Origin of the sequence: Gluconacetobacter entanii (genome assembly GCF_003206495.1) — a bacterium.
Taxonomy (GTDB): Bacteria; Pseudomonadota; Alphaproteobacteria; order Acetobacterales; family Acetobacteraceae; genus Novacetimonas; species Novacetimonas entanii.
The window spans coordinates 1-50918 of sequence record NZ_NKUF01000022.1 but is presented as its reverse complement, the minus strand read 5'-3'; the positions used below and the strand labels follow the sequence as shown (position 1 = coordinate 50918).

Genomic DNA, 50918 nt, shown 5'->3' with positions numbered 1-50918 from the left:
TTCGTCAATTCCGAGAGTATGCCGTTCTTGCCAAACAGGTCGCCGGGTGAACGTCCTTCCATCAGGCGGTCCAGGAGGTCTTTATCAATGCTCATGCGGTGGCTCCTCTTCGAGCAATTTATCACCACACCGCACAAAATTCAGGATAGTCCCATGGATCCGGGCCGAAACCGCCCGATAGACGTCAAAACGCGGCGGCACGAAGACCAGTTCGGGACATTTGCGGCGCGCAGTGACCGATGGCATGGCCGAACGGATGCCAAAACGCCGGGCCTCGTAACTGGCGGCGGCCACGACGCCACGCTGCCTGTCGCCACCCACCGCAACGGGGCGGCCACGCAGGGCGGGATTGTCGCGCTGCTCCACCGAGGCATAGAACGCATCCATGTCCACATGGATGATCCGCCGCACATCCGGGGCCTGTGACGTCGCGACCTGCGTCACGCCGGCCCCCGTCATGCGCACGTCCGGCCGGACGGCATGGCGGTGTGACGCACCGCGGCCCGAAGGGACCACGGCCACGCCACATGACTGGCAATCAGCCGTTGCACTTCTTTTTCTTGACGAAGAAGAAGATCAGGCCCGCAATCGCCCCAAGCGCCAGGATGCCCTTCAGGCAGGGGGACTTGGACGGGCACTTTGTCGTACATTCGGACATGGATTGTTTTCCTTGGTTGTGTCGTCTTCGCTCCCATACGGAACGAAACACCCCATCCTAGCGCACACGACGCCATAAGACATACCGGATTTGACGCAACCGTCCCCCAATCCCGTCGCGCGGGCCCCGATGGCAGGGCGCAGGCGGCCGGAAGCCAGCCCCCATATCCCATGACATGCGATGAAAGAGGAGCGGGGATGCGCGCGCACCCCTTATTGTTGCGAAGGTTTGCGGGTAATCATGTCATCCAAATATTTTCAGAGGGTCATGGAAATGAAGAAAATCGGACTTCTGTCTGCCTCGCTGCTGATGCTTGGCGCCGCCACGGGCGTTGCCTCCGCCACGCCGTCGAACACGCGCGCCGTCAACCGCGACTTCACCAAGCTGTCGATCGACGGCAGCCGCGCATTCGACGACATCACGATGGCGCGCACCGCGCTGGCCAATGGCGATACGGCGGGCGCGAGCAAGCTGCTGACCGATGCCAACAACGCCTTCACCCGTGCGAAGACCGACAACCGCGTCTTCATGAAGGCTGAATCCCAGCTTTCGAAGCCCAAGAAGGCCCCGGCCGGCGCCCCCGCCCCCACCACGGCGCCGAGCACGCAGCCTGTCGCATGGCTGCCGGTTGACGGCGAATATATCGTGACCGAGGATCTGGAGCCGACCTCCGCCAAGGGCACGGCCGTCGCCGCCGCCAACGCCAGCCTGAACAAGGGCAAGCCCGCGCAGGCCAGCCAGAACCTGCAGGTTGCAGCCGTTGACGTGGACTTCGTCCTTGCCATCGCGCCGCTGCAGGCCAGCGCCGATGACGTGTACCGCGCCACCAACCTGCTGGCGGGCAAGGATACCAAGGGTGCGGACGCCGCCCTGGCCGATGCCCAGAACTCGATTCGTTTCGTGTCCGAGGACATGGTCGAATCCCCTGACGCCCCCGCCGCTGGCGGCAAGGCCGCCAAGGGCAAGTAAGACCCCGCTACCGGCTGTCCGGCGCACCTGACACGGGTGCGGCCGGGCCGCCATGCATGGTGATACGGGCCCCTTGCCGATGCGGATGGGCCTGTATCGCCGCTTGCGCTTGCGGGGCTGGATTCCGGCCTCCGCAACCGCGCGCAGGACTGGTAATGATTCGATTCGCCCTGATGGCGGGTATGGCCGGGATCATGGCCGGCCTGATGCCCCTGCGCCCGCCCTCCGCATGGGGGGGTGATATCCGCATCTGCTTCGACCGCCGCGTGGCGGAAGCCGATCCCGCACCCAATATGCCACGTTTCGATTCGATCACGGTACCGTCGGGCACCGTCTTCAATTACGCCGGCCATGCCTTCGGCCCGGCGGATGACCCGCTTGACCGTGCGCATGCCGCCCCCTTTGGCGATGGCTGGCGCGGCCTTCCCCCGGGGGAGGAAAAGCGCAGGCGCGCGCTGCAGATGGAAGATATCGGCGGCGACAGCGGCTATCACCGCCCGCAGGCCGCTGTCATGATCGGCGCCACCACCACCCTGACCCGCGCCCGTCCCTGCGCCAATGTCGCGGCACAGGCAGTCCTGTCGGAAGACTGGACCTGGACGGCGGACCATATCCCGGCCGATCCGCATGTCTATTACCAGGCTTACGGCGTGGTACATGGCAGCAGGTTCGACCCGACATTCGATACGGATCCTGATGCGTTCCAGTGGGTTGCCGCGCATGGGGGACTGAACGGTATTGTCATTTCCGACATCGAACAGTCCGTGACCCTCCATTCGGACGACTGACCCCATCCCATGCCATCGGGGCCATGGGGCGGCGTTACATGCGGCAATCAGGATGGCGACAAACCGTTATTCTTCTGGCACATTCCACGAACCGCCCTGCATCCCCGGCACGGCATTCCCGTATTCGCCAGGACGTAACGCATGGAGACCTGAATGGCGCTGTACCAGTCTTCACAATTCATAACGGTATGGACCGATGCCGAATTCGACCGGCTGCACCATCCGCGTACGCCCGCGCCACATTCGGGCATCTATCGCTGTGCGGGATGCGGCTTTGAAATCGCCGCCAGCGAGGGACAGTTGCTGCCCCCCATCCATGCCCATCCCCATCGACTGGGCACGCAGGAAGTCTGGCAGATGATCGTCTATGCCGACCATCGCCTGAAATAATCCGCGCCGGACGCAGCAAAGACGTCCCGGCATCCCGCTGGGGACATGCCGGGACCGGTCCTTACCACATCCCCATGCCCATGCCGGGACCCCAGCCGCCGCCCCAGCCCCACATGCCCCAGTTCCACGAGGCATCTTCATACATGTCCGCGGTCATCTGCTGCTGGTCCGCCAGGTTCTGTGCCTGCACATAGGACTGGTACCGGCCATAGGCGGCCTGGTTGCCGACATACAGGCAGTTGCAGACCTTGGGGTCGGAATAGATATACAGGACATGATCGCCAAACGGCTTCTGCAGGAAACGGTTGGGCGGCAGTTTCTGCAACATCTCCAGACGCTGCGGCGTATTCGCCGGACGCGCGACAAACCCTGCGGCGGCCAGGCTGTTTTCGCGATCGGCAATCTGGTCGCGCACGCTTTCACACCCCGAAAGCGACAGGCAGGCCACGGCCATGAATGCCGGGACCGCCAACAGATTCCAATTCGTCCTGATCTTGGTTTTCATCCACATACCCCTTGTTCCATCCTGTTCATATTCCCGATCCGAAACGCTGGCAAAGGCGAACAGGATGCCATGCAGGACATGGCGCATGGTTCATCGGATGAAAATATCACGTTCCCGCTGCGTCATGACATATCCCGGGGCATCGATACATTATTTTTCATCGACTTTGATCTATCTCATGTCCGGGGTGAGGCGACCCATGCGATATCAAAAGGGCGATGGGGGCATCGCATATCGAATCATCACTTTACAACTTGCGGGGCCAGCATATGGCCCCGCACTTTTTTTGTGGATCCACCCGTACCGCGCCATGATGCGCGGATACGAAAAACCCGCCATGAGGAACCTCATGACGGGTCATTCCCGGTGCCCGTCAAACGGCAGGGGGCAATGCCGACCGACAGGCGATGCGCGTTGTGTTCAGGCCACGGAACCGCCACCGACGCCATGGGACGTCGCCTGCGCCGCGACATGGGGCGCGATGTCTCCTTTGCCCGCGGCGGGCATGGGAATCGTTGCGACAGCATCGTCCTTGAGCATGTATCCCTGCCCCCAGACCGTCGTAATCAGGTTTTCACCGCCCGCCTTCTGCAGTTTCTTGCGCAGCTTGCAGACGAAAACGTCGATGATCTTCATCTCGGGTTCGTCCATGCCGCCATACAGGTGGTTGAGGAACGCATCCTTCGTCAGGACCATGCCCTTACGCAGCAGCAGCAGTTCGAGGATCATGTATTCCTTGCCCGTCAGGTGGACGGACCGCCCGTTGACCGACACATCACGACTGTCGAGGGAAAGCCGCAGCGAACCTGCCTGCAATGTCGGCTCGCTATAGCCTTTCGACCGGCGGATGACCGCCTGCATGCGCGCCGTCAGTTCCATCGGGTCATAGGGACGGGTCACATAATCGTCCGCCCCGGTGGAAAAGGCCTTCACCTTCGCCTGCGCACTGTCCTGTGCGGACAGGATCAGGACCGGGGTGGCAATCCGCGCCGCGCGGCAGCGCCGGACGACATCGTGACCTTCCATGTCCGGCAGGCCAAGTTCCACAACCGCAATGTCGTAATCATACAGTTTCAGCATCGCAATCGCATCATGACCCGAAACCGCATGATCGACCATGAACCCAACCGCCTGAAACTGGCTGGCTTCCTTCCCCATCATGGCTCTGTCCGGTTCAACCAGCAAAACACGCATATCGACCACCAATATTTTCGTTAATATGTGTTACTACCTATAGGTGTATTTTTTTCATGAAACAATCTTTAGGTTGTGAATAAGCGGTGACACACTCATTCAATACGGGAATATAATCCTATATGTTTATAGATGAGTCCACAGGTCATCGCGGATTCTCAATGAAAACAGGAATTCATTTATTTATTGCATGCAAAACCGCCATCTGGCCGTGCCTCAAAAATGACACGTTCCGCGTGTCATCCTGCGAAAATGATGGCAGGCCTGCGCGTCCGGCACAGCCATAGGTGGCGCCGTGTCCTTGCCTGCATGACCATGGGAAAATGGCATGTAACCGCGGGTTACAGACCCGTTCCCACGGGTCTTGCATCGAGTCCCCGTTCATGAAACCAGGAGGCACGCGGGATGTGCCCAAGGCAGGTCGCCCGCCCTGTCCCGCCCGGGGCATGGCGCGCGGCGCATGCCCCACATCACTATGTCGTGATGTCTACCGCATGGTTGACCGGCCCCGCCCCATGGCCATAGCCCGGCGCGGCCACAATGGCGCGATAAAGATAGGCCCGCGCCCGGTCGATGGCCGCAGGCAGGGCCATCCCCTGCCCCAGTCCCGCCGCGATCGCGCTGGCCAGCGTGCATCCCGTGCCATGGGTATGGACCGTCCGGACACGCGTGGACGTAAAGCTGTGCACCGTTCCGTCCGAATCTACGAACACATCCACCAGTTCATCCCCCGGCAGGTGCCCCCCCTTCAGCAGCACCGCATGCGCACCCATGTCGCGCAGGTCCAGCGCCGCCTGCCGCATGTCGCCATGCGCACGTACCGGCCGCCCCAGCAGGACCTCCGCTTCCGGCAGGTTGGGGGTCAGCAGCGTCGCCAGCGGCAGCAGCCGGGACTTCAGCGCCGCCACCGCCTCCTGCTGCAGCAGCGACGCCCCGCCCTTCGCCACCATGACGGGATCCAGCACATAGGGCACACCGGGACGGGTGGCGATCATGTCGGCCACCGCACCGATGACCTCGCTACGGTCGAGCATCCCGCTCTTGAAGGCATCGACGCCAATATCGTCCATCACGCAGCGCATCTGCGCGGTGACGAAATCCGGCGGGACGGTAAAGACATCATGCACGCCACGCGTGTCCTGCGCGGTCAGGGCGGTAATGGCCGTCATCGCGAAACCGCCCAGCGCGGTGATCGCCTTGATGTCGGCCTGTATGCCCGCGCCGCCGCCACTGTCGCTGCCGGCAATGACAAGGATACGCCCGCGCATCGTCAGGCCATCATCTGCACGGCGGTGATGGCGGCGCACATGTCATCGACCACCTGCCGGACAAGCTGTTCATCCTCCGCCTCCACCATCACGCGGATCAGGGGTTCGGTCCCGCTTTCACGCAGCACCAGACGCCCACGTTCACCCAGGCGCGCTTCCGCCGCGCGGCGCGCCTCGGCAATGGCGGGATCCAGCAGGGGACTGCGCCCGGCAAAGCGCACATTGCGCAGCAGTTGCGGATAGGGCGTGAACATGCGGCAGACCTCGCTTGCCGGACGGCCTTCCTCCACCAGCACCGCCAGCACCTGCAGGGCGGCGACAAGGCCGTCGCCCGTGGTGGCGAAATCCGACAGCAGCATGTGCCCCGACTGCTCCCCGCCGAGGTTCGCGCCAAGTTCGCGCATCTTCTCCACGACATAGCGGTCGCCCACGGCGGTGCGGATCAGGTCCAGCCCCTGTTCGGACAGGAACCGCTCCAGCCCCATGTTCGACATCACGGTGGCCACGATCTGCCGCCCCGCCAGACGCCCCTGCTTCACCCATGACCGCGCGATCAGGGCGAGGATCTGGTCCCCGTCGATCAGGCGTCCCTTCTCATCCGCGATCAGCACCCGGTCCGCATCCCCGTCCAGCGCGATGCCGATATCGGCACGGTGCCGCGTGACCGCGTTGCACAGCGCCTCCGGCCGGGTGGAGCCACAGCCCTCGTTGATGTTGATGCCATCGGGGTCACAGCCGATGCGGATGACCTCCGCCCCCAGCTCCCACAGTGCGGTGGGGGCGACGCGATAGGCCGCGCCATTGGCGCAGTCGATGACGATACGCAGCCCATCCAGCCGCAGGCCACGCGGGAAGGACGACTTCGCGCTTTCGATATACCGCCCCGCCGCGTCGTTGAGGCGCGAGGCCCGGCCGATCTGGTCCGGGGCGGCCAGGCGTCCGCTGAGGTCGGAGCGCATGGTCTCCTCGATCTCGGCCTCGACCTCGTCGGACAGCTTGAACCCGTCGGGACCGAACAGCTTGATGCCATTGTCACCATAGGGGTTGTGCGAGGCGGAAATCATGACCCCGAGATCCGCGCGCAGCGACCGCGTCAGCATGGCGATCGCGGGCGTGGGCATGGGACCGACCAGCGTGACATCCATCCCCGCCGACAGGAAGCCGGAGACCAGCGCACATTCGATCATGTAGCCCGACAGGCGCGTATCCTTGCCCAGCAGCACACTGTGGCGATGCGTTCCCTGAATGAAACGCAGACCGGCGGCCTGACCCAGTTTCTGTGCGATCTCAACCGTCATCGGGTCCTGGTTGGCGGTACCCCGAATCCCGTCGGTCCCGAACAGTCGTCTTGTCTTCGTCATGCCTGCGCCATCCCCGGGCTGCTTGAACTGGTGTGCATGGACCTACCTTACCTGCCGCGCGCAATCCAGTCCCTGCCATATCTTCAGGCCCTGCATCATGACCCCGACATCGTGAACCCGCAGGATCGTGTTCGCAAACACCAGTCCGGGCAGGCTGGCGGCCATGCTGCCCGGATCGCGCCGCACCGCTTCCGCAATGCCGGTCACCTGCCCCACGAAACGCTTGCGCGATACACCCAGCACCACACGGCACCCCAGATTGGCCAGTAACGGCAACCGGGCAAGAAGTTCCATGTTCTGCGCCGCCGTCTTGGCAAAGCCGATCCCCGGATCGACCATGATGCGATCGCGCGCCACCCCCGCCGCCACGGCGTGGTCCACCCGGTCGCGCAGTTCGCGCACGACATCCACCGCGACATCGGCATAGGTCGCATGGTCGTTCATCGTCTCCGGCGTGCCGCGCATGTGCATCAGCATGACCGGGCATCGCGCGCGCGCCACGACCGCCACCGCCGCAGGGTCGTGCATCAGGGCGGAGACATCGTTGATCGCATCCGCTCCCGCCGCCAGCGCGCGTTCCATGACGGACCCATGGCGCGTATCGACGGAAATCACCGCACCGCGCGTCCGCGCGTCATTGCGCAGGGCGGCGATGACCGGGGCGATCCGCTCCCATTCCTGCCCCGGGGTCACGCGGGCCGCGCCCGGGCGGGTGCTTTCGCCGCCGATATCAATCACCGTCGCCCCCTGCGCCAGCATGTCTGCCGCCGTGACAAGGGCGCGATCCGCCGCCAGGTGCCGTCCGCCATCACTGAAGCTGTCGGGGGTGGCGTTGACGATGCCCATGACCCGCGCCCCGTCCGGCAGGCCCGCGGTCCCAAGGGGCGCACAGACCCGCGCCAGCACATCCTCCCACCCCGGCGAGATCGCCCCCACGGGCACAAGTCCCGTGTCACGATACCCCCGCCACAACCGCGCCAGCGAAAAGGCAACCGGCCCCCCACACAGCCAGCGCGCCATGCCAAGGCGCACCGCATCCGCCGCCGCCTGCCCCGACAGCAGTCCGAGCGGTTCGAGAAGCCTGTCGTCGTCCGTCATCTATCGTCCCGTATGCCGCATCTGAGAGGAAATCATAAAAGTTCTTGGTGAAGCTTTTTGCAAAAAAGCTTCGAAAGACGTCGCCTTTTTGAAAAAAGGCGACACCCAAAAACTTTTGTGATTTTCAGCATGTTGCTGGGGACCGCTTTTCAAACAGTCCCCTGAAAACAGAATGGCGGAAGAACGCATGTGGTTCTTCCGCCATCTTCATCCGTCAATGAAACCGCACCGAGGCGTCAGCCCGGCTGGGGCGCGGGCCCGACATCCGGCCCCGCCGCAGGCCCCGGCAGCGACCCCGTGGTGGCCGACGGCGGAACCGACGGACGGCGGTTTTCAGGCATCGGGTCGTCCACCACGACACGGGTGATCTTCTCGCCGCGCAGGACCTGGCGGATTTCCTCGCCCGTCAGGGTTTCATATTCCAGCAGCGCCTCGCCCAGGCGATGCAACTGGTCGATATGTTCCAGCAGCAGCGTCCGCGCCTTGAGGTAGGCCGCATCAATCAGGCTGCGCACCTCGTTGTCGATCTCACGCGCGGTTTCCTCCGACACGTTCTTGTTCTGCGTGACACTGTGGCCAAGGAAGACTTCCTGCCCGTTGCCGCCATAGGCCACCATGCCAAGCTTTTCGCTCATGCCCCATTCGGTGACCATGCGGCGGGCAACATCGGTCGCCATCTTGATATCGCCCGACGCCCCGGTGGAGACGTTGTCCGGGCCAAAGATGATTTCCTCCGCCGCGCGGCCACCCATCGCCAGCGTCAGCTTGCCGATGCACCACGACCGGCTTTCGGAATAGCGGTCCTTCTCCGGCAGGCTCATGACCATGCCCAGCGCACGGCCACGCGGAATGATCGTCGCCTTGTGCACCGGGTCCGACCCGGGCGTAAGGATGCCGACCAGCGCATGCCCGCCTTCGTGATAGGCGGTCATCTTCTTCTCGTCATCGGTCATGACCAGCGAACGGCGCTCCGCCCCCATCATGACCTTGTCCTTGGCGTTCTCGAACTCCAGCATCGCCACCGTGCGCTTGCCCAGGCGCGCCGCCATCAGCGCGGCCTCGTTCACGAGGTTGGCGAGGTCCGCGCCGGAGAAGCCCGGCGTGCCGCGCGCGATCACCTTGGGATCGACATCGGACGCCAGCGGAACCTTGCGCATATTCACGCGCAGGATCTTCTCGCGCCCCGCAACGTCGGGGTTGGGCACCACGACCTGACGGTCGAAGCGGCCGGGACGCATCAGCGCGGGGTCAAGGACGTCGGGGCGGTTGGTCGCGGCAATCAGGATCACGCCCTCATTGCTGTCGAAGCCGTCCATCTCCACGAGCATCTGGTTGAGCGTCTGCTCGCGCTCGTCATTGCCGCCGCCAAGGCCCGCGCCACGATGGCGCCCCACGGCGTCGATTTCGTCGATGAAGATGATGCACGGCGCGGCCTTCTTGCCCTGCTCGAACATGTCGCGCACACGCGATGCGCCGACACCGACGAACATTTCAACAAAGTCCGAGCCGGAGATGGTGAAGAACGGGACGTTCGCCTCCCCCGCGATGGCACGGGCCAGCAGCGTCTTGCCGGTGCCGGGCGGGCCGACAAGCAGCACGCCCTTGGGGATCTTGCCGCCCAGACGGGTGAACTTCTGCGGATCACGCAGGAAGTCCACGATTTCCTGCAGTTCGCCCTTGGCCTCATCAATGCCGGCGACATCGTCAAACGTGACGCGCCCCTGCTTTTCCGTCAGCATCCGCGCCCGCGATTTGCCAAAGCCCATCGCGCGCCCACTGCCGGACTGCATCTGGCGCATGATGAAGATCCATGCCCCCACCATCAGCAGCAGCGGTGCGTAATTGATCAGGTAGCGCAGGAACGGATTGGTGTCGCTGTCGATCGGCTTTGCCACGACTTCGACGCCCTTTTCCGTCAGGCGCGAGATCAATGTCGGATCCTGCGGCGCATAGGTATCGAACGACGTCCCATCGGTCAGGGTGCCGGTAATCGTGTGGTCCTGCACCACGACAGACCGCACATGCCCGGTGTTCACGTCACCGATGAAGTCCGAATACGCCAACTGCTGCGATGCGTGCTGCGCGCTTCCCGGCTGGAAAACGTTGAACAGCAGCAGCAGCAGCACAATGATGATTACCCACAGGGCCAGGTTCCGGCCGAAATTATTCATCTTGCCCACTGTTCCATGTGCTGACGCCCTCGTGGGCCCACCGGGGCAGGCCGACTGACAGACACCAAGTTCCTGTTTACGTCTTTCTTACATAGGACGATCAAGGCATATTCACACCCCCCATGACAGACCTTTCTGTCAAACCGGGCGATGAATCTGCCCTGATGGCCCGAATCTGGCAAGCACCGTCGCAGGTGACGGGGGGGCAAAGGCAAAACGCCATCCCCGTTCCATGCCGGGGGCGAACACCCCCATATGCGGCACCGCCACCACCCGCCCGTCCCGGTGCAGCGCGGGCAGCGTGCGCAGCACCCGCGCGGGCATCCCGGGCCGCCCCCGTTCGCGCGGCCACCACGCAGCCACCGCCCCGGCAGCACCGACGCACAATCCGCGCGACAGTTGCACGTCCCCCGCCCCGCACAGCACAAAACGCCCGTCCCAGCGCACACCCGCACGGGCGGGAACATGTCCCTGCATCGCCGCTTCCTCACGCGCCAGCAGCCATCCCCCCCCATGGGCCAGCAGGCACGCCCCGCCCAGCGTCGCCGCACGCGGCGCGGCACACAGGGCGGCGACACCACCGGGGGAGGGTGGATATTCATGGCCAGAGACAGTACGGATCAGGGCGGACAGCACCCGTGCGGGCGGCAGCGCACGGGGCAGGACGACCCATCCCCCGGCATCGAACCGGGCATGGGCCGCAAGCCATTGCGCATCGCACGCATCACGCGCCATGCGCTGCGCCCCCGCCAGATCCGCCGTCTCAAGAGACATGCGCCGCAACCGGGCATCGTCCGACAGCGCACGCCGTGCCCGGGCGCGTTCGGTGCGCAGGTCGGCATTGGACGGGTCCTCCACCCAATCCAGGCCGGCATGGCGCACGGTGGCGTACAGGTCGGCCTTTCCGACACCCAGCAATGGCCGGACGAACCGCACGTCCGTGCCCGCAACCGCCTGCGCCATCGCAGCGAGTCCATCCGGGCCACTTCTAGCGCGCTGGCGCATCAGCACGGTTTCCGCCTGATCCCCCCCATGGTGGCCCAGCAGCAGGTCGAGGCTGCCCAGTTCACGACATGCCTCAACCAGCGCCCGGTAACGCATGTGCCGCGCACGTTCGGCCATGCGCGGCCCGCGCGACAGCCCCTCCAGTCGCAGCAGGCGCGCCGGGATGCCAAGCGCCGTGAGGCGATGCACCGTCTGCACCGCCTCCTGCGCCGATTCCGCGCGCAACCCGTGATCCACGACCAGTCCGACCACCGCCCGCCGCCACCGACGCGCCAGCAGCGCCAGCGCAAGGCTGTCGGCCCCGCCGGACACCGCGATCGCAACCGGCACCGCATCAGGCCCATCCGGCAGCCATGGCCCCAGCGCCTGCATGCAGCGTGCGAATTCGGCATCCCCGATGACCCGCCCGCCATCTGCCGCCTTCATGCGTATGGTGGCCTCATCCAGTCTGTCCATGGCCATTGCAAAAATCATTCAGATGTTTTTGGCGAAGATTTTTCCCCAAAACCTTCAAAAGAACGCCGCCTTTTTAAAAAAGGCGGCACCCAGAAACTTTTATTCATTATTGATTGGTTGTTTTACAGCAGGTGTTCAACTGCTGCACTTCGCCTTCTTGCGATAGACACCCTCCGCACTGCGGATACGGGCTTCGGGTTCGGGAAATTCATTCGACAGCTTATCCAGCGCCTGACAGGCCGACGCCTTGTCGCCCAGCGCCACCAGCGTCGCCGCCACCCCCAGCAGGGCGCTTGGCGCGCGCGCGCCATGGGGGGAACGGTTATAGGTATCGTAATAAGCCAGCGCCGACTGCCGGTACTGCTTCTGACCCGCCAGCGACTGCGCCAGCAGGTACTGCGCATCGACCTGCCGCGGGCTTTTGGGGCCGGACAGCACCTGCTGCGCATCCGCCTGCGCCGCCGTGTAATCCTGCCGCAGCAGCGCCGCATTCCCTTCCTTGAGGATATCGGCCGCCGTGCGCTTCGCCGGGGCTGCCTCATCGGCGGAGGCCAGAGGCGCCGATACGCCTGCTGCGGCCCAGCCGGCAGCGGCCCCTGCGACAGCACCCGCGCCGGACGCACCGCCATGGCCGTTCTGCATCGCGAAATTCATATCCGCGATCTGCTTGCTCAGCGTGGCGTTCTGCTGCTGCACCTGATTGTTCAACTGGTCGATCTGCCCGCGCATGTCACGCGTCTGCTCCTCCAGCGTATTCACGCGGTCCAGCAGTTGCAGCACAAGGTTGCCATTGTCATCGGAAGTACTCCGCGCCACCGCCGGGCCATGCAGGGCCACAAGCCCAAGCGCCATCCCAAGAAGCCCCGTTCGCAGCGGCCGCCGCCCCGCGTGGACAAAGCTGGACACAACAGACCGCATGGATGAGATCCCCCTTCTTGAGAGCTTGTATCTTGCCGGCATGCATCAGGCGCCGGGTGGAACAGGCATATACCTAAAACAAAACCGGCCGGGTGATAAGCACCCGACCGGTTCCGTTAAAACCTCCATTTCCCATGATGGGAAAGGAAACCTTACTGCACCGCGGAAATCGCGTTGCGGTTCTGCGACCAGGAAGCCTCATCATCGCCGGGGGCGGTCGGACGGTCCTTGCCGTAGGAGATGGTCGTGATGCGCGAAGCCGCGACACCCTTGGCCACCAGGTAGTCATGGGCGGCGTTCGCACGACGCTGACCCAGCGCGAGGTTGTATTCCTCGGTCCCGCGATCGTCGCAGTTACCGGCGATCTGGATGTTGACCTGCGGATACTTCGCCAGCCACGCGGCCTGACGGTCCAGCGTCGCCTTCGCATCGGCGGACAGGGTGTTCTGGTTCAGTTCGAAGAACACGCGGTCACCGGCATTGGCAACCAGATCGGCTTCGCTGCCCGGGACGGGGCCGGTCTGCTGCTGGGTTGCGGCGCCGGTGTTGGCGGCCTTGTTCGTGTGATCGGAGCAGGCGGCGAGGAAAAGAGCCATGCCAGCGGCGCCAAGAAGCTTCAGTCTCATTACTTTTGATCCTGGATTGGTTTCTCTGATGATGGAAACCACTTGTTAAATTTCCGGGTACAAATTCTGCTGGTCCCGAGTCTCGTTTTGCCCTGCCAACAAACGTAAACAGAGACCCGCGAACGCTGGAGACCTGCGGGGTTAATACTTCATCGGGCCCACGATCGTCAAGTTGAAGCCAACACATATCGGACCTTCACCAGACGAAACGCTGCACGATATTGTACCCGTCGAGTGTTGTAAAAATGTCTCCTTTTACTGGTTCAGGGGCGACCATGTCGGGTCGGACGACATGCCGACCGGCAGGATACGCTCGTGGAAGCCGGTAATGTCGATGCTGCTGATGCCGGAGCTGAACCCCGCACCCCCCGCATGGGCGGCGCTTTGGCGGCAGAAGGCAAGGACCCGGCCATTCGGGCAGAAAGTCGGGCTTTCCACTGTAAAGCCCTGCGTCAGGATACGTTCCCCCGTCCCGTCGGGCGCCATGACGCCAAGGGAGAAGGAACCGTTGGCGATACGCGAAAATGCGATCAGGTCACCGCGCGGCGACCATACGGGCGACCCGTAATGGCCATGGCCATAGGAAATGCGCTTCGCATCCCCGCCACTGGCCGGCATGATATAAAGCTGCGGCGAACCGCCACGGTCGGAGTTGAAGACGATCTGTGATCCGTCCGGACTGTAACACGGGCTGGTGTCAATTGCACCCGACGCCGTGATCTGGTGGCGCGACATGCTTGCCAGGTCCACCGTATACAGGTCGGACCCGCTGCCGCGTGTCACCGACAGGATGACCGCATCGCCACGCGGGCTGAAACGCGGCGCGAACGACATGCCCGAGAATTCGCCCAGCACCCGCTGCTGCCCCGTATTGAGGTTGAACAGGTACACGCGCGGGCGGTTGTTGATGTAGGACATGAAGGCGAGTTCGCTGTTCGCCGGGTTGAAGCGCGGGGTGATCGTGTCCCACTGCCCGCTGGTCAGGTAACGGCTGTCGGCGCCATCCTGGTCCATGATCGCAAGGCGGCGCGTCTGGTGCGAACGCGGACCCGACATCGCGACATAGGCGATGCGGGAGTTGAAATACCCCTTCTCCCCCAGCAGGCGCGTATAGATCACGTCCGCAATGACATGCGCGATCCGCCGCCAGTCCTGGCTGGACGCGGTATAGGCGGTGCCCTGGATCTGGCTGCCGGTGGTCACGTCCCACAGGCGGAATTCCACGCGGATGGAGGAGCCGCGGTCTTCCGCCTTGCCCGTCACCATCGCACGCGCGCCCATCGTCTTGTACGTCGCGAAGTCGGGGCGGCCCGCCGGCATGGAGGCCGAAATGGGACGGAACAGGCCGCAATTGCCAAGGTCGGCGGAAATGACATCGGTAATCTGCTGTCCCATGCCATTGCCCAGCGACGGGATCACGATGGGGATCGGCGCGGTACGGGCCTGGTCCACGGTAATTTCCGCATCCGGCGCCGATTGCGCATGGGCGGCGCCAGAGGGCGCGAACAGCGGCGTCGCAAGCAGCCCCCCCGCGATCCCCGCCCCCATCACGCCGCGGCGACCGAATGCGGCGGCCAGGCGATCGGCATCCGCATCGGGGATAAGTGGCTTTACACTTGGACTCATCTCAATCGTCTCCTCGGTCTCGTCCCGTTTTACGGACGAAATACGAATTTCAGCTGTCGGGTCTGGCCCAGCAGGTTCTTGGGAATCGGCAGCTTGGCGCAGGTCGGGCTCAGCACCGCGTCGCGCGCCCGCTCGGCCAGCGCGCGATAGGACGGGTCACTGTCCATGCGGGCCTGCGTCTGCGGCGCGAACTCCACGATGCGGGCCGTGCCCGTGGCGTCCACCGTGACCACAAGATGCGCCACGAACTGCGCGTAATTACGCGCGGCCGTATCTTCGGAATAACAGCGCCGCACGGCGTTGCCGATCCCCTTCTGGTCGGCTGCGCTCATGGACTGGGTAATATCTCCGTCAGGCGTCCCGCCACCATCGGGCGCGCCACCCTGCGCGGGATTGGCGCGCGCCTTGGGCGGATGGGTCTGCTTCTGGTCAGCGCGGAAGGAATCCAGCGTCGCCAGCAGCGAGTGTGTATCCGGGACGGATTTCTTCGTCTCGTTGGGCTGCGTGATGTGGGAGAATTCCTGCACCTTCGGCGGGGCGTTCTCCTCCGGCTGCGGCGACGGCGGCACCGGCGCGCTTGCGGGCGCGGGCACCGACTGCGGCTGCGGCGGGACCTTCAGCGCATCGGGGGACGGTTCCTCCGCCTTGGGGGGCGTGGGGGTGTCCGGCGTGGGGGCCGGGGCCTCCTGCGGGGGGGGCATCGGCGGCGGCGGGGGTGGCGGGGGTGCCGCCTCCTCGTTGGGTTCCTTTTCCGGCGGCGTCGGCGCGGGCGGGGCCGGATTCGGCTCCGGTGCGGGCGCGGGTGCCGGTTTCGGCGCGGGCTTGTCGCCCTTGTGCGCCGGTTCGTTGCCGGAATCGGACGTGAATTCCATCTCCACCGTGGGCGGCGGCGGGGGTTCGGGCGGGACGGGCACCGGCAGGCGCAGCACCACCGCAAGCAGCAGCGCGACATGCAGGCCGCCCGATATGAGAATCGAACGGCGCAGCAGGACACGTTCGGAACGACGCGGACGCGGCACGATCAGGGGACTCCCGACATTGTCCAGTATATTGCCCAAGCCCGTATCAGTGCCCGCCACCGGGCGGTTGCTGCGCCAGCAGGGCGACATGCGTGAACCCGCCAGCCGTGATCTGCCCCATCACCTGCATGACGCGGCCATAATCAATATGCGAATCACCACGCACGAAAATCCGGTGTTCACGGTCATTCTGCGCGGCGGCGCGCAACTGGTCCACCAGCGCGTCGGGCGAGACGGGATTATCCCCCAGATAGAGGGAACCATCGGAACGGATGGATACCGTGATGGGTTTCGTATCCGTATTGACGGGGGCCGCGTCGGTTTTCGGCAGGTCCACATTGACGCCACTGGTCATCATCGGCGCCGTGACCATGAAGATGATCAGCAGCACCAGCATGACGTCTACCAGCGGTGTGACATTGATATCCGACATCGGGCGACGGCGACGACGCCGGCGCAGGTCACGCAGGCCACCGGACATGATCAGCCCCTTTCTTCGGACTGGCGCGACAGGATGGCCGCGAATTCGGTCCCGAACGCATCCAGCCTGTCCTCGAACACGCCAAGGCTGTTGCCGATGACGTTATAGGCGATCACGGCGGGAATCGCGGTGACAAGGCCGATGGCCGTCGCGAACAGGGCTTCGGAAATGCCGGGGGCCACGACGCTGAGGTTGGTGTTGTGCATCGCCGCGATCGACCCGAACGCATGCATGATGCCCCACACCGTGCCGAACAGGCCGATGAACGGCGCCACCGGCCCGATGGTCGCGACAAAGATCAGCCACCGGTTCAGGCGGTCCATTTCCCGCGTGATGGTGATGGACATGGCGCGGTTGACGCGGTCCTGCACGCCCCCATGCACCAGGTCGATGCCCGCGATCCGTGACGACCGGCGCCATTCGCCCATGGCCGCGCCGAACACGGCGGCCATCGGGTGGATCGGCTTCGCCCCGTCGGATTCATACAGGTCCTCCAGGCTGCCGCCTGCCCAGAACCTTTCCTCGAAATCGGATGCCTGCCGGTTGACCCGGCGGATGGTCACGATCTTGTCAAAAATGATCGCCCATACGATGACGCTGCTGACAACCAGCCCCACCATCACCAGCTTGACGACAATCGCCGCCTGAAGAAACAGACTCCACAACGACAATCCGCCAGCCGCAGCCGCGCCCAGATTCGCCGCGTTAACCGCTTGGTCCAAAAACGCCTCCTGCACACCTTCGAGCGTCCGCTCAAACACGAACATTGCCTGTTTGGCAAGCCAGCGCCAAGCCGCTTTCGCCGCAGCAATGCACTACCTGCAACCCCCGATGCCAAAAGGATGCCACCAGCACGCGCCCCAGGGCGGGAAACACGCGCGGCAAAGCCCCATCAGGGCAGCAATGAGGTCAATAGATCACGCCATCGCGGCGGAAATCGGGCGGGGCGGCCATCGTCCACGCGAATGCATGCCAGACGCACATCCAGCGTGGCATACGCGACATCGGCGGCAGCGTTTCCCGTCGCCTCCTCCACAAGGGCGAAGGACTGGATCAGCCGGCAGCTTGCCGGGCCGAGTTCCGTCAGCCGAGTCGTGATGCGCATGATGTCGTCAAGCCGGAACGGGCGGCGGTAATCCAGGGCCGCCGTCCGCACCACGAAAACCAGCCCGTATTCCGACAGGAGCCCCGACACCGCGCTGCCCTGCGCGCGGATGGCCTCCGTGCGGGCGCGCTCCGCAAAGGCGAGGTAGCGCGCGTGATAGACCACGCCGCCGGCGTCCGTGTCCTCGTAATAGATGCGAAAGTCGATGTCGTGCTGCGCCATGCCGTACTGCCTATGTCCCATCCCCAAGATCGCCCAGCAGGTCACCCTGCCCCGGCGTGCGCGCAGGCGGCACCAGTCCCAGATGCCGCCAGCCACGTTCGCCCAGCATACGGCCACGGGTGGTACGCAGGACCAGTCCCTCCTGTATCAGGTAGGGTTCGATCACGTCCTCGATCGTGTCGCGCGCCTCCGCAAGGGCGGCGGCCAGCGTCTCCACGCCCACGGGACCGCCATGGTGGTATTCCGCGATGCGGCGCAGGTAGCGGCGGTCCATGCTGTCCAGCCCCATCGAATCCACCTCCAGCCGTGCCAGCGCGGCATCGGCCAGCGCCCGGTCCACCGGCCCCTGGCCCGATCGCGCGACGGCGGCGAAATCGCGCACCCGGCGCAGCAGGCGTCCCGCGATGCGTGGCGTGCCGCGTGAACGGCGCGCGATCTCCTCCGCCCCGTCATGGGTCAGTTCGAAATTGAGCTTCTGCGCCCCGCGTGAGACGATCTGGCGCAACTCCTCCGGCGTGTAGAACACCAGACGCAGCGGGATGCCGAAACGGTCACGCAGCGGCGTCGCCAGCAGGCCCGCGCGCGTCGTCGCCGCCACCAGAGTAAAGGGCGCAAGGTCGATGCGCACCGAGCGCGCGGCGGGGCCTTCGCCGATGATCAGGTCAAGCTGGAAATCCTCCATCGCCGGGTACAGCACTTCCTCGATGGAGGGCTGGAGGCGGTGGATCTCGTCAATGAACAGCACGTCGCTCGGCTGCAGGTTGGTCAGGATCGCGGCAAGGTCGCCGGCGCGCTGGATGACCGGCCCGGACGTCGCACGAAAGCCGACACCCAGTTCACGCGCCACGATCTGCGCCAGCGTCGTCTTGCCCAGTCCCGGCGGCCCATGCAGCAGGACATGGTCCATCGCCTCCCCGCGCTGGCGTGCGGCGGCGATGAAGATGGCAAGGTTCTCGCGGCTGGCCTTCTGGCCGGTGAAATCGTCAAGCGTCTGTGGCCGCAGGGTGGCCTCGGCCACATCATCCTCGCCCCGGGTGGCATCGACCTCGCGTTCGGGATGTTCGCTCATCGGGCCAGTTCCTTCAGGCTTTCGCGGATGATGACGTCAAGGTCGCCCCCACCGTCGAGCCGTTCCATGACGCGCACGACGACAGGCTGCGCCTCCGCCCGGCGGAACCCGAGGCCCGACAGCGCCAGCAGCGCGTCGGACATCACGCCGCCATTGCCCGTGACCGTGACACCGGCCATGACCGCGCCGGGCGCGCCGCCACCGGGCATGCCCTCGCACTTGTCACGCAGTTCGGTGACGATCCGCTGCGCCAGGCGCGCGCCAACGCCTGCCGCGCGCGTCAGCCCGGACTTGTCCCCCGTGCCGATCGCCGCGATCAGTTCGGAGGCCGAAAGCGTGGACAGGATCGCCAGCGCGACCTTCGCCCCCACCCCCTGCACCGTCGTCAGCAGGCGGAACCATGAACGTTCGGCCGCGTCGATGAAACCGTAGAGCAGGATCGCGTCCTCCCGCACCACGGTCTCCACCAGCACGCGCGCGACCTCGGGCGCCTGCGGCAGGGCGGACAGCGTGCGGGTCGAGGCCTGGACGAGGTAGCCGACGCCGCCGACGTCAATGACGCAGCGATCGGCCTCCACCTGTCCCACCAGCCCGGTCAGTTGCGCGATCATGCCATCCTCGTCGCGCGGGCGATGTGTGCGGCGCTGGCGCGATGGTGGGCATGGCAGATCGCCACCGCCAGCGCATCCGCCGCGTCGGAGCGTTTGGCAATCGCACTGGGCAGCAGGCGTCGGACCATCATTTCCACCTGTTCCTTGGTCGCGGCCCCGGTGCCGACGACCGATCGCTTGACCGCCTTGGCGCCATATTCGGCCACCGGGATATCCAGCAGCACCGGCACCAGCAGGCCCACCCCACGGGCATAGCCCAGCTTCAGCGTCGCCGCCCCGTTGCGGTTGACATAGGTTTCCTCGATCGCGGCCTCGTCCGGGGCGAAACCGCGACCAAGGTCAAGCAGCGCGTCATGCAGGTGGCGCAGGCGCAGCGGAACCGACATCGCCGCATCGGTCGCGATCACGCCATCGGCCACATGCGACAGCCGGTTGTCCCGCGCCTCGATCACGCCCCAGCCGGTAAAGCGCAGGCCGGGATCGATCCCCAGTATCCGGACCACCGTCTGGACCACTCCTCTGGCGCGATCAGGCCGACAGCGCTTCGGCGACGTCGTCGGGCAGGTCGAAATTGGCATAGACCGCCTGCACGTCGTCATTTTCCTCCAGCACGTCAATCAGCTTGAGCACGCTGCGCGCCTTGTCCTCGTCCAGGGTCACGACCGTTTCGGGACGCCAGTCGAGCTTGGCCGACGCCGGTTCGCCAAAGCGGGTTTCCAGCGCGTCGCGCACGGCAAAGAAGGATTCCACCGGGCAGGTGATCTCGTGCCCTTCGGCGGTGGTCTCCACATTGTCGGCCCCGGCCTCGATCCCGGCCTCGAGCATCTCGTCCTCGGTCGCGACGTCGAGCGGATAGGTCACGACGCCAAGGCGCTGGAACATGAAGGAGACGGAGTTCGTCTCCCCCAGCGATCCGCCATGCTTGGAAAACGCCGCGCGGACATCGGACGCCGTGCGGTTGCGGTTGTCGGTCAGGCCCTCGACAATCACCGCGACGCCGGCGGGGCCATAGCCCTCGTACCGGACCTCCACGTAATCCTCGCCGCCGCCCGCGCCGGACGCCTTCTTGATCGCGCGCTCGACGGTGTCCTTGGGCATGTTCACCTCACGCGCGGCCAGCACGGCGGCACGCAGGCGCGGGTTCATGGCCGGGTCGGGCATGCCCTCACGCGCGGCGACGGTGATTTCACGGATGACCTTGGCAAACTGCTTTGCACGCTTGGCGTCCTGCGCGCCCTTGCGGTGCATGATGTTCTTGAATTGGGAATGACCCGCCATCGTTCGTCCCTGATCCTGTTAAGTCTTGTTTATTATCAATGGGTCACGGCACCCGCACCCGGTGGGGCCAGCCCTCAGGCCAGCCGCCCGTGGCAGTGCTTGTATTTCTTGCCCGACCCGCACTGGCACGGTGCGTTGCGCGGCACCTCGCCCCAGCTTGACGGGTCATCGGGCATGACCGCGGCCGCCCCGATCGGTTCCGCCATCGCAAGGTCGGGAACCTTCCCGTCCGCATCGGGCAGCAGGCCCGGCCCCGGCTCATTTTCCAGCCCCGGCACGCGCGGGTCGGAATGGACCTCCGCCGCGACACCGGCAAAGGGATTGTCCATCACGGGCGGCGCGACCTCGACCCGCGCCATGGTCGATGTCACGCGCAGGCGCAGATGGTCGAGCATCGCGTTGAAGAGTTCGAACGCCTCGTGCTTGAATTCGTTGAGCGGATCCTTCTGGCCATAGGCACGCAGGCCGATGCCCTGGCGCAACTGGTCCAGCGCAAGGAGATGCTCCTTCCACACCGCGTCGAACGTGGTCAGCAGCACCTGCTTTTCGACATAGCGCATGATCGCCGGGCCGAAATTCGCGGCCTTGGACGCCTGCGCCTGGGTTGCGGCCTGCTCGATCCGTTCCGCCACGGCCGTGCCGTCCATCCCGTCTTCGGCTGCCCATTCGTCGATGGGCAGCGTCAGGCCCAGTTCACTGGTGACGGCGGCGGACAGACCTTCCTTGTCCCACTGTTCCGCAAAGGAACGTTCGGGGATGTAGCGTTCGACCATGTCGTGGATCACGTCGGCGCGCATGTCCGCGATGATGGGGGAGACATCCTCCATCGCCATGTATTCGCGGCGCTGGGCATAGACCTCCTTGCGCTGGTCATTCATGACATCGTCATATTTCAGCGTGTTCTTGCGCATGTCGAAGTTGCGGGCCTCGACCTTCTTCTGCGCACGCTCCAGCGCCTTGTTGATCCACGGGTGGACGATCGCCTCGCCTTCCTTCAGGCCAAGCTTCTGCAGCATCCCGCCCATGCGCTCGGTCCCGAAGATGCGCATCAGGTCATCCTCGAGCGAGATGAAGAAGCGCGAATTGCCCGGGTCACCCTGGCGTCCCGCACGGCCGCGCAACTGGTTGTCAATGCGGCGGCTTTCGTGGCGTTCGGTGCCGATGACGTACAGGCCGCCCGCCTTCTGCACGATATCGTGGTATTCGGCCACCTGCTGCCGCAGTTCGGCCTCCCTGCGGGCACGTTCCTCGTGGTCCGTGATCCCGCCAAGTTCCTGCGCGATGCGCATTTCCACGTTGCCGCCCAGCTTGATGTCCGTGCCGCGCCCGGCCATGTTGGTGGCGATCGTGATCGCCCCCGGCGCGCCGGCCTGTGCGACGATCGTCGCCTCCATCTCGTGGAAGCGGGCGTTGAGCACGTTGTGGCGCACCCCGCGCTTGTGCAGCAGGGCGGAGAGCAGTTCGCTCTTCTCGATGGAGGTGGTGCCGACAAGGACGGGCTGCCCGGTCTTGGACACTTCCTCCACCAGCCGGCTGACGGCCTCGTATTTCTCCCGCGCCGTCAGGTACACCTCGTCATCGTCGTCCTTGCGCGCGACGGGGCGGTTGGTCGGGATCTCGATGACCTCGAGCTTGTAGATGTCGGCGAATTCATCGGCCTCGGTCATGGCGGTGCCGGTCATGCCCGACAGGCGCGGATAGAGGCGGAAATAGTTCTGGAACGTGATGGAGGCCAGCGTCTGGTTTTCCTGCTGGATCTCCACATGCTCCTTCGCCTCGAGCGCCTGGTGCAGGCCGTCGGAATACCGGCGGCCGTCCATCATGCGGCCGGTGAATTCGTCGATGATGATGACCTTGCCACCGCGCACGATGTAATCGACATCGCGGGTGAACAGCGTATGCGCGCGCAGCGACTGCTGCACATGGTGGATGACGGCGACGTTCTGGATGTCGTAAAGCCCGCCCTCGCGCAGGACCTGCGCGTCACGCAGCATCTGCTCGACTTCCTCCGCCACCTTGTCCGTCAGGATGACGGAGCGGTATTTCTCATCCTTTTCATAGGCTTCGGGATCCTTCACCAGCACCGCGATCACCTCGTCAACAGAGCGGTAGAGGTCCGAACTGTCATCGGCCGGGCCGGAGATGATAAGCGGGGTGCGCGCCTCGTCGATCAGGATCGAATCGACCTCATCGACGATGGCATGGTGGAAGGGGCGCTGGACCATGTCCTCGGCGCGGTATTTCATGTTGTCGCGCAGGTAGTCGAAGCCGAATTCGTTGTTCGTGCCGTACGTGATGTCGGCGGCATAGGCGGCGCGGCGTTCATGTTCGGGGATGTTGGGCACGACCACGCCCGTCGTCAGGCCGAGGAAGGCGTAAAGCTGGCCCATCTCCTCCGCGTCGCGGCTGGCGAGGTAGTCGTTGACGGTGACGACATGCACGCCCTTGCCCGACAGCGCGCTGAGATAGACGGCGAGTGTGGCGACAAGGGTCTTGCCCTCGCCGGTGCGCATTTCCGCGATCTTGCCGTCCTGCAGCACCATGCCACCGATCAGCTGCACGTCGAAATGGCGCATCCCCAGCACGCGGCGCGAGGCCTCGCGGCAGACGGCGAACGCTTCGGGCAGCAGCGCGTCGAGGGTCTCCCCCTTTGCGATGCGTTCACGGAATTCCTGCGTCTTGGCCGCCAGCGCCTGGTCGTCGAGCGCCTGCATCTGGGGTTCGAGCGCATTGATGGCGGGGACGCGCCGCTGATACGCTTTCAACGCCCGGTCATTGGCGGTTCCGAACAGGGCACGGGCAATACTGGCGAACATATGGACCTTCCCGAGATGGCGATTCCCGCGTCATTGGGGCGAAGGACGCGGGTGGGGCATGCATGCGGATAACATTCTTGCGCGGAACCATCAGATAGGACCCACGTCGCCATGGGTCAACAGATGCCGCCCAACCGCATGGCGAAATGATCCCCGCGCCCGCCGCCCCTTGCGGGAGAGGACGGCCTTCGCCATGATGCCCGCCCAACGCGTCCATAATTAGGGTTTTTCGCACATGCGGACTTTCGGTCCGGCAAAGGCCATCGCCACGATGGCCCTGCTTGCTTCCACCATCATCGTCCCTCCAGCCCTGGCTGCGGGGCCTGCGCCCGCCGCCAGCCACCCTGCCGCTGCCGCGCCGGCCGACGCGAACCCGCGCCTGGCGTCGGTCAATGGCCAGGACATCCGTCTCAATGACATCCGGCAGGCCATCGCGACCATGCCCGACCAGCTGCGCAAGCTGCCGGAAAACGTCATCATCCCGATTCTGCTGAACCAGCTGGTTGACCAGAAGGCCATCCAGATCGTCGCGGAGAAGACCGGCCTGTCCAAGCAGCCCGACGTGCAGCACCAGATGGAGGTCGCGGCACAGAACGCGTTGCAGAACGCCTACCTGTCGGCGCAGGTCATGCCCGGCCTGACCGATGACGCGGTCAAGGCGTATTACGACAAGAACTACGCCAACAAGCCGGGGGCGGAGGAAATCCACGCCCGCCACATCCTCGTCCCGACCGAGGAGCAGGCCAACGACATCATCAAGCAGCTCAAGGGTGGCGCGAACTTCGCCGACCTTGCGACCAAGCTGTCGAAGGATCCCGGCTCGGCCAAGCAGAATGGCGGCGACCTCGGCTGGTTCAAGAAGGGCGACATGATCCCGGCCTTCTGGGACGCGGCATCGACCCTGCAGCCCAACAGCTTCAGCCAGACCCCGGTGCACACCCAGTACGGCTGGCATGTGATCCAGGTGCTTGGCAAGCGTACGGCGCCGACGCCGACGCTGGACTCCATGCGCGACCAGATCCGCCAGAAGCTTATCCAGGAAGGCGTGCAGAAGGCCGTCAGCAACGCCGTGGCGCAGGTCAAGATCGTGCGTTACGGGCCTGATGGCAAGCCGCTGCCCGACAACGCGCCCAACACGGCGCCCGCCGCCGCGCACTGATCGCACGGCGCATCCCGCGGTGCGGGACATGGCGGCGCGGGACATCCCCGCCAGCCCATGTCCGGCCGGCGGGACGGCCGCGGACAGGGGCGGCCTTGATGCCCGGCCGGCTTTCCACCGCGGCCGGGGCCTGCCCCGTCACGGATCGCGCATCCCTTTCGCGTGGCATCACACCCACATCACACCAAGGACCAGACGTGTCATGGCTGACGCTCTTCCCACCTCCCCGCTTGCACGGCCGTTCCCCGAACTGAAGCCGATGGCGGGCGTCCGATTTGGCGCCACGGCGGCGGGCATCCGCTATGCGGGGCGTACGGACCTCGTGATGGCGGAATTCGCCCCCGGCACGACGGTCGCGGGTGTCTTCACGCGCAGCAAGTGCCCCGGCGCGCCGGTGGACTGGTGCCGTGCCGCACTGGCCGGTGGGGTCGCGCGCGCGCTGGTGGTGAATGCGGGCAATGCGAATGTCTTTACCGGGCGCGCGGGGTACGAGGCGACGCAGGCCAACGCCGCCGATGCCGCCCGCCTTGCGCAGTGCGCGGCAAGCGAGGTCTTCCTCGCCTCCACCGGCGTGATTGGCGAGGTCCTGCCCTATCGCAGGATCAGCGACGCGCTGCCGGGGCTGTATGCCACGCTGTCGGATGACGGGTGGGAAGCCGCCGCACGCGGGATCATGACCACCGACACCTTCCCCAAGGGCGCGGTGCGTGAAACCACGATCGGCGGGACGAAGGTGCGCATCCAGGGCATCGCCAAGGGCAGCGGCATGATCGCCCCCGACATGGCGACGATGCTGGCCTTTGTCGTCACCGACGCCGCCCTGCCCGCCCCGGTGCTGCAGGCGCTGCTGTCGCGCGGGACGGAAAAGAGCTTCAACTGCACCACGGTCGATTCCGATACCTCGACCTCGGACATGGTGCTGCTGTTCGCAACCGCCAGGGCGGGCAATCCGGCGGTTGCGGATGCGAACGACCCCGCCCTTGCGGAGTTTGCGAAGGCGCTCGACTCCCTGCTGCTCGAACTCGCGCTGCTGGTGGTGCGCGACGGGGAGGGGGCGACCAAGATGATGCATATCCGCGTCACCGGCGCCACATCCGACGAATCGGCCAAGCGCGTGGCGATGGCCATCGCCAATTCCCCGCTGGTGAAAACCGCGATCGCGGGCGAGGACGCGAACTGGGGCCGTGTCGTCATGGCCGTGGGCAAGAGCGGTGAACCCGCCAACCGCGATACGCTGTCGGTCGGGATCGGCGGCACGTGGATCGCGAACAACGGCACCGTCATCGCCGGATATGATGAAACCCCGGTCGTCGCCCACATGAAGGGGCAGGAGATCGAGATCGACGTGGACCTTGGCCTGGCCAACGGCATCGGACAGGCATGGACGTGCGACCTGACGCACGGCTACATCGACATCAACGGCTCCTACCGCAGCTAGGGCGGCCCCAACCGGGCGCGCGGGTACGGGCGGCCTGTCCCGCCCGTGCCTGCCGGCAGGGGAAAGGGATGATGGTGGCGTCACCGCCGCGTCCCGACGCCCGCTTTTTTTTCCGTTTCCGTTCCGTCCCTTCCGGTGGCATTGCTGTTACAACCGCCTTATCACGGGCACACACCGGTCCAATGAGCAGGAACGAGCAGCCGATGTCCGATCAGTTTTTCCAGCCCGCCCCCCCGCGCCCGTTGCAGGAAGTCTGGACCTATGCCGGTTTCTGGATACGGGTCGTGGCGCATCTGGTGGATTCGCTTGTCGTCTGGGTCGGGCTCATGCTGCTCGGCGCGGTGATTTCGCCCAGCGTGTCGATCACCATCTTTGACCCGCAGCCCCATGGCGGCGGCGGGGATTACAGCGTGTCCTACATCCAGCCCGCCGATTACATGATCCTGTCGAACACGCCGCATGTGCACTGGCATGGCTATGGCCTGCTGGAGATGGCGTGGCTGGTGCTGCCGGCGCTGTATTACATCCTGTTTGAAAGTTCCCGCCTGCAGGCGACACCGGGCAAGCTTGTGTGCCGCATGCGGGTGACGGACCTGAATGGCAACCGGATCGATTTCGCACGCGCGACCGGCCGGTATCTGGGGAAATACCTGTCGTTCATGATCCTGGGCATCGGTTTCCTGATGGTGGCGTGGACCCGGCGCAAGCAGGGGCTGCACGACATCCTGGCCGGGACCTACGTCATCCGCCGCGAACTTGAGGCCGAGACCCCGCCTTTCCCGCCGATGTAAGGATCGGCCGATGTTATAACAGGTCGGCCATGCGGATATTGTGCTTCATCCATCCCGGCAAAGGCCGCATGACCATGAACGGCACGTCCGCTGCACGTCATTATTGCCACATGCATACGCGACAGTGACAAATCATGAAAACGGCGCAACGGGCGGCAACTGTTCTACCTTGTTTACGTTATAGTCCTTTATATTTTGAAATCCCGAGATTTTTTGGCCCGGCTTCACACGGGCCATTATCCCCAGACCGTCCCCGCCCCCCGTGACGAACACGCGGACGGCGCGATACAGGAGGTGACCATAGGCATGCCCGCCGTTTCCATGACCGTTTCCCGATCCCCGCACCGTACAAGGGCGGGGGCATGCCTTGCGCTGTTATTTTCCTTCCTGACACTGTTTTCCTTCCTGCGGGTCGCGCCCGCCTGCGCCCAGGACACCGCCCCACAGGGGCAGATGACCTCCGCCCAGGCGCAGCAGGTGCTGTCGGTCATGAACGACCCGCAGAAACGCGCCGAATTCACCAAGACGCTGGAGGCCATTTCCAAGGGACTGCCCGCGCCGGCGGCCGCACCGGCGCATCCCGCCCCGGCCAAGGCCGCCGCAGCGTCGGACGTGTCGGTCGAACCCGACAGCATCAGCAGCGAATTCCTTGACGAACTGTCGCATGTCCGCGACGTGGCCCTGCGTCAGGCGCAGAATTTCATGGCGCTGTTCAAGGACCTTGCGTTCGTCGGCCACTGGGTCCATTCAACGCTGAGCAACGCGGATTCCCGCCAGATCCTGCTGGATGCGACCGGTCGCGCCACGCTGATCGTGCTGTGCGCGATGCTGGCGGAACATGGTTTCTCCCTGCTGCTGCGCAAGCCGCTTGCGGCGGTCACCGCGCGCGCGGTCGCGACGGAGGCCCGCCTGAACCAGCGTGTCCGGGCGGAGGACGCAAAGCAGGACGTGACGGCCAGCGCCACCCTGTCGGCCGACGGGGCAAAGGAAACCGCGGACGAACGCGCGACCGAACAGGCCCGCCAGCAGGATGACAAGCAGCAGCATGAAACCCTGCGCATCATCACGCGCATCCCGTTCTCGCTCCTGCACCTGCTGATCAAGCTTCTGCCGGTGGCGCTGTTCCTTGGCCTTGCCTATGGCGGTTCGGCGCTGCTGACCTCCACCCACCAGGCGGAAATGGTGACGCTGACGCTGACGAACGCCTATGTCATCGCGCGTGCGCTGTACCTCCTGCTGGAAATGGTGTTCGTGCCGCGTTCGCCCACCATCCGCCTGTGTACCGCCAGTGACGGCACCGCGCGCATGGTCACGCGGTGGTGGAACTTCCTCGTTGCCGCCCCCTCGCTGGTGATCTGCCTGTCCACGCTGGGCGGGGTGTTCGACATGCCCGCGCGCGGGACGGAGGCGATCATCCGCGCCGTCGTGCTGATCGAACATATCCTTGTCGCGATCTTCATCTGGCGCATCCGCAAGCATGTGGCCGAAGCCCTGCAGCCCCCCGCACGGTTCAAGGACAAGCCGTTCTGGGTCTTTGTCGGCCGGATGGTCCATTTCTGGTGGCTGCTGGCGATGTTCTTCGACTTCGCGCTGTGGCTGGTCTGGGCGACGCAGGTGCGTGGCGGCTATGCCTGGATCCTGCGCACGCTGTCGCTGACGATCGTGGTCATCCTGCTGGCCCGCCTGTTCGCGATCCTCGCCTTTGGCCTGCAGAACAAGCTGTTCCAGATCTCGCCCCAGACGGAGGAACGCTATCCCGGCCTGCAGGCGCGCATGGATTACTACTATCCCTATGCCCGCCGCGCGCTTTTGTTCCTGCTCAGCTTTGCGACCATCGTGTGCCTGCTGCAGTCGTGGGGCCTGCCGGCCTTCGCCTTCTTCCTGCATGGCACGCTGGGGACGAAGATCATCGGCGCGATCCTGACGGTCATGGTGGCCTATACCGTGGCCATCGTGGTGTGGGAGGCGGCGAACGCGGCGCTGCAGAACCAGATCAACCGCTTCGAGACGTCGGAGCAGGCGTCACGCGCCAGTCGCCTGCGCACGGTCCTGCCGATCATCCGCACGGTGCTGCTGACGTTCATCATCGTCATCGTGACGGTCACCACCCTGTCGCAGATCGGCATCAACGTCGCCCCCCTGCTGACGGGTGCGGGCATCATGGGCGCCGCCGTGGCCTTTGGCGCGCAGAGCCTGGTCAAGGACTTCATCACCGGCTTCTTCATGCTGGTGGAAAACGCGATGCAGGTGGGTGACTGGGTCACTGCGGGCGCGGTGTCGGGCACGGTCGAACACCTGTCGATCCGCACGCTGCGACTGCGCTCGATCAATGGCGACCTGCACATCATCCCCTTCTCCTCGGTCACGTCGATCGCGAACACCTCGCGCGATTACAACCTTGTCGTGGTGGACTTCATGATCGACCTGAGCGAGGACCCCACCCGCGTCGCAGCAATCCTGCATGACGAACTGGCGCTGATGCGCAAGGACCCGAAATTCGCGCCGCTCATCAAGTCCGACTTCTCCTTCCTCGGGGTGGAGCAGGCGGATGGCAACGGGGCGAAGTTCCTGGGTTCGGTCCGCACGACGCCGGGTTCGAAATGGAAGGTGTATCGTGAATATTACCGCCGCCTGACGACGCGCATGGTCAAGGAGCGCGTGAAGTTCCCGATCCCGACCAGCGTCAACATGCTGGGCAACATGCCCGGCACCGAGGCACTGGACGTCAATGGCAGCGGCAGCATGCACATGGTGTTCCCGCCCAATGCGCCCTCCGCGCAGGCTCCGCAGGCAACGCCCCCGCAGGCGGCCCCGCAGGTGACACCGGCGGCGGATGTGGCGCATGATGCGCCCGCAACCCCGAAGGGTGACGCTCCTGCCGCCACCCCGAGTCCAAAGGCCCACGAATGACACCCACCCCCGATCCGGACCCGACACTGGCCGCCATGGAGGCCCCCCTGCGTGCGCAGGGGTTCGCCTTTGTCGGGGCGGACCGGATGCATGAGGAACTCCTGCGCTATGGCCTGCGGGAGTGGGAGTCCTTCGCCGCAAGCTGGAACCGGCTGGGGCTGGACCGTTACATGGCCGATGGCGGGCGGTACCGCCGCCGTCGCCATGCCACCTTTGCGGTTGGGTCACAGGACATGCGGCGCAAGAAGCACCAGCCCCATTACCAGAGCCGCGATTACAACGAACTCAATGGCGGGATCGAACGCTGGTTCCGCGCGGTGGAGCCTGACATCGGCACCCATCCGGCGCTGCAGGCGATCCTGCGCCTGATGTATCGCATCGTCACCGACCTGACCCCGCCCGCACGCCGCCCGGAGGGCTGGCATGCGGAAATCCACCAGTTCCGGATCGAGGCCCTGCCCGAACAGCCCGGCCACCCCACGCCGGAGGGACTGCACCGCGACGGTGTGGACTGGGTGCTGGTGCTGATGGTGCGGCGGGAAAACGTCATGTCGGGGGAGACGACCATCCATGACCTGCAACGCCGGCAGGTGGGCACGTTCATGCTCGACCGGCCGCTTGATGCCGCGATCGTCGATGACAACCGCGTCTATCACGGGGTGACGGCGGTGCGCCCGATCGACCCGTCACGCCCGGCCTATCGCGACGTACTGGTCGTCACTTTCCGCCACCAATGACGACCCCGCCCCGCCGCGCGGACGCGGCCTGGACATGGCGGCGTTTCGCACTGGTGCTGCTGGGCACGGCGGTCGTGGTGGGGGGCGTGCTCTATGGCTTCATCGTCACGGTGGACCCGTGGGACGTGCTGCCGTTCTCGCCCCGCCTGGCGCGCATCCCCATCAGCACCAACACCCGCTACAGCATGCCCGCGCTGACCCGCGGGGCGGCGTTCGATTCCGTCATGCTCGGCACCTCCACCAGCCGCCTGATGCAGCCCGCCGTGCTGGACCGTGCCCTTGACGCGCGTTTCCTGCAGCTTGGCATGAACAGCGCCAGCGCATGGGAACAGGCGCGCCTGCTGTCGCTGTTCCTGCGTCACCATCCCGCCCCGCGCGTGGTCATGATCGACATCGACGCCGCATGGTGCCGCAACCGGCCGGGCAACCTGACCGGTCCCAACCGCCCCTGGCCGGAATGGATGTATGACGGCCCGCCCTGGGCGGGGTACCTGCACATGGCCAACCTGTATGCCCTGCAGGAGGCGGCCAACCAGTTCCTGTGGCTGGTGGGGCTGAAGGCGCAGCGCTTTGGCTCCGATGGCTATACCAGCTTCGTCCCGCCCGACGACCGCTATGACCGTGCCCGCGTGGACCGGGCGTTCGCCGCATGGACCCCGCCCGATCCCACGCCCGCCCCCGATGGTGCGGACCGCGCCGTGCCCGACAGCATGGGGCTGCTGCGCGCCATGCTGTCGCACCTGCCCGAGGACACGCGGCGGCTTTTGTGGTTTCCCCCGGCCTCCGCCTACCTGCATGGGCCGGCGGGCAGCCGCAGCCGGATGCGCGCGCTGGCCTGCCGCCGGGCCGTCACCGCCATGGCGGCGGGCATGGCCGACACGCTGGTGGTGGATTTCGACATCCCCGGCCCGATCGTCGATGACCGCGACAGTTTCTGGGACCCGCTGCATTACCGACTGTCGGTGGCGCGGCGGGTGATGGACGATTTCGGGCGCATCGCGCATGGGGGGGACGGCGGGACGGACGCGCATGTGCTGGTGCGCAACGGGTGGTCCCCTCGCTGATGTCGCGACGGCCCGGACGCGCAAGCCATGCGCTGTGCTCACCATTCCGTCGCGGCAGCAGGCCTTGTGCATGCCGGGTCATCTGGTATGGGAAGGGAACGCCCCCGCGAACACGCGCCCGGTGCGTCGGGCCATCCCCGCCATGGGAGGCGGCATCCGGCGCATGACCGTGCCGGTCCGCTGTCCGCGCGGCGTTCCCTGCGTGTCCTGCCCACTGCCGTGGCAGGCACGGCCCTGAGGTTGGAGAGGCTGGTGAACACGTCCGTCAATGGTGCGCCGCAATGGCATCTGCAGGCCGAGGCGAACCGGACCCTGATCACATTGTCCGGCGAATGGATCGCACAGACCGGCACCACCCCCGACTTTCCCGACAATGGCCTTGCCCCCGCGACAAAGGGCAAGCCGCTTGAATTCTCCACCGACGGGCTGGGCCGGTGGGATACCTCCCTCATCAGCTTCCTGTGGGAACTCAAGCGCGATGCCCGCCTTGCCGATGTGACGGTCAGCACCGACACGCTCCCGCCCTCGGCGCGCAAGCTGCTGGACCTCCTGCCCGAAATCCCGCCAGAGGCGCATCCCCCCGCGCCACGCCATTTCGCCCCGGTCGCGGCGGTGGGGGAGTTCACGCTCGACACCCTCAACGAAATCGGCTGCGTGAGCGAGATGGGCGTCGCCACCGCGAAAGGTGGCCTTGCCGCCCTGCTGGGCAAGGGGATGATGCGCACCGTCGATCTGCTGTCGGATGTGCGCGCGGCGGGGCCGACGGCGCTGCTGATCGTGGGCGTGGTCAATTTCCTGGTCGGCGCGATCCTTGCCTTTGTCGGTGCGGTGCAGTTGCACAAATTCGCGGCCGACATCTATGTCGCAAGCCTGGTGGGAATCGCGATGGTGCGCGAGATGTCCGCCGTCATGACCGCGATCATCATGGCCGGGCGCACCGGCGGCGCCTATGCCGCGCGCATTTCCACCATGCAGGGGAACGAGGAAATCGACGCCCTGACGGTGTTCGGCATCCCGGTTTCCAGCTACCTCATCCTGCCTTCGGTGCTGGCCCTCGTGCTGACGATGCCGCTGCTTTACCTGTATGGCTGCCTGATCGGCATGTTCGGCGGGTTCGTCGTGGCGTACATCATGCTCAACGTCACGCCGCTGGGCTATTTCCACGAGACACTTTACGCCGTCGCGCTGTCGCAGTTCATCTTCGGCTTCATCAAGAGCATCGTGTTCGGCGGGTTCATCGGCCTGACAAGCTGCCGCATCGGCCTGAAGGCCGGGCGCTCCGCCGCCGATGTCGGCATCGCCGCAACGCGCGCGGTGGTCGTCGGCATCGTGGGCGTGATCGCCATCGACGCCATATTCGCCGTCATCGCCAACGTGCTGGACATCTGATCCGATGAACGCAGACATCCCCACCCCCGCCCCACACGACGCGGACACCGCGCAGGCGATGCTGTCGGTGCGTGGCGTCACGCTGGCGTTCTGGCCGAAGGTGATCCAGCATGACATCTCCTTTGACGTCAAACGCGGCAGCATCTTCGCCGTCATGGGCGGCTCTGGCTGCGGCAAGAGCACCCTGCTCAAGAGCATGATCGGCCTGCTGCGCCCGGCAAAGGGCGAATACCTTGTCGGCACGGACAATTACTGGGCCGGCACGGACGAGGACCGGGTGCGCATCGGCCGCCGCTTTGGCGTCCTGTTCCAGAGCGGCGCGCTGTGGAGTTCGATGACGGTGGGCGAAAACGTCGCCCTGCCGATGCAGATGTTCACCAAGCTGAAGCCACACGTGATCCGCCAGCTTGTGGAACTCAAGCTCGGGCTGGTGGGGATGCTGCACGCCATCGACCAGTACCCCTCCGAACTCAGCGGCGGGATGAAGAAGCGGGCGGGCCTTGCGCGCGCGATGTCGCTGGACCCGGACATCCTGTTCTTCGACGAACCTTCCGCCGGGCTGGACCCGATCACCTCCGCACGTCTGGATGAACTGATCCTCAACCTGCGCGACGGCCTGGGGGCGACGATCGTGCTCGTCAGCCATGAACTCTCCAGCCTGTTCGCGATCGCGGATGACGGCATCTTCCTCGACCCCGATTCCAAGACGGCGATCGCGCATGGCTCGCCCACATGGATGCGCGACCATTGCGACAACCCGATGGTCCACGCCTTCATGCACCGCGAACGCACCGATTCCTCCAGCAACGGGGACAGATAGGGGCCATGCCCGCCAGACAGAGAGTCATTGGCGCACTGGTGCTTGGCGCGGCCTTCGTGGGCGGGGCGATCCTGCTGATGCGCGGGGAGATCCCGTTCCTGCATTCCGTGCGCGAAGCGGTCGTGGTGTTCGAGGATTCGACGGCGGGGCTGGATATCGGCTCCCCGGTCAATTTCCGGGGCATTCCCGTCGGCGCAGTGGAGAGGATCGACATTGCCGTCGATCCGACGGTCAACCGCACCTTTACCTCCGTCAGGATCGAATTCTCCCCCCGGCAGGTGCCCGGCGGCGCGGACCTGCCCGATGTTCCCACGCTGGTGGCCGACGGCATGCGCGCGGACATGGTCCTGCACAGTTTCGTGACGGGGCAGTCGGAAATCGACCTCGACTTCTCCCCCAACACGCCGGCGCGGATGCATCCGGGCCTGTCCTCCCTGCCGGAAATCCCGGTGGGCCAGACCACCCTGCAGCAGTTGAAGGGGGAACTTGGCGCGCCGACGATGGAAAAGCTCAAGCATGACATCCGCACGGCCGTGGCCAGCATCCGCCAGCTTGCGACCGACCTTCACCGCGACGTGCCGCCGATGATGGCCAGCATCCGCCAGACATCGGCGCGCAGCCATGTCGCGGTGGTCACCATCCGCGAGGCCCTGGCCGACGCCAAGACGCGCGCGGCTGTCACCCTGACGGACATGGACCGGATGCTGGCGACGGGCGGGCGGGAAATGGATGCCCGCAGGGCGGAACTGCGGCACCTGATCGACGAGGCGCGCCTGACGCTGGCGCAGGCGCACGAGACCATGGTGGGCGTGCAGCAGTTGACATCGCCGCAGTCACCCGATCAGGTCCACCTTGCCGAAATGACGCGTGACGTGACCGCCGCCGCCTACGGGTTGCGCGGGTTCGCCAATGAAGTTGAAAGTAACCCGCAACTCCTGCTGATGGGACGCAGCCAATGATCTCGTGCCTGCCTGTTTTCCTCTCCCGCCACATGGCCACCTGCCGCGCCATGGGGGGCCTGATCGTCTCGGCCTCGCTGCTTGCGGCGTGTTCCTCCGCCCCGGTGAAGTTCTATACGCTTGGCGCGTCGGCCATCGCCACGGGGGCCACCACGCCCAGCGGCAGCGTCTCCGCCGTGACCGACACCACCCCGGTCATCCAGGTGGAACAGGCGCGCATCCCCGACTACCTTGACGGGCAGGACATCCTGGTGCGCGACGGGCACGAGATCGAGCGCAGTTCGCTTGGCCGGTGGGCCAGCCGCCTGTCGGTGGGGGCGACGGACCTTGTCACCGCACGGCTGGCGCAGAAATGGCCCGACCGCTTCGTGACCGACCAGCCGCAGCCGATCCCGGCCTCGTGGCGTCTGGCGATCAATATCAGCCGCCTTGACGTCAGCCGCAACGGGGCGGCGGCGCTGAATGCCGACTGGGCCATCATCCCGCAGGACCTGCGCCAGCCGATCGCGCGCAACCGCACCCATATCGAGGTCGCGGGCGGGACCGCCACCAACAACCATGTGGCCGAAATCACGGAATCGCTGCTTGACCAGCTAAGCGACAAGATCGCGGCAAGCTGGCCTCAGGCGACAGCGACGCATACATCGCGCACCCACCACTGAATCCATGTGAATAAAAGTTTTTGGTGAAGCTTTTTTCAAAAAGCTTCGAAGAACGCCGCCTTTTTGGAAAAAGGCGGCACCCAAAAACTTTTATGACTTACACATCCGTGACGGGCGCGAAACGCGGCACGCCCCCGACCTGCTCCATCCACATCTCCAGCGGGCGGACCCAGTAATCGCCCTTCGCCTCGCTGCGATAGGTGACGAGCCATTCTTCCGTCTCGCTGTGGCGGCCGACGCAGATGACGGTGTAAAGGCCGCCCTTGTAATGCCGGTAAAGCCCCGGCCGGGGATGGGTGGGTGCAACCATTTTCATCCTGTCTCCTTCATTGCATCATGAAACGGCCACCCCGGTCCCATGGCCGGAAGGCGCCTGCATGACCTGCCACAGGGAGATATCCGCCGCATGTTCCACCCGTCCAGTCCCTCCCCCTCCCTCCCTGCCGGACGCACTGCCACATGGCGGTCCGTGCTGCATGGCGCGATGGTCGCGGGGGCGCTGTGCATGGGGGGCATCGCGGGGGCACAGGCCGCCACGGATCTGGGTGCGACGGTCATCCTGGCGCAACATCCGGGCACGGAACTCGACCGGCAGGCGCATATCCTGCAGGCGCAGGACCTGCGTGATGCACGTGCGCGCGGCGAACATCCCGTCATCCTGACGGCATCGGGGCCGCTGTCGGACCAGCCAGGGGACATGGCGCTGTTCGTGCAGTTGCAGTCGCCAGGCCTGTGCGGGTCCGCAGGCTGTTCCACCTCCGTCTTCCTGCGCCGGGGGACGCGCTGGACGCAGGTCCTCGATTCGCTGAGTGGGCCGGTGCGGATCATGCCGCAAAGCCATGGCGGCATGCATGACATGCTGGTCGATGACGGGGATCGCTGGATCTGGAACGGCTCGACCTATGACGACACACAGGCGACGACACCTTCGCCCCCCTGCCCTGCGGCGGTGCGGTAAGGACATCTTCCGTCGATCCGGGGAAAGCATGGAGCGGGTGAAGGGAATCGAACCCTCGTATGCAGCTTGGGAAGCTGCCGTTCTACCATTGAACTACACCCGCGTGCTGCCCTCCCTATAGCGGAGGGACCGACCCAATGCAATCGTTCCCGCAGGCCCGGATGCAACAGGGCCGATGCCCGCCCGCGGCAGTTGACGAGCATGGGTGCAATCCGCAATAACCGTGCCTGTACCGCGCGCCCTGCCATGGGGCCGGGACCCTCGTGATTTGATTCGGCCGGCTTGCGGCGAGGTTAAACAGACGCGCTAAAGAGGCCTGATGCCGCCACAAGGCGCTGGTGTCATGGTTTCCACGGTCGGACGATCCATTGCCGAAGGAAGCTTTGTCCCGGATCATTCCAAGCCCTTTTTTCCGGTCCGGGCCTCTGCCTTTTTCGGCGTTTCTGACGATTTTCTGGTTTGGGAATCCTGACGATCATGACTGAGAACTCCACCCCTTCCGAATGGCGCGCCGCCACCCGCCTGCTGCATGCGGGCGAGGAACGCACCCCCTATGGCGAAACGAGCGAGGCGCTGTTCCTGACGTCAGGCTTTGTCTATGACAGCGCCGAACAGGCGGAGGCCACGTTCCTTGGTGATGTGCAGCATTACCAGTACAGCCGCATTTCCAACCCCACTGTCGCAGCACTCGAACGCCGCCTTGCCAACCTTGAAGGGGCGGAGGACTGCGTCACCACCTCCACCGGGATGGGGGCGGTCTCCTCCGCGCTGCTGGCGCAGGTGCGCGCGGGCGAACGTGTCGTCGCGTCACGCGCGCTGTTCGGGTCGTGCCACTGGATCGTGGCCGAACTGCTGCCGCGCTACGGGGTCGAAACCGTGTTCGTCGATGGCGCGGACCTGTCCGCATGGGCCGAAGCCCTGTCGAAGCCGACCAGCGCCGTGCTGCTCGAAAGCCCGTCGAACCCGATGCTCGACATTCTCGACATCCGCGCGGTCTGCGACCTTGCACACAAGGCCGGGGCCATCGTGGTGGTCGATAACGTCTTCGCCACCCCGCTGTACCAGAAGCCGCTGGAGCTTGGCGCGGACGTCGTCGTCTATTCGTGCACCAAGCATATCGACGGGCAGGGCCGCACGCTGGGCGGTGCGGTGCTGGGGCGGAAGGAATGGCTTGACGACGTGCTGCGTCCGTTCGTGCGCAACACCGGCAACACGCTCTCCCCGTTCAATGCGTGGGTGATGCTCAAGAGCCTGGAGACGCTGTCGCTGCGCGTGAACGCGATGACCGCGAATGCGGGCAGGGTGGCGGACTTCCTTGCTTCCGCGCCGCAGATCCTGCGCGTGTTCTATCCCGGCCGCGCCGACCATCCGCAGCACGAACTGGCGATGAAGCAGATGAGCGCGGGCTCCACGCTGGTCGCGTTCGAGGTCGCGGGCGGCAAGGAAGGGGCCTTCGCCTTCATGGACGCGCTGAAGCTGATCAGCATTTCCAACAACCTTGGCGATGCGCGCTCGCTGGTGACGCACCCGGCCACCACCACGCACCACAAGATCGGGCCGGAAGAGCGCGCGCGCCTTGGCATTACCGATGGCGTGATCCGCTTTTCCGTCGGACTGGAAGATGCGGAGGACCTGATTGACGATCTGCGTCGCGGCCTGAGCGCCGTCGCCGCGCGCTGATCCACAGCCCGGAGTACCTTATGGCCCAGAACAAGTCGTTCCCCCCTCCCCCCGGACACGATCCCGACTCCGCCCTGGCGAGCGCCATCGACAACACCCCGTGTTACGAGGCGCGCACAGGCGATGTGCGGGTGCTGGTGCAGACGTTCTGGCTGGATGACCAGTCGGAACCGGAGGAGCGGCGGTTTGTCTGGGCCTATCGCATCCGGGTGGAAAATCACGGCGACAGTGCGATCCAGCTCCTGCGGCGTAGCTGGCGCATTGTCGATGGGCAGGGCCGCGTCGAACATGTGCAGGGCGACGGGGTCGTGGGGGAACAGCCCGTGATCGACGCGGATGGCTGTTTCGAATACATGTCGGGTGCCGCGCTGGAGACGCCCACTGGGTTCATGGGCGGGACCTATCACATGGTCCAGCCCGGCACGCGGGAACATTTCGACGTGAACATCCCGACCTTCAGCCTCGACAGCCCGCATCACCCCGCCATCTTCCATTAACACCCCATCAACACCCATGCCTGCCATCGCCCGCACGCGGACGGGCGTGGCGCGCAGGAACAAGACAGAACACAGCAATGACCCCCACCGATTCCGCCCCGCCCCCCCGCCCCACGCGTGAGGAGGCAGAAGATGCCGTGCGTACGCTCCTGCGCTGGGCCGGCGAAGACCCCCGGCGCGAAGGGCTGCACGACACGCCAGCGCGCGTGGTGCGTTCGTACGAGGAATTCTTCTGCGGCTATGCCGAGGACCCGGTCGATCTCCTGACCCGCACCTTTTCCGAGGTCGAGGATTATGACGAGATGGTGCTGCTGCGCGATATCCGCTTTGAAAGCCATTGCGAACACCACATGGTGCCCATCATCGGCGTGGCGCATGTCGCCTACCTGCCGCGCAAGCGCGTGGTCGGCATTTCAAAGCTGGCGCGCGTGGTCGATGCCTATGCCCGGCGGTTCCAGATCCAGGAACGCATGACGGCGCAGATCGCCAATACCATCAACGAGGTCCTGCAACCGCGCGGCGTGGGCGTGGTGATCGAGGCCTCGCACCAGTGCATGACCACGCGTGGCGTGCACCGCCCCGGCGTGTCGATGGTCACCAGCAGGATGCTGGGCACGTTCCGCAGCAATTCCGACACGCGGCGGGAATTCCTGTCGATCCTGAACCGCCCCGGCGTTACCGGCGGGGTCTAGGCGGCTGTCATCAGATGAAAGTTTTTGGTGAAGCCTTTTTCAAAAAGCTTCGAAAGAACACCGCCTTTTTGGAAAAAGGCGGCACCCAGAAACTTCTGTCACTTTGCTGTCAATGCCCCTGATGGGGGCGGGTCAGATCTCGACCCGTGCGCCCAGCACGGCGATGAACTGCGCCAGCCACGCCGGATGGGCGGGCCAGGCCGGGGCCGTCACCAGCAGGCCATCGGTCACGGCGGCGTCGATGGCGATGTCGGCAAAGATCCCGTCCGCCAGTTCGACATCGGGACGGCAGGCGGGATAGGCCGAAACCCTGCGCCCGGCAATGACCCGCGCCGCCGCCAGCAGTTGCGCCGCATGGCAGATCGCGGCGACCGGCCGGTCCGCGAACGCCCGCACCAGCGCGATCACCCGCGCATCAAGGCGCAGATATTCCGGCGCGCGTCCACCGGGAATGACCAGGCCGGCATATTCCTCATGCCGCACGTCATCGAACGTCGCCGTCAGGGCAAAGCGGTGACCGGGCTTTTCGCTGTAGGTCTGCGCGCCCTCGAAATCATGGATGGCGGTCAGGACATGATCGCCCTTCTTCCTGCCCGGGCAGACGGCATCGACCTGGTAGCCCAGCATGCCCAGCGCCTGGAACGGGACCATGATCTCGTAATCCTCGACATAGTCACCGGCCAGCAGGAGGAGTTTTTTCGTCATTGCCAAAGCCCTTTCCTTGATGTGGCGCGGATCAGTCGTGGCCCGGTGGCAGGTGTTCACGCAGGCGCGGCATAAGTTCGACGAAGTTGCAGGGCACATGGCGGCTGTCGAGCTGCCAGACAAGGATGTCGTCCCAGCCATCGCGCACCGCCCCGGTGGAACCGGGCAGCGCGAACAGGTAGGTCCCGTCCGCCACCCCCGCAAGGGCGCGCGACTGGATCGTGGAGGTCCCGATCTTCTGGTACGACAGCATGCGGAACAGTTCGCCGAACCCCTCGATCCGCTTGTCGATCACCCGCTCGAACGCCTCTGGCGTCACGTCGCGGCCCGTCACCCCGGTGCCGCCGGTGGAGATCACCACATCGACCTGCGGATCGGCAATCCATTGCGACAGGCGCCAGGCGATCGCATCGGCGTCGTCAGGTTCGATCGCGCGCGCGGCCACGTGATGGCCTGCCGCCGTGATCCGTTCGGCAAGGATGTCGCCGGAACGGTCATCGGCGGGCGTACGCGTGTCGGACACCGTCATCACCGCGATGCGGACCGGCAGGAAGGGCTTGTTCATATCCAGTCGAGACATGCCGCGATCTTCGCCCCCGTGCACACCATTCGTCAATCTCGATCTGCCATGATCGAGGGATGGCGCAATATCACATCGCGAAAAGATGACCGGGAGAGATACCTGTAGTAATCACTTAAAGCGGAAGTCCAGAAATAACTTTACTGACTATTTGTGCATTGCACAAAAAAATTATCCTTTTTGTAACAACGAAATATTTTTGAATTTCTGGCGTTGCATGGAATTATGCATCATATTATTTCATACTAAACAAATGTTCATAAAATTTATTGTCCAAGGTTCATCTCCAATATGACAAGGTTCATCTCCAATATGAAATATGCTACGAATGCGCGGATGATCAGGATAATTCCACTCTTTCTTGCCCCCATCGTGCTGTCTTTTCTTGTGCTTATCGCCGATCGGGCCCAGGCCTTCGCACAGGCCATACCGGGCGACAGCATGGGCGGGATCGGCACCCAGCCAATGGTGGCCGCCAACGCCCGGCGCACGCAGTCCGCATGGGCGCAGGACCCGGGGCAGTTCTTCAGCGCACCCTATGGCAACCAGCATTTCTTCGGGGACTGGCTGGGCCTCCAGCCATGGCTGGTGCGCCACGGCATCCACATCGCCGCTGACGAGCATGAGGAACTGGCCGGGAACTTCCGCGGCGGCGCCAAGCAGGGCGTCACCGATGCGGGGCAGACGGGCGTGGAAATCGACATCGACTGGAACAGGCTGGCGGGGCTCAAGAATTTCTGGACCCATACCATGATCGTCAACGGCCATGGCACGAACCTCAGCACCGAATACATCCATGACTCCCTGGGCGGGGTGCAGCAGATCTATGGCGCGCGTGGTAACGTCGTGGCCCATCTGGTGTACATGTATGCCGAACAGTCGCTGTTCCATAACCGACTCGACATCAGCGCGGGCTGGATCCCGGTCGGCAGCTTCTTTGCTGCATCCCCGCTGTTCTGTAACTTCATGAACGTGTCGATCTGCGGCAATCCCGCGCCCGGCAAGTACGTTCCGGGCGGTCGTGACTGGCCTTCGGGCAACCTTGGCGTCGTGATGCGCGTCATGCCGACGGTCGATACCTATATCATGGCGTCGATGTTCGCCGTCTCGCCCCATGCCTATAACGGCGGCATTTCCGGCTGGTCGTGGGCGCAGAGCGGCCTTGGCCATTTCTCCACCCCGGTGGAAATCGGCTGGCTGCCGGAATTCGGCCGCCATCACCTCGCCGGTCATTACAAGGCGGGCTATGGCTATGACAATTCGCAGTACAACGACCTGTTCCAGGACATCGACGGCAATTCGGCCGTGATCACCGGCCGCCCCTTCCGCAAGGAATCGGGTGTCAGCACGGCATGGTTCCAGGCGGACCAGATGTTCGTGCGCAATGGCAAGGGCCCGACGAACGGCCTGATCGGCCTGGCGGGGTACATGTATACCTCCGGCAAGGTCTCGGCCATGAAGCAGCATGCGTGGGCGGGCATGATCGAAACCGGCGCGAAATGGGGCCGTCCGCTCGATACCATGGGCGCGATGTTCCACTATTTCGAAATGAGCCGTTCCTCGGTGCTGCAGCAGGAATCCTCCATGCTGACGGGCCAGCCACTGCTGTCGAACCAGTGGGGACAGGCGTGGGGCATCCAGACGCATGAGGATGTGTATGAACTGTTCTACAACATCCATGCGGCGCGCGGCATGAGCTTCCAGCCCGATTTCCAGTACATCAACCGTCCGGGCGGCACCACGACCTATCACGATGCCGCGGTGATGGCGCTGCAGTTCAACTGCATCCTGTAACGTCCCCCATCGCGGTCACGCGCGCAAAGATGTAGGAAGGACGGCATCATGAGTGATGTCGCCCCTGCCCCTTTCCGCGCAGGCGATCCCGATGCGATCGCCCGTGCCGCCATGGCCCTCTATCCCCCGGCCGAGCGTGGCGTGCCGCGTCTTTTGTGCCTGTCGGAAAACGCCACCTATCGCATTGACCTGCCCGACGGGCGGCGTCGCGTCCTGCGTGTCCACCGCCCCGGATACCATGACGCCACGGAAATCCGCAGCGAACTGGCATGGCTCGACAGCCTGCGGGCCGCAGGCATACAGGTGCCGCGCGCCGTGTGCGCGATGGACGGGGAGCGGCTGCATCATGTCAGCACGCCCGGCACATCGGCACGGCATGTCGTGATGTTCGAATGGATCGACGGGACCGAACCCACGCCCGATATCGATCCGGGCAGTTTTGCCCGCCTTGGCCGCATTACCGCGCGCCTGCACCAGCACAGCCGCGCATGGCGCAGGCCGCAGGGTTTCCGGCGCAAGGTCTGGACGCATGCCACCATGGTCGGGCCGGCGGCCGCATGGGGGCAGTGGCAGGCGGCGCAGGGGCTGGATCCGCGCGCGCACGACACGATCACCCACGCCATGGCGCAGGCAGGTTCGGAACTTGCGGCCTATGGCGATGGCGCGGCGCGTTTCGGCCTGATCCATGCGGACCTGCGGCTGGCCAACCTGCTGATCGCGGGGGAGCGCACGCATATCATTGATTTTGATGATTGCGGCTTTAGCTGGTTCATGCAGGACCTTGCCGCAGCCCTCAGTTTTTTCGAGGATCATCCCCGGATGCCGCACTGGGTCGCGCACTGGCTGCGGGGATATGAAACCATGACCCCCGTGGAGCGCGCCGACCTGTCGGTCCTGCCCGCATTGATCGCACAGCGCCGGGTGCAGCTTCTGGCATGGGCGACATCACACGCCCATACGGCGCAGGTGCAGGCCCTTGGGCCACAATGGGGCACAGGCTGCGTGACAGTGTGCCGCGATTACCTCGACGGGCGCCTTGCCCGGCGGATCGGGGCGTAACGGCGCAGGCGACTCGTCCACATCCTCATGACCGGTCATCATGGCCTTTGCAATCGCAGGCATGATCCATGTCATTCACCCGTGCCGGCGTGGATGGTATCCAGATCCGGCAGGCGGCATTCCCGGACGCGGGAAATCAGGCCGTTTCAGCAGCGCAGTCGAGCGTGCGGGCGTAATCAAGCAGCGCGCGGCGGTGGCTGAGGTGAATGGAGCGCACATTCTGCGAACGCGCGGTCGTGTCATCGGAAGACAGGCCGGAAGCGCCGGAATGGGAAGAAGTCTTGACAAGCGTCTCAGTCACTGAAGGCATCGTTTCGTGTTCCGTAACTGTGCCGAAGCGGGGGCATCGCGACAGGTAGGTTGCCGCATCGATGATTTATTACCTAATCGTCATATATGACCAGATTGAGGCAGCAAGGCCATAGTTCGAATTTATCTACACCTTCTGGATCACTTTTTTGTTTACCCCATCACCACCCCGCCACTGCGTCTTGTGACATGACGATGGGGGATGATACTCGCATCCATGCGCTTTGTTCACACATCCGACTGGCAGGTTGGCAAGGTCTTCCGCTTTGCCGATGACAGCACGCAATCCGTCCTGCAGGACCAGCGGCTGGAGGTCATAGGACGCATCGGGCGACTGGCGCGCGAACAGGGCGCCAGCGCCGTTGTCGTGGCGGGTGACATCTATGACCATGAAATCCCGGTGGACCGGACCCTGCGCCAGCCGATCGAGCGCATGCGCCAGTTCCCCGACCTGTGCTGGCACCTGATCGCGGGCAACCACGACCCCAACGTGCCCGGCGGCATCTGGGACCGGCTGCATGCCATCGGCCTGCCGGACAACATCACCGCCCACCTTGACGGCCGGCCCGCGCCGATGGACCCGGCCGGGGCGGCATGGGTCATTCCCGGCGGCCTGAAACGCCGCCATGTCGCGACCGACCCGACGGCGGACATGGATTCGGCCGAAACGCCCCCCGGCGTCATCCGCGTCGGGCTGGCCCATGGGTCGGTGCGTGATTTCGGCAGCGAGGAAGTGCAGAACCGCATCGCCATCGACCGCGCCCGGCGCGCGGGCCTGTCCTACCTCGCGCTTGGGGACTGGCACGGGCAGCAGCGCATCGACGAACGTACATGGTACAGTGGCACACCCGAAATCGACGGGTTCGACCGGGGCGGCGACGGGGGCGGGCATGCCCTTGTGGTGGACCTTGCCGGTCCCAACGCCCTGCCGGAGGTCACGTCCCACCGCGTCGGCCGCTTCGTGTGGCACCGTGACAGCGCCACCCTGACGCAGGCGCACGATATCGCCGCCCTGGAACATCGCCTGCGCAACATCGACCCGCAGGAGGCGGACCGCGTGCTTGTCTGGCTGGACGTGCGCGGCGCGCTGTCGCTGGAGGGGCTGCAGGCATACCAGGACATGCTCGACGCGCTTGGCTCCGCCCTGCGCCTGCTGCGCGTCGATGGGGAACCGACATTGCTGCCCCATGCGGATGACCTCGACCTGTTCGGCACGGGCGCGGTGCGCGCGGCAGCGGCCATCCTGTCGGAACGCGCGGGCAACGGGCCGGAGGCACAGCGCGACATCGCCACCGCCGCCCTGCGCCGCCTTGCTCTGATGGTCAACGCGGCGGACGGGCGAAAGGGAACCACGTCATGATCCTGCATGGTCTGAAGGTCGCGAACCTGCGCAAATTCGTTACACCCACGCGCCTGTGCGGGCTGGGGCCGGGGCTGAACGTGCTGGCCGCGCGCAATGAATTCGGCAAATCCACGCTGCTTGCCGCCCTGCGGGCAGCGTTCATGTGGCGTTATTCCAGCACCAGCAGGTCGGTGAAGGAACTGCGCCCCTTTACCGACCAGAGCACCGGCCCGAGCGTGCATGTGGATTTCAGCATCAACGATATCCCCTGCCACCTTGAAAAACGCTTCCTGTCGCGCGCGGGCATGAGCCTGAAGGTCGGGGAGGAGACGTTCGCCAATGCCGATGCGGAAGAAAAGCTGCACGAGATCATGGGGCTGGAGGCGCAGGGCCGGGGCGAGGCCTGCGGCATCTGGAACGCGCTGTGGGTCACGCAGGGCGACAGCCTGAAACAGCCCGAACTGACGGGCCGGGCCAGCGACGCCCTGACCGCCTGCCTGGAGGGGGAACTGGGCAACATCACCGGCGGGGCGGAGGCGACGCGGCTTCTGGCGATGGTGCGTGACGAACGTGCCGTCCTGCTTGACGGGCGGGGCAACCCGAAGGGGCGTTACAAGACCGCCATCGCGGAGGAAGACGCCGCCAGTACGGAGATCGCGCGCCTGGTGGAACGCCGCCGCGCGCTCGAGGACGATATCGAGACGCTGGCCGAAAAGCGCCGCCTGCTGCACCATGCCGACGACGCCACCCGGCATGAGCAGGAAACCGCCGACCTTGCGCAGGCACGCCGCGATCACGACCGCCTGCGCCAGCATGCCGCCCGCCTGAAGGCCGCGCAGGCGGAGGTGCAGCTTGCACAGGGCAGGCTGGCCATTGCGCAGGACACCATCGGCCGCCGCGCGACGATGGAAACCGAACGCCAGCGCCTGCGCACGCGCACGGACGAACTGCGTGCAGCGATGGAAAGCGCGCAGCAGCGCTGCGACCGCGCGGAACAGGCAACGGTCGCGCGCCAGCATGAACTGCAGGGCGCGATGGCCCGCCTGCAGGCCGCGCAGGAGATGCACCGCCGCGCAAGCCTGCGCGAACAGGCCAGCACATGGCGGCGCGAACAGGCCGACGCGACCACCCTTGTCACACGGCTGGAACAGGCGGCGGCACAGGTGGCGCAGGCCGAACTTCACCTTGCGACCCTGCATGTCGATGATGCGATGATGAACCGCCTGCGCCAGGCGGAGCGTGCGGCGGACCGCGCCAGCGCGCGTTACAGCGAACAGGCGACCCGTCTCGAATTCAGCCTGCGGCCCGATATCGCGGGGCAGGTCAGCATCAATGGCGCGCCCCTGTCGGGTACGCGGCTGGAAATCACCGCATCCACGCTCGTCCATGTTCCGGGCATTGGCGACATCCGCATCACGCCGCCCGGTGATGGCGACCATGAACAGGCCCTGCAGGCCCGCACGCAGGCGCGCGATGCGCTGTCCGCCCTTCTGGCGCAGGCGGGATGTGCGGACATGACCGCGGCGATGGACGCCCATGTCGCGCGCCAGCAGGCCGAACGCGCCGTGGGCGAGGCCCGCAAGATGCAGGCCCACCTGCTGTCCGCCGACATGCCCGATCCGGCGGCGGCGCTGCTGGCGGCAAGGGCGCGGGTCATGGAACTTGACCGGCTGCTCGCCAGCGTGGCGCAGGACCCGGACGCCGCCACCCTGCCCACGCTGGCCGAGGTGCAGGACGCCCTCGGCACTGCGGAGACGCAGGTGGAGGCCGCCCGCGCCGCCCTGCTGTCCCCCGATGGCGAAGCCCGGCAGGCGCGCGACATGCTGACACGCCACCGCACGGAACTGGAACAGGCGCAACAGCAGCTTGACCGCCTGACGCTGGAACTGACGCGGGAGCGCATGGCACAGCCGGACGAGGCCCTCGCCACCCGTCATCAGGAGGCACAGGCCGCGCGCGATGCCGCCGAAAGCGCCCTGCGCATGTGCGAGGCCGACCGCCCGGACGAGGACGAGGCCATGGTGGCGGCCCGCATCAGCCGCCTTGAACGCACGCTGGAGGACCGGCGCACGCGGGTGGGCGAACTGCGTCAGGACATCGCCGCCCTGTCGGGTCGCATCGGCATCGCGGAAGGCGACGGGCTGGATGAACGGATCGCGGAACACGAACGCCTGCGTGACGGGCATGCGCGCGAACGCGCCGAATGTGCGCGGCAGGTGGAAATCCTGACGCTGCTGGCCGATACGCTGGCGGCAACGGCGCGCGATGCGACGGAGCAGTATCTTGCCCCGCTGACGCGCGCGATGGAACCGGCCCTGCGCGGACTGTTCCCCCGGGCGCAGGTGACGCTGGGGACCGATTTTTCGATCACCGGCATCACCCGCACAGTGACGGAGGAATTCGCCGACCTGTCCGATGGCACGCGCGAACAGATCGCGGTGCTGGCGCGGCTGGGCATGGCGGACCTGCTGCATACACGCGGGCAGCAGGCGATGGTGGTGCTGGATGACGCGCTGACATTTTCCGACAGTGGCCGGATGGAGCAGATGTTCGATATCCTGACGGAAATGTCGCGCCGCCTGCAGATCATCATCCTGACATGCCGGTCGGAACAGTTCGCGGGGCTGGGCGCGCGGCGGTTGAGCGTGGAGGCTGTGGAACAGGCCTCTTCTATGTAGGAAGGTGTAAAAAAAACGCCGCCTTTTTGAAAAAAGGCGGCACCCAAAAACTTTTATTACTTTATCATTTTTAAATTATTCCTGATTTATATAAATAACTATATCACCTGCCATATTTTTAAATAATAAAAGTCTTTTTGCTTCTTTTTCTTCAGAAAAAGAAGACCCTTCCCTTACAGAATCCGCCCCATCACATATTCATCAACCGCCGCCCCATCGACCATCAACGCCGCAATACGCCGCCCCTCCACCACAAAGCCGCTTTTTTCATACAGGCGGATCGCCCGGTCATTATGCACCATGACCGTCAGTTCCAGCCGGCCGATCCCATGCGCCCGCGCCCAGTCCGCGCACGCGCCAAGCAGCGCCGTCCCGATGCCCATACCGGTATGGGTGGCGCATATCCCGATCACGAGGCTGCCGACATGGCGGTTGCGGCGGAAACTGCCCCCAGTGACCTCGACATAGCCGACCGGCACGTCTGTCCCCTGCGCAAAGGCCAGCAGGAGGACGGAGTTGTCTGCGGCACGAAGCTGCGCTATTTCTGACTGCATCGCCGCGACGTCCATGGAACGCTCATCAGGTTCGAACATCATGAAGCGCGTTTGGCCATCCAGTTTACGCTTCATTTCCAGCACGGAACGGGAATCCGAAACCGAGGCTTCCCTGATTTCGATCGTCATTGTCATCCTTGTCATGGTGGCGTCGCGCACGACGAAACCCCCGTCGCCGCCCGCCGCGAAAGATACCGGTCATGGCCGCCGTCACGCAATCCGGTCCCTGTGGCACAGGATACGTCCATGGCGACACAGCGAAATGAAAACGCAGTAAGGGCGCACGACATGGGACAGGCATCCAGCATATGGACATCCTCATCAGGCCGATAGACCCGTCGGAGACGCACTCCGCCCTTGCCCTTTACCGTGCGGCGATCAGCAATATCGGGACGCAATTCTATAGCGCACGCCAGCGGGCGGAATGGGCAACACGGACAGAGGTGCAGTTCCTCCGCCTCGCCCGGAGCAGGGCACGCTTTGTCGCCGAACGTGACGGCAGGATCGTTGGCTATGTCGGTTATGACAGAAGCCGCCAGACGCTGACCGAATGTTATGTCCATCCCCACCATCAGCATCAGGGGATCGGCAGGCTGCTGGTCCGGCATGTCCTGCATATCGCCCATGCCGATGGGCTGGAAAGCCTGACAGTGCTGGCCTCCCTCAATGCCCGGTCATTTTATGAAAGCCTCGGCTTTGTTTTCCAGCAGGCCGAAAACCTGGACATGAGCGACGGACAGATCCTGCCGTGCTGCCAGATGCGGGCCAGCCTGATGGGTGGGGCGTGGTCCCGTAACCCTGCATGTCCGTAAAGAAAAGAGGAGGCACATGGCCCCCTCCCCCGGTTTTTTGTTCCTTGATGCACAGTAAAATTTCTGGAGTGCTGCCTTTCGCCTGAAAAGGCAGCGTTCTTCGAAGCTTTTTCGATCAGAAGCCTCACCAGAAACTTCTGTGGATTACCGCTCCTCGGGCGGACGGGCATTGGCGTTGGCCACGCGGCGTCCCCACGAAATCAGGTCGCTGGTGCAGTCATCGCGGTCGATGGTGCATTCAATCAGGGTCGGACCTTCACGGTTGGCCAGTCCCTTCTCGATCGCCTGCGCCAGTTCGCCGCCCGTCGTCGCCTTCAGGCCAAGGCCCCTGCCGTCCTCGGCGTTGAAGACTTCCATCAGGCCCGCATAATCCCAGTTCTTGACGTTGTTGTACGGACCGTCATGGATCTGCACCTCGATGGTGTAGCCACGGTTGTTGACCAGGAAGATCAGCACCGGCAGCTTCAGCCGCACCATCTGCGCCACTTCCTGCGCCGTCAACTGGAACGACCCGTCACCGACCATCAGCACGATGCGGCGTTCCGGTTCCGCCACGGCATAGCCGAACGTGGCGGGCACCGACCATCCGATATGGCCCCACTGCATCTCCAGTTCCACGCGCGCGCCATGCGGCAGCTTCATCTGGATGGCGTTGAACCAGGAATCCCCCGTCTCCGCGATCAGGGTGGTCCGCGGGGTCAGCACACCGCTGATCTGGCGCGCCATTTCCGCACGCACCAGCGGCGCGGACGGGTCGGCCGCCGCAACCGGGGCCGCAGGCCTGTGGATGCGGTGGAATTCCGTGATCGTCGTGTCCTTCTTCGGGCGCGTCCCCCACGCCTTCGTCAGGCCATCAAGCACATCGCGCAGGTGGATGTCGTCATAGGCCACGCCCTCGACACTTACATGCCGCCCGTCCGCCACCACGACATTCTCGCCACGCGGCCATGCGGTCCAGCCCACGGTGGAATAGTCGTTGAAGACCGGGGCCAGCGCGATGATCCCATCCGACCAGTCAAAGATCTGGCGCACACCGGGGCTGCTGACATCGCCCCAGAAGGTGCCGACATAGCCGGGATGATCCTCGGGGAAAAAGCCCTTGGCCGCGGCCATCGTCGCCACCGCACAGCCAAGCGCATCGGCCAGGCGGATCGCGGCGTCCTCCGCCCCCGCCGCGCGCACGCGGCTGCCGATCAACAGCACCGGCTTCTTGCGGCTTTGGATAAAGCGGGTCAGCGCCTCCACCGCCTGCGCAACACTCGCGGGGTCGGACGGCACTTCGGCCAGGACCGCGCTTGCCGGGCCGGGACGCATGCAGGGCTGGGCTGCGACATTGCACGCGATTTCGATATAGGCGGGCTTCTTCTCCCGCAGGGCCGTGCGGATCGCATGGTCGATCAGGGCCGGCGCCTCCTCCGCAGAGGTGACGGACACCGCAGCACAGGTCAGGCGCTTTGCGATTTCAAGCTGGTAGGAATAATCCGGCGTGCCGATCGTGTGGTGCAGGATATGCCCGCTGCCATGGTCGTTGGAATTGGGCGCGCCCGAAATCAGGATGACCGGCAGGTTTTCGGCATAGGCCCCGCCAATCGCGTTCAGATTCCATGAGGAGTGGATAGCGAGCCGCGCCGTGTCAGAGTGTGCTTGCTGAAACTCTCTGGAGGGCAGAACCATGCTCGAGGCATCTGATCATCC

The 50918-nt window shown here is 65.0% G+C and carries 47 protein-coding genes, 1 tRNA gene, 1 pseudogene and 1 riboswitch; of the genes and pseudogenes, 22 read left to right on the top strand and 27 right to left on the bottom strand.

From position 1 onward, the window contains the following. Nucleotides 1-135: 135 nt before the first annotated feature. A pseudogene (locus CFR72_RS10620) lies at nucleotides 136-459 on the bottom strand (Y-family DNA polymerase); the annotation flags it as partial. Between the two features lie 472 nt (nucleotides 460-931). Between CFR72_RS10620 and CFR72_RS10615 the strand changes: the two are divergent. The 3 genes from CFR72_RS10615 (at nucleotide 932) to CFR72_RS10605 (ending at nucleotide 2805) form a co-directional block, all read left to right on the top strand. After that, a complete protein-coding gene (locus CFR72_RS10615; protein WP_110913924.1) occupies nucleotides 932-1627 on the top strand; it encodes a YfdX family protein in 696 nt (231 codons plus the stop codon). A 155-nt stretch (nucleotides 1628-1782) separates the two neighbouring features. Beyond that, nucleotides 1783-2415 (top strand): hypothetical protein, encoded by a 633-nt coding sequence (locus CFR72_RS10610; RefSeq protein WP_233044109.1) that lies wholly within the window; start codon nucleotides 1783-1785, stop codon nucleotides 2413-2415. Between the two features lie 153 nt (nucleotides 2416-2568). After that, entirely contained in the window at nucleotides 2569-2805 is a 237-nt protein-coding gene (locus CFR72_RS10605) for a hypothetical protein (RefSeq protein ID WP_110913905.1), read from the top strand. Between the two features lie 61 nt (nucleotides 2806-2866). Here CFR72_RS10605 and CFR72_RS10600 read toward each other — a convergent pair whose 3' ends face one another. The 19 genes from CFR72_RS10600 to secA form a co-directional block, all read right to left on the bottom strand. Next, the gene (locus CFR72_RS10600; protein WP_227744293.1) at nucleotides 2867-3277 is read right to left on the bottom strand and encodes a hypothetical protein; all 411 of its coding nucleotides are present in this window, start codon (nucleotides 3275-3277) and stop codon (nucleotides 2867-2869) included. Nucleotides 3278-3730: 453 nt separating this feature from the next. Continuing rightward, on the bottom strand, nucleotides 3731-4504 hold the full coding sequence (locus CFR72_RS10595) for a response regulator transcription factor (RefSeq protein ID WP_110913904.1): 774 nt from the start codon (nucleotides 4502-4504) through the stop codon (nucleotides 3731-3733). A gap of 473 nt (nucleotides 4505-4977) precedes the next feature. After that, nucleotides 4978-5772, bottom strand: coding sequence for a bifunctional hydroxymethylpyrimidine kinase/phosphomethylpyrimidine kinase (gene thiD / locus CFR72_RS10590; protein WP_110913922.1), 795 nt, complete (start codon nucleotides 5770-5772; stop codon nucleotides 4978-4980). A 2-nt stretch (nucleotides 5773-5774) separates the two neighbouring features. Further along, entirely contained in the window at nucleotides 5775-7133 is a 1359-nt protein-coding gene (gene glmM, locus CFR72_RS10585) for a phosphoglucosamine mutase (RefSeq protein ID WP_110913903.1), read from the bottom strand. A gap of 42 nt (nucleotides 7134-7175) precedes the next feature. Next, entirely contained in the window at nucleotides 7176-8231 is a 1056-nt protein-coding gene (gene folP / locus CFR72_RS10580; RefSeq protein ID WP_110913902.1) for a dihydropteroate synthase, read from the bottom strand. 236 nt (nucleotides 8232-8467) lie between these two features. Then, the gene (gene ftsH / locus CFR72_RS10575) at nucleotides 8468-10402 is read right to left on the bottom strand and encodes an ATP-dependent zinc metalloprotease FtsH (protein WP_110913901.1); all 1935 of its coding nucleotides are present in this window, start codon (nucleotides 10400-10402) and stop codon (nucleotides 8468-8470) included. A 138-nt stretch (nucleotides 10403-10540) separates the two neighbouring features. Next, nucleotides 10541-11863 carry a tRNA lysidine(34) synthetase TilS gene (gene tilS / locus CFR72_RS10570; protein WP_233044115.1) on the bottom strand — a complete coding sequence of 441 codons (1323 nt, stop codon included), beginning with the start codon at nucleotides 11861-11863 and terminating at the stop codon, nucleotides 10541-10543. 135 nt (nucleotides 11864-11998) lie between these two features. After that, on the bottom strand, nucleotides 11999-12781 hold the full coding sequence (locus CFR72_RS10565) for a tol-pal system YbgF family protein (RefSeq protein WP_110913900.1): 783 nt from the start codon (nucleotides 12779-12781) through the stop codon (nucleotides 11999-12001). Nucleotides 12782-12933: 152 nt separating this feature from the next. Continuing rightward, nucleotides 12934-13407 (bottom strand): peptidoglycan-associated lipoprotein Pal, encoded by a 474-nt coding sequence (gene pal / locus CFR72_RS10560; RefSeq protein WP_110094364.1) that lies wholly within the window; start codon nucleotides 13405-13407, stop codon nucleotides 12934-12936. Nucleotides 13408-13662: 255 nt separating this feature from the next. Next, the gene (tolB, locus tag CFR72_RS10555; RefSeq protein WP_110913899.1) at nucleotides 13663-15033 is read right to left on the bottom strand and encodes a Tol-Pal system beta propeller repeat protein TolB; all 1371 of its coding nucleotides are present in this window, start codon (nucleotides 15031-15033) and stop codon (nucleotides 13663-13665) included. Nucleotides 15034-15062: 29 nt separating this feature from the next. Next, on the bottom strand, nucleotides 15063-16055 hold the full coding sequence (locus tag CFR72_RS10550) for an energy transducer TonB (RefSeq protein ID WP_110913920.1): 993 nt from the start codon (nucleotides 16053-16055) through the stop codon (nucleotides 15063-15065). Nucleotides 16056-16098: 43 nt separating this feature from the next. Next, nucleotides 16099-16533 (bottom strand): protein TolR, encoded by a 435-nt coding sequence (gene tolR, locus CFR72_RS10545; protein WP_110913898.1) that lies wholly within the window; start codon nucleotides 16531-16533, stop codon nucleotides 16099-16101. Nucleotides 16534-16535: 2 nt separating this feature from the next. Continuing rightward, nucleotides 16536-17300, bottom strand: coding sequence for a protein TolQ (gene tolQ / locus CFR72_RS10540; protein ID WP_227744290.1), 765 nt, complete (start codon nucleotides 17298-17300; stop codon nucleotides 16536-16538). A 125-nt stretch (nucleotides 17301-17425) separates the two neighbouring features. Beyond that, entirely contained in the window at nucleotides 17426-17860 is a 435-nt protein-coding gene (locus CFR72_RS10535; protein WP_110913897.1) for a YbgC/FadM family acyl-CoA thioesterase, read from the bottom strand. Between the two features lie 10 nt (nucleotides 17861-17870). Beyond that, nucleotides 17871-18929, bottom strand: coding sequence for a Holliday junction branch migration DNA helicase RuvB (ruvB, locus tag CFR72_RS10530; RefSeq protein ID WP_110913896.1), 1059 nt, complete (start codon nucleotides 18927-18929; stop codon nucleotides 17871-17873). After that, a complete protein-coding gene (ruvA, locus tag CFR72_RS10525) occupies nucleotides 18926-19540 on the bottom strand; it encodes a Holliday junction branch migration protein RuvA (RefSeq protein WP_110096141.1) in 615 nt (204 codons plus the stop codon). Before ruvA ends, ruvB begins: the two co-directional genes overlap by 4 nt. After that, entirely contained in the window at nucleotides 19537-20043 is a 507-nt protein-coding gene (gene ruvC / locus CFR72_RS10520; RefSeq protein WP_110913918.1) for a crossover junction endodeoxyribonuclease RuvC, read from the bottom strand. Before ruvC ends, ruvA begins: the two co-directional genes overlap by 4 nt. Nucleotides 20044-20068: 25 nt before the next feature. Further along, nucleotides 20069-20818: a YebC/PmpR family DNA-binding transcriptional regulator gene (locus CFR72_RS10515; RefSeq protein WP_110913895.1), complete on the bottom strand. Its 750-nt coding sequence runs from the start codon at nucleotides 20816-20818 to the stop codon at nucleotides 20069-20071. Between the two features lie 74 nt (nucleotides 20819-20892). Then, nucleotides 20893-23634, bottom strand: a complete 2742-nt coding sequence (gene secA, locus CFR72_RS10510; protein ID WP_110913894.1) for a preprotein translocase subunit SecA — start codon at nucleotides 23632-23634, stop codon at nucleotides 20893-20895. Nucleotides 23635-23869: 235 nt separating this feature from the next. On the opposite strand from secA, the gene CFR72_RS10505 reads away from it, so the two are divergent. From CFR72_RS10505 to CFR72_RS10460, 10 genes are all read left to right on the top strand, one after another. Next, nucleotides 23870-24793, top strand: coding sequence for a peptidylprolyl isomerase (locus tag CFR72_RS10505; protein ID WP_390669728.1), 924 nt, complete (start codon nucleotides 23870-23872; stop codon nucleotides 24791-24793). 202 nt (nucleotides 24794-24995) lie between these two features. Further along, nucleotides 24996-26231 (top strand): bifunctional glutamate N-acetyltransferase/amino-acid acetyltransferase ArgJ, encoded by a 1236-nt coding sequence (argJ, locus tag CFR72_RS10500; RefSeq protein ID WP_110913916.1) that lies wholly within the window; start codon nucleotides 24996-24998, stop codon nucleotides 26229-26231. Between the two features lie 203 nt (nucleotides 26232-26434). Further along, a complete protein-coding gene (locus tag CFR72_RS10495; protein ID WP_110913893.1) occupies nucleotides 26435-27022 on the top strand; it encodes an RDD family protein in 588 nt (195 codons plus the stop codon). A 306-nt stretch (nucleotides 27023-27328) separates the two neighbouring features. Next, a complete protein-coding gene (locus CFR72_RS10490) occupies nucleotides 27329-29932 on the top strand; it encodes a mechanosensitive ion channel family protein (protein WP_110913915.1) in 2604 nt (867 codons plus the stop codon). After that, complete coding sequence (locus CFR72_RS10485; protein WP_110913892.1) at nucleotides 29929-30669, top strand: 2OG-Fe dioxygenase family protein; 741 nt, start codon at nucleotides 29929-29931, stop codon at nucleotides 30667-30669. The genes CFR72_RS10490 and CFR72_RS10485 overlap by 4 nt, the downstream gene beginning before the upstream one ends. After that, nucleotides 30666-31733, top strand: coding sequence for a hypothetical protein (locus tag CFR72_RS10480; protein ID WP_110913891.1), 1068 nt, complete (start codon nucleotides 30666-30668; stop codon nucleotides 31731-31733). Before CFR72_RS10485 ends, CFR72_RS10480 begins: the two co-directional genes overlap by 4 nt. A gap of 252 nt (nucleotides 31734-31985) precedes the next feature. Continuing rightward, nucleotides 31986-33122 carry an MlaE family ABC transporter permease gene (locus tag CFR72_RS10475; protein WP_171791473.1) on the top strand — a complete coding sequence of 379 codons (1137 nt, stop codon included), beginning with the start codon at nucleotides 31986-31988 and terminating at the stop codon, nucleotides 33120-33122. A 4-nt stretch (nucleotides 33123-33126) separates the two neighbouring features. Further along, the gene (locus CFR72_RS10470; protein WP_244182252.1) at nucleotides 33127-33942 is read left to right on the top strand and encodes an ABC transporter ATP-binding protein; all 816 of its coding nucleotides are present in this window, start codon (nucleotides 33127-33129) and stop codon (nucleotides 33940-33942) included. A 5-nt stretch (nucleotides 33943-33947) separates the two neighbouring features. Further along, nucleotides 33948-34901 (top strand): MlaD family protein, encoded by a 954-nt coding sequence (locus tag CFR72_RS10465; RefSeq protein ID WP_110913890.1) that lies wholly within the window; start codon nucleotides 33948-33950, stop codon nucleotides 34899-34901. Continuing rightward, nucleotides 34898-35563: a PqiC family protein gene (locus tag CFR72_RS10460; protein WP_193712864.1), complete on the top strand. Its 666-nt coding sequence runs from the start codon at nucleotides 34898-34900 to the stop codon at nucleotides 35561-35563. Before CFR72_RS10465 ends, CFR72_RS10460 begins: the two co-directional genes overlap by 4 nt. 97 nt (nucleotides 35564-35660) lie before the next feature. Here CFR72_RS10460 and CFR72_RS10455 read toward each other — a convergent pair whose 3' ends face one another. Then, nucleotides 35661-35879: a DUF1653 domain-containing protein gene (locus tag CFR72_RS10455; protein WP_208630014.1), complete on the bottom strand. Its 219-nt coding sequence runs from the start codon at nucleotides 35877-35879 to the stop codon at nucleotides 35661-35663. A 42-nt stretch (nucleotides 35880-35921) separates the two neighbouring features. Between CFR72_RS10455 and CFR72_RS10450 the strand changes: the two genes are divergently transcribed. Next, on the top strand, nucleotides 35922-36521 hold the full coding sequence (locus CFR72_RS10450; protein WP_244182251.1) for a hypothetical protein: 600 nt from the start codon (nucleotides 35922-35924) through the stop codon (nucleotides 36519-36521). A gap of 29 nt (nucleotides 36522-36550) precedes the next feature. Here CFR72_RS10450 and CFR72_RS10445 read toward each other — a convergent pair. Next, a tRNA-Gly gene (locus tag CFR72_RS10445) sits at nucleotides 36551-36624 on the bottom strand. A 147-nt stretch (nucleotides 36625-36771) separates the two neighbouring features. After that, a riboswitch (SAM riboswitch) is annotated at nucleotides 36772-36852 on the top strand. A 146-nt stretch (nucleotides 36853-36998) separates the two neighbouring features. On the opposite strand from CFR72_RS10445, the gene metZ reads away from it, so the two are divergent. The 3 genes from metZ to folE all read left to right on the top strand — a co-directional run bounded on the left by metZ (nucleotide 36999) and on the right by folE (nucleotide 39390). Beyond that, nucleotides 36999-38201, top strand: coding sequence for an O-succinylhomoserine sulfhydrylase (gene metZ, locus CFR72_RS10440; protein ID WP_110913888.1), 1203 nt, complete (start codon nucleotides 36999-37001; stop codon nucleotides 38199-38201). A gap of 86 nt (nucleotides 38202-38287) precedes the next feature. After that, a complete protein-coding gene (apaG, locus tag CFR72_RS10435; RefSeq protein ID WP_110913910.1) occupies nucleotides 38288-38698 on the top strand; it encodes a Co2+/Mg2+ efflux protein ApaG in 411 nt (136 codons plus the stop codon). A gap of 77 nt (nucleotides 38699-38775) precedes the next feature. Continuing rightward, nucleotides 38776-39390 carry a GTP cyclohydrolase I FolE gene (gene folE, locus CFR72_RS10430; protein ID WP_110571030.1) on the top strand — a complete coding sequence of 205 codons (615 nt, stop codon included), beginning with the start codon at nucleotides 38776-38778 and terminating at the stop codon, nucleotides 39388-39390. 132 nt (nucleotides 39391-39522) lie between these two features. Here folE and CFR72_RS10425 read toward each other — a convergent pair whose 3' ends face one another. Continuing rightward, complete coding sequence (locus CFR72_RS10425) at nucleotides 39523-40095, bottom strand: DJ-1/PfpI family protein (protein WP_110913887.1); 573 nt, start codon at nucleotides 40093-40095, stop codon at nucleotides 39523-39525. A 31-nt stretch (nucleotides 40096-40126) separates the two neighbouring features. Continuing rightward, nucleotides 40127-40675, bottom strand: coding sequence for a molybdenum cofactor biosynthesis protein B (moaB, locus tag CFR72_RS10420; protein WP_110913909.1), 549 nt, complete (start codon nucleotides 40673-40675; stop codon nucleotides 40127-40129). A gap of 312 nt (nucleotides 40676-40987) precedes the next feature. Here moaB and CFR72_RS10415 point away from each other — a divergent pair, with 312 nt between their 5' ends. Together CFR72_RS10415 and CFR72_RS10410 are read left to right on the top strand one after the other, a co-directional pair. After that, complete coding sequence (locus CFR72_RS10415; protein WP_110913908.1) at nucleotides 40988-42469, top strand: carbohydrate porin; 1482 nt, start codon at nucleotides 40988-40990, stop codon at nucleotides 42467-42469. Nucleotides 42470-42517: 48 nt separating this feature from the next. Further along, entirely contained in the window at nucleotides 42518-43528 is a 1011-nt protein-coding gene (locus CFR72_RS10410) for a phosphotransferase enzyme family protein (RefSeq protein WP_208630013.1), read from the top strand. Nucleotides 43529-43664: 136 nt separating this feature from the next. On the opposite strand, the gene CFR72_RS17550 is transcribed toward CFR72_RS10410, so the two are convergent. Then, nucleotides 43665-43838, bottom strand: a complete 174-nt coding sequence (locus CFR72_RS17550; RefSeq protein WP_167400353.1) for a hypothetical protein — start codon at nucleotides 43836-43838, stop codon at nucleotides 43665-43667. A 216-nt stretch (nucleotides 43839-44054) separates the two neighbouring features. On the opposite strand from CFR72_RS17550, the gene CFR72_RS10405 reads away from it, so the two are divergent. Both CFR72_RS10405 and CFR72_RS10400 read left to right on the top strand, forming a co-directional pair. Further along, the gene (locus CFR72_RS10405) at nucleotides 44055-45197 is read left to right on the top strand and encodes a metallophosphoesterase family protein (protein ID WP_110913906.1); all 1143 of its coding nucleotides are present in this window, start codon (nucleotides 44055-44057) and stop codon (nucleotides 45195-45197) included. Further along, nucleotides 45194-47857 (top strand): AAA family ATPase, encoded by a 2664-nt coding sequence (locus tag CFR72_RS10400; protein ID WP_110913886.1) that lies wholly within the window; start codon nucleotides 45194-45196, stop codon nucleotides 47855-47857. Before CFR72_RS10405 ends, CFR72_RS10400 begins: the two co-directional genes overlap by 4 nt. Nucleotides 47858-48030: 173 nt before the next feature. Here the strand turns inward: CFR72_RS10400 and CFR72_RS10395 are convergent, their stop codons facing one another. After that, a complete protein-coding gene (locus tag CFR72_RS10395) occupies nucleotides 48031-48540 on the bottom strand; it encodes a GNAT family N-acetyltransferase (RefSeq protein WP_167400352.1) in 510 nt (169 codons plus the stop codon). A 179-nt stretch (nucleotides 48541-48719) separates the two neighbouring features. Between CFR72_RS10395 and CFR72_RS10390 the strand changes: the two genes are divergently transcribed. Beyond that, a complete protein-coding gene (locus CFR72_RS10390; protein ID WP_110913884.1) occupies nucleotides 48720-49223 on the top strand; it encodes a GNAT family N-acetyltransferase in 504 nt (167 codons plus the stop codon). A gap of 144 nt (nucleotides 49224-49367) precedes the next feature. Here the strand turns inward: CFR72_RS10390 and CFR72_RS10385 are convergent, their stop codons facing one another. Beyond that, a complete protein-coding gene (locus CFR72_RS10385; RefSeq protein WP_244182250.1) occupies nucleotides 49368-50897 on the bottom strand; it encodes an alpha-keto acid decarboxylase family protein in 1530 nt (509 codons plus the stop codon). Nucleotides 50898-50918: the final 21 nt, after the last annotated feature.

Bases quoted from the DNA above. Each gene is read 5' to 3' on its own strand.
- folP (WP_110913902.1), bottom strand. From the start codon at position 8,231: ATGACGGACGACGACAGGCTTCTCGAACCGCTCGGACTGCTGTCGGGG.
- CFR72_RS10470 (WP_244182252.1), top strand. From the start codon at position 33,127: ATGAACGCAGACATCCCCACCCCCGCCCCACACGACGCGGACACCGCG.
- tolB (WP_110913899.1), bottom strand. From the start codon at position 15,033: ATGAGTCCAAGTGTAAAGCCACTTATCCCCGATGCGGATGCCGATCGC.
- CFR72_RS10400 (WP_110913886.1), top strand. From the start codon at position 45,194: ATGATCCTGCATGGTCTGAAGGTCGCGAACCTGCGCAAATTCGTTACA.
- CFR72_RS10385 (WP_244182250.1), bottom strand. From the start codon at position 50,897: ATGGTTCTGCCCTCCAGAGAGTTTCAGCAAGCACACTCTGACACGGCG.
- CFR72_RS10405 (WP_110913906.1), top strand. From the start codon at position 44,055: ATGCGCTTTGTTCACACATCCGACTGGCAGGTTGGCAAGGTCTTCCGC.
- moaB (WP_110913909.1), bottom strand. From the start codon at position 40,675: ATGTCTCGACTGGATATGAACAAGCCCTTCCTGCCGGTCCGCATCGCG.
- pal (WP_110094364.1), bottom strand. From the start codon at position 13,407: ATGAGACTGAAGCTTCTTGGCGCCGCTGGCATGGCTCTTTTCCTCGCC.
- CFR72_RS10615 (WP_110913924.1), top strand. From the start codon at position 932: ATGAAGAAAATCGGACTTCTGTCTGCCTCGCTGCTGATGCTTGGCGCC.
- CFR72_RS10515 (WP_110913895.1), bottom strand. From the start codon at position 20,818: ATGGCGGGTCATTCCCAATTCAAGAACATCATGCACCGCAAGGGCGCG.
- CFR72_RS10595 (WP_110913904.1), bottom strand. From the start codon at position 4,504: ATGCGTGTTTTGCTGGTTGAACCGGACAGAGCCATGATGGGGAAGGAA.
- CFR72_RS10505 (WP_390669728.1), top strand. From the start codon at position 23,870: ATGCGGACTTTCGGTCCGGCAAAGGCCATCGCCACGATGGCCCTGCTT.
- CFR72_RS10480 (WP_110913891.1), top strand. From the start codon at position 30,666: ATGACGACCCCGCCCCGCCGCGCGGACGCGGCCTGGACATGGCGGCGT.
- tilS (WP_233044115.1), bottom strand. From the start codon at position 11,863: ATGGACAGACTGGATGAGGCCACCATACGCATGAAGGCGGCAGATGGC.
- CFR72_RS10485 (WP_110913892.1), top strand. From the start codon at position 29,929: ATGACACCCACCCCCGATCCGGACCCGACACTGGCCGCCATGGAGGCC.
- tolR (WP_110913898.1), bottom strand. From the start codon at position 16,533: ATGTCCGGTGGCCTGCGTGACCTGCGCCGGCGTCGTCGCCGTCGCCCG.
- ruvB (WP_110913896.1), bottom strand. From the start codon at position 18,929: ATGAGCGAACATCCCGAACGCGAGGTCGATGCCACCCGGGGCGAGGAT.
- CFR72_RS10410 (WP_208630013.1), top strand. From the start codon at position 42,518: ATGAGTGATGTCGCCCCTGCCCCTTTCCGCGCAGGCGATCCCGATGCG.
- argJ (WP_110913916.1), top strand. From the start codon at position 24,996: ATGGCTGACGCTCTTCCCACCTCCCCGCTTGCACGGCCGTTCCCCGAA.
- ruvA (WP_110096141.1), bottom strand. From the start codon at position 19,540: ATGATCGCGCAACTGACCGGGCTGGTGGGACAGGTGGAGGCCGATCGC.
- CFR72_RS10460 (WP_193712864.1), top strand. From the start codon at position 34,898: ATGATCTCGTGCCTGCCTGTTTTCCTCTCCCGCCACATGGCCACCTGC.
- CFR72_RS10455 (WP_208630014.1), bottom strand. From the start codon at position 35,879: ATGAAAATGGTTGCACCCACCCATCCCCGGCCGGGGCTTTACCGGCAT.
- CFR72_RS10415 (WP_110913908.1), top strand. From the start codon at position 40,988: ATGAAATATGCTACGAATGCGCGGATGATCAGGATAATTCCACTCTTT.
- CFR72_RS10490 (WP_110913915.1), top strand. From the start codon at position 27,329: ATGCCCGCCGTTTCCATGACCGTTTCCCGATCCCCGCACCGTACAAGG.
- CFR72_RS10395 (WP_167400352.1), bottom strand. From the start codon at position 48,540: ATGACGATCGAAATCAGGGAAGCCTCGGTTTCGGATTCCCGTTCCGTG.
- CFR72_RS10465 (WP_110913890.1), top strand. From the start codon at position 33,948: ATGCCCGCCAGACAGAGAGTCATTGGCGCACTGGTGCTTGGCGCGGCC.
- CFR72_RS17550 (WP_167400353.1), bottom strand. From the start codon at position 43,838: ATGCCTTCAGTGACTGAGACGCTTGTCAAGACTTCTTCCCATTCCGGC.
- ftsH (WP_110913901.1), bottom strand. From the start codon at position 10,402: ATGAATAATTTCGGCCGGAACCTGGCCCTGTGGGTAATCATCATTGTG.
- CFR72_RS10605 (WP_110913905.1), top strand. From the start codon at position 2,569: ATGGCGCTGTACCAGTCTTCACAATTCATAACGGTATGGACCGATGCC.
- CFR72_RS10495 (WP_110913893.1), top strand. From the start codon at position 26,435: ATGTCCGATCAGTTTTTCCAGCCCGCCCCCCCGCGCCCGTTGCAGGAA.
- CFR72_RS10565 (WP_110913900.1), bottom strand. From the start codon at position 12,781: ATGCGGTCTGTTGTGTCCAGCTTTGTCCACGCGGGGCGGCGGCCGCTG.
- CFR72_RS10610 (WP_233044109.1), top strand. From the start codon at position 1,783: ATGATTCGATTCGCCCTGATGGCGGGTATGGCCGGGATCATGGCCGGC.
- secA (WP_110913894.1), bottom strand. From the start codon at position 23,634: ATGTTCGCCAGTATTGCCCGTGCCCTGTTCGGAACCGCCAATGACCGG.
- CFR72_RS10390 (WP_110913884.1), top strand. From the start codon at position 48,720: ATGGACATCCTCATCAGGCCGATAGACCCGTCGGAGACGCACTCCGCC.
- CFR72_RS10425 (WP_110913887.1), bottom strand. From the start codon at position 40,095: ATGACGAAAAAACTCCTCCTGCTGGCCGGTGACTATGTCGAGGATTAC.
- folE (WP_110571030.1), top strand. From the start codon at position 38,776: ATGACCCCCACCGATTCCGCCCCGCCCCCCCGCCCCACGCGTGAGGAG.
- CFR72_RS10450 (WP_244182251.1), top strand. From the start codon at position 35,922: ATGGCCGGAAGGCGCCTGCATGACCTGCCACAGGGAGATATCCGCCGC.
- CFR72_RS10535 (WP_110913897.1), bottom strand. From the start codon at position 17,860: ATGGCGCAGCACGACATCGACTTTCGCATCTATTACGAGGACACGGAC.
- thiD (WP_110913922.1), bottom strand. From the start codon at position 5,772: ATGCGCGGGCGTATCCTTGTCATTGCCGGCAGCGACAGTGGCGGCGGC.
- metZ (WP_110913888.1), top strand. From the start codon at position 36,999: ATGACTGAGAACTCCACCCCTTCCGAATGGCGCGCCGCCACCCGCCTG.
- glmM (WP_110913903.1), bottom strand. From the start codon at position 7,133: ATGACGAAGACAAGACGACTGTTCGGGACCGACGGGATTCGGGGTACC.
- tolQ (WP_227744290.1), bottom strand. From the start codon at position 17,300: ATGTTCGTGTTTGAGCGGACGCTCGAAGGTGTGCAGGAGGCGTTTTTG.